Source organism: Salinisphaera sp. Q1T1-3 (assembly GCF_003602005.1).
Taxonomy (GTDB): domain Bacteria; phylum Pseudomonadota; class Gammaproteobacteria; order Nevskiales; family Salinisphaeraceae; genus Salinisphaera.
This window is the reverse complement of record NZ_QZWD01000026.1, coordinates 1-44,263: the sequence shown is the minus strand read 5'-3', so window position 1 is coordinate 44,263 and position 44,263 is coordinate 1. Positions and strand designations below refer to the sequence as shown.

The window sequence follows — 44,263 nt, the reverse complement described above, 5'->3', positions numbered from 1 at the left end:
AACGCTGAGTCGCGCATTCTTGTGCGTGTTCATCCGGGTGGCTCCTTTGGCTTCTGGATTTCAGCACCCATCAGCTTCAAGGGTCGCGGCTCGGATGAACAATCTACTGAGAGGTCACACCTAGGGCATCGCTCAGATCGGGTAGTGCCGATCGCCCGACTGCAACGTCATCCAGCGCAGATCAGTGAATTCGGCAATGCCGGCCTGGCCGCCGAAACGTCCGTAACCACTGGCCTTGACGCCTCCGAAGGGCATCTGGGGTTCATCGTGCACGGTCGGGCCGTTGATATGACAGATGCCCGAACGGATCCGATCGGCGATCGCCATGCCGCGGGCGCCGTCACCGGAGAAGACCGCGGCCGACAATCCGTATTCGGTGTCATTGGCCGAGGCGACCAGGGCCTCGTCGCCTCCGGCCACTCGGATCATCGCGACCACGGGGCCGAACGATTCCTCGGTATAGAGCCGCATCTCGGGCGTGACATGGTCGAGCACGGTCGGCTGCATCACCACCGAATCGGCCGGCCCGCCGGCCAGTAGCCGCGCGCCCTTGTTGACGGCGTCTTCGATCAGTTCGTTGAGATGGCAGCGCGCGGGCTCACCGATCAGCGTGCCGAGCGGTGTGTCCTCGTGGCGCGGATCCCCTGCCTTCAATGTCTTGACCTTGGCTGCGAGTTTCTCGGCAAAGTCGTCGGCCACGGCATCCGCGACGATCAATCGCTCGGTGGACATGCAGATCTGGCCCTGATGAAAGAAGGCGCCAAAGGCGGCCGCTGCGACCGCGGCATCGAGATCGGCATCGTCGGCGACCACGAAGGGCGCCTTGCCCCCCAGCTCCAGCAGTGCCGGCTTGAACACCCCGGCCGCCGTCTGGCCGATGATCCGTCCGACGCTCGTCGAGCCCGTGAAATTCACACGGGCGATCGCCGGGTGCTCGATCAACGTACGTACCACGTCGGCCGCATCGGCCGGATCGTTGGTCACGACGTTGACCACACCTTGGCCCATGCCGGCCTCGGTGAGCGCCTGGCCGATCAGGTGATGCACGGCCGGGCACTGCTCGGAAGCCTTGAGCACGACGGTGTTGCCGCACGCCAGTGCCGTGGCGAGTGCCCGCGTGCCCAGGATGACCGGCGCGTTCCACGGGGCGATGCCGAGAACCGGCCCACAGGGCACACGTTTCGACAGGGCCAGATTACCCGGTACATCGCTCGGGATCGTCGCCCCTTGGATCTGGGTCGTCAGACCCGCCGCTTCGCGCAGCATGCCGGCTGCCACGTGGACATTGAAGCCGGCCCAGGCCGCCGTCGCGCCTGTCTCCTCGATCATGGCCGTCGTGAGATCCGCAGCACGGGCCTCCAGCGCATCGGCGGCGGCCAGCAGTTTGCGGCGGCGCTCGCCCGGCCCGGTTTGCGACCAGGCCTCGAACGCGGCCCCCGCGGCCTCGGCCGCAGCGGCCGCATCCGCCATCTGTGCGGCGGCCGCCCGGGTAACGACATCTCCACCGGCCGGATTGGCCCGATCGAAGGTGGCACCGTTTTCGGCGGCACGTGCCGCCCCCCCGATCAACAGTTTCAGTTCATTCATTTCAACCCTCTCATCTGTCCAGCCGCGCATGACTGCTGACCGGCCTGTATTGCGTCTTCAGACGCACCCGAAGTTCGCATGGCGACTTTTGAGCCGCAAGACGTACAGCCTCGTCTTGCCGGCATTCACAATAGCCTTCCGCGCCGCTTTCACAAGATCGGTCGGCCAGCCATACGCGGCCCGTACCCAGTCCGTTCGTCTCCGGCGAAGTCTTTGCGAGCCTGGGTTTTCAAACCGCGACGATATGCCGATCGAGACCAGTCAAGGCACTGGCTGACTACCGATCGTGCCAACCAAACTGGCTATTACATATAACGAGTTAGCCTTTCGTCGCGCAACCAATGTCGCATTGGAGTGCGGTGCTGAATCGGGATGATATCGATACACGAACAAAAGTTCGCAAAACGGACTACATGACAAGCACAGCGCACTGGCGTACTCGGGAATACCGGCATCGCGCTGTCATCGCCACTCGGGGGAGAACAAGATCATGCCGCTCAGAAGACATCCTTTTTCTATCGCGGGCCGCGCCCTGCTCACATTGGCGCTTGCCTCGTCCGGGGCCTTCGCCGCCGACCCGACCGACTCGGCGCGGACCGCGAAGCCGCCGCCATCCAAGCCGTTGCGGCCCGGCCCGCCGCGTTATCTCGACCAGTATAAGTATCTGGCCGACACCGATACGACGGCACGCACCTGGCTGGACAGCCTGCATTTCATCGAACTGCCGCGGGATTCGTATCTCAGCCTCGGCGGCGGTGGACGCGCGCGTTATGAAAGCTACGAAAACCCGGCCTTCGGTCTGGCCGGCGTCGATCACGATGGTTACTTCCAGACACGTGCCGAGCTGCATGCCGACCTGCATCTGCTGGATGATGCCTTGCGCGCTTTCGTACAGATCAACGACACCCGGTCCTGGGACAAGAAACTGCGTGGTCCCGTCGACGAGAGCCATACAGAAGTGGCCCAGGCATTTGTCGACTTCGGCTTCCCTCAGAGCGGCCCCGGCAAGGGCACGCTGCGCTTCGGGCGTCAGCAGATGTCGTTCGGCGAGGGGGTCTTGGTGACCACACGCCTGGTGCCGAATGTGCGCCTAAGTTTCGACGGTTTCCGGCTGTCGGTCGCTGACGACCGAGGCGATTCACTGGACGCCTTTGCCGTGCGCCCGGTAGATAATCTGCGCACGGGCAGCTTCGACGACAGCTCGCAGAATGCGGGTTCGTTCTACGGGCTTTACGGCACCGTGGCCTGGCACGACGGGATTTCGCAGGATCTCTATGCCTTCGGCTACAAGCGTGATCAGCGCACGATTGCCGGCCAGACCGGCGACGAAACCCGCAACACGCTGGGTACGCGCCTGTTCGGCACGCTGGCCAACGTCGACTACACGGTCGATCTGATGTACCAGACCGGTGACTTCGACGATCGCGATATCTCGGCCTGGGGCGTGTCCAGTTCCTATGGCTATACGTTCAAGGACGCCCCGGCTCATCCAGGCATCGCGCTGCGTCTCGATGCCGCCAGCGGTGACGACGATCCGAACGACGGCACCCTGCGCACCTTCGACCCGCTGTTCCCGTCCAACGGGCGTTTCTACGGCAACGGCGAGTACACGACGCTCGCCAATCTCGTGGTGGTCGGCCCGCAGTTCGCAGTCTCGCCGTTCAAGACGCTGACATTCTCACCGACGATCCTGTCGCTGTGGAAACAGGCCGAAAACGATGCCGTCTATCTACCGGCCATGCGTACGGTACCGGGCACGCAGGACACCGGCGGCCGACATATCGGCATGTCCTATGACCTATTCGCGCGCTGGACGCCAACCGATCTGATCACGATCGATTTCGAATACCAGTACTACGACGTCGACGGCGCGATCGAACGGGCCGGCGGCGAGGATTCGCAGTATTTCTCGGTACGTACCCACCTGCTTTTCTGACCGGCCGTCCGGCCGGCCGTTTGCCCCCATTTTCTTCGCGCAAGGAATCACGACATGAGCCGCGCACCGACACAGATCATTGAACAATCCCCCATGGGCGCCCTGCAGATCGTGGCCATCACGCTCACGGTCCTGCTCAACGGCCTGGACGGGTTCGACGTACTGGCGATCAGCTTCGCCTCGCCGGGCATTGCCAGCGAATTCGGTATCGACCGCAGCGCGCTGGGCTTCGTGCTCGCCGCCGAGCTGATCGGCATGAGCGTCGGCTCGGTGGTACTCGGCAGTCTCTCCGACAAGCTCGGCCGCCGCCCGTTGATCCTGTTCTGCCTGCTCACCATGAGCCTCGGCATGTTCGGCTCGTCCAGTGCCAACTCGGTGCTCACACTGGCGATCTGGCGTATCGCCACGGGCGTGGGCATCGGCGGCATGCTGGCCGCCATCACCGCGACCGCAGCCGAACACAGCAACGAAAAGAACCGCAGTTTCTGCGTGGCACTGAGCGCGATCGGTTATCCGATCGGTGCCGTGCTTGGCGGCAGTGTCGCCGCCTGGCTGCTCTCGCTCTATGACTGGCGATCCGTCTTCATCTTCGGTGGCACGATTACCGCTGTCTTTCTCCCGATCGTCTGGCTCGGGATGCCGGAGACGATCGCGCATCTGGCCCAGAAGCAGCCCCGCAATGCGCTCTCGCGAATCAATCGAATCCTCGCGCGCATGGGCCATGCTGCGGTCGATCAGCTGCCGGTACCACGCCAGGCCGAGTTCAAGACCCCAACCGCCGAGCTGTTTGCGCCAACGCTGATCCGGCGCACCATCCTGGTCACGCTCGCCTACTTCCTGCACATCGCGACCTTCTATTTCATCCTCAAATGGGTACCGAAGATCGTGGTGGACATGGGCTTCGTGGCGTCGTCGGCCGCCGGTGTTCTGGTCTGGGCCAACGTCGGCGGTGCGATCGGCGGCATCACCCTGGGCTTCATCACACGGCGCCTGCCCACGCGCCTGATGACCATCATCGCGTTGCTCGGGGCCTTCGTCATGGTCAGCGTCTTCGGCATGGGCCAGAGCACGATCTTCCAGCTGTCACTGATCGCCGCGATTGCCGGGTTCTTCACCAACTCGGGCGTGGTCGGCCTCTATGCGCTGTTCGCCGAAGCCTTTCCGACGCAGGTGCGCGGCGCCGGCACCGGATTCGCCATCGGCGTGGGGCGCGGCGGCGCCGCACTCTCGCCGATTCTCGCCGGCTTCCTGTTCGACGGCGGTCTCGGTCTACAGGGTGTGGCTATCATCATGGCCAGCGGGGCGCTGATCGCGGCCGTCTGCCTGATGCTGCTACGCACCGCCGATCTACAGAACGATCAACGCCAGGCTTCCTGAGACGATAAATCATGAAACGCGACCGCATGTATCGATACGGGCAGGGACTGGCAGCCGCCTGTCTGCTCTTGGGCATGGCTTTGCCCGCCGCGGCCCAAACCCGCGTGGTGATGCTGGGCACCGGAACACCGGTGCCCGACAGCCATCGCGCCGGCCAGAGTGTCGCGGTTGTCCACGACGACAAGGCCTATGTCTTCGATCTCGGAGACGGAGCGATACGCAATGCGATCCGGGCCAGCCAGGACATGGGCATCGAAGCTCTGTCCCCGACCCGTATCGATCGAGTCTTTTTCACGCATCTGCACAGCGATCACATGCTGGATTATCCGGCACTGCTCAATACGTACTGGTGGCGCCGCGATCATCACGTCGAGGTCTACGGCCCGCCGGGCATCGAGGCCATGAGCCAGGGGGTCTATCAAATGCTCGCGCCGGACATTGCGGCCCGAAAAGCCGGCAACCAGCCGATCAGCGATCCGGCGGGTTATCGGGCCAATACACACGCGTTCCGCGACAACGGCGTCGTACTGGCCGAGAACGGCGTGCGCATCTCGGCGTTCAAGGTCTCCCACGGCGAGGTCAAGCCAGCCTTCGGCTATCGAATCGAGACGCCCGACAAGACGATCGTCCTCTCCGGTGACACCGCCTACGATCCGCACGTCGCCGCGCAGGCCAGGGATGCAGACATCCTGATACACGAGGCGGCCTCGCAGGCCGGGCTATCGGCTCTGCCGGCACAATGGCAACGCTATCATCACGCCGCGCACACCCCGAGCGACGCGGTCGCCCGGATCGCCAACCAGGCCCGGCCGGACAAGCTGATTCTTGTGCACAACCTGTTCTACGGGGCTGACGAGAAGAGCACGCTCACCGAAGTCCGAAAGGATTACGAGGGCGACGTCGTCCTGGCCAACGATCTGGACGTCTTCGAGTAAGCGCGGCGCCGGGCCGGCTCAACCGGCCCGAAACGCCCACGGGCCCGGCCGAAAGCCGGGCGTTGCGAGGTCGCCTCGAACGATCAGTCGGCGACCGCGACCGGGCAGGTCTCGCGCATGAACAACGCGACGAGGAAAACCAGCAGGGCGCCACCGCCGGCCATCCATAACGGTATGGCCAGCCCGAACCGGGGCCACATATCCGCCAGCATGCCGGCGGCCGTCGGCGCCACGGCCCCGCCGATCAATTCCCCGAACAGCGTCACCAGGCCGATCGCCGCGGCCGCCATGGCCGGCGGCGCTGTTTCGGTGGGCACCAGCACCATGAGAATGGCAGCCACCGCCTGGCCGGCCTGACTGACAAACAGCACCCCGGCGAGCAGCCACAGATGATGATACATCGGCGGCCAGAGCAGGATGAGTGGCAACACCATGCAGATCGGGCCCGAGATGAGCAGCGTCGCACGTCGGCCGATCACATCCGATGCCGTGGCCACGATACAGCCGATGAAGAAACTGCCGAGCCCGGCGGCGCCCATCAGAAAACCGGCGGTGGTGGCCGGCTCACCGGCAACTTCGGTGATATAGAGCGGGCAGAAGGTGTTGTAGAGAATCAGCCAGCCGACGAACCCGACGTTGCCGAGGGCGGCCAGCCGGATATTGCGATATTTCAGCAGCGTGGCGAAATCGCGAAACCCCGGGCGCTCGGCTTGATGTCGACGCGCGGTGCGCTCGTCTGCGTGGGCTGGCTCCCGAACGACGAACCAGATCACGAATCCAAGGATCACGCCCGGCGCGCCGGCGACCACGAACGCCCAGCGCCAGCCGATGCGCGCAGCGATCTGGGTGGTCAGCACCGGCGCCGCGGCGAAACCGATCAGGGCCGCCGCCGATACCACGATGCCGGTATTGCGGCCACGCCGTTTCGGATGAGAGGCCTTCTCCGTGACGGTATTGACGATCGACCAGCAGGGGCCTTCGGCAACACCGACCGCCCCGCGCAACAACAACAGCTGGCCGAAATTGCGCGCGGCACCACAGAGCCACGACAACCCGGCGAAGACGAAGACCGCTGGCACCAGCACCCGCTTGCGTCCGACGCGATCCGATAACGCGCCCAGCCCGAAGGACGAGAACGCCCAGGTGATGGCAAGCACCGAGGCCAGCGCCCCGATCTGCCCGGCAGACAGACCGAAATCCGCGGCGATGAAGGGCGCCAGATAGAGCTCGGCCATGCGGTCGAGAAACACGGTCCCCCAGGTCAGAAACATCAACGCGACGACGAAGGCCTCATAGCCGCTGTCATGCCCCGGCGCGGGATGTCGCTGGGTCGTATTGGGCATGACCATCTCAGCTGTGGGGGCCGACGTGCGTCGCGGTCCCCAGCAACGGCACAGCGAACTGGACCCAGACAGTGTCGCCCTCGGCGCGGTTTCTGACGCCGAAATCGTGCTGCCACTTCAGGGCCGCGCCGCCGAACCGCGTGTTGTAGATCACCTGCGGGCCGATGGCGAACGCTTCCGCGCGATGCCCGTCCGGACCGACGGTCTCGCCGAACTGCTCATCGTCGCTGAACTGCCGGAGCAGGTAACCCTGGATGCCGAACGCCAGATGCTGAGCGAAATCGTCGGGCGAGCGATTCACGAAAGGCTGATAGTTGGCCGCGTAGTCCCAGTCGACGGAATTGCCCGACTGATAGCGCGTCGCGCTGTTCTTGGTATTGAACTCGGCATAGACCGCGCTTTCGAGCGTGAGCTTGTCGGTGGCGTGATACGTCAGATTGATGCTCGGGTCGAAGGACCAGTAGTTCTTGCCCACATTGGCCAGATCGTCGGCGTCGTAGCGGCCGGTCGGGGCATAGATATCCAGCCCGGAGTAGATAAACAGACGTTCATCCGGCGAATGCCAGGACAGATAGTTCTGGAAATCCATGTCGTCGAGGCCCGTGGCCTGATCCGACATCGGGCCGATATCCAGATGGTTGTGGACGAGCGTGAGCACCGCGCCGATCGAATAATGGAACGGACCGATCGGCTGCTTGAACGTATAGAGGAAACGCGCCGCATTGACCTCGGCGTTGAGGCCGTAGCCGGGTAGCTCCTCGTCGCCCGAATCATCGGCCAGCGTGCCGCTCCACTGCACCAGCGTGTAGTTGCGCCAGGACAACGTGCCCGGCAACGGCATGTAACCGTCGCCGACCGTGTTCACCCCGACCGGATAATGCGTCGTGCCGTTCTCGGTGGCCTGCGCCGCCGGCAGCGCGGCGAACAGGCCCGTGGCCAGCAGACCGAGCGCCAGGCCCACCCGCATTGGCGCCGTCAGCAGCCCGTTGATTTCGAGATCGCGACTCATGGTGTCCCCCTGTTTGACGATGGCGTCGCGCCGCATCGATGACCCGAACGGCGCGTTCGTATAGCGGATTAAGCTCCGATCTGCGAACATACTGCGCGTGCCATACATTGACTGAACAGTCGGCGTTCGTCTTAGGCCGTAAGTCGAAGACGTGCGGCGACCATCGAGAGTGACGCCAGCCACCGGCTGATTCATCGTGTCTGTTCTCAAGCCCGACGAGCCTTGCCATGTACGAACATCTGCTGCGCGATCCGTTTGCCAGTTCGATCGCCCGAGGGGCCACCCGCGATATCGATCTCGTGGCCGCGATGTGTCGTTTCGAGTCCGCACTGGCCGCGGTTCAGGAAAGACGCGGCGTGCTGGCCCCCGGAGCAGCGCCGGCCATCACCGATGCACTGCGCCCCGAAGCATTCGACCTCGATGCGCTGGCTCGCGAGACACCGGACGGCGGCAATGTGGCCGTCGCGTTCGTCAAACATGCCAAGGCCCTGTTGCCGGCCGAATGGCAAGCCAGCCTGCATGTCGGCGCCACCAGCCAGGATGTGCTCGACAGCGCGCTGATGCTCGTCATTCGTCCGCGACTGGGTGCAAGTCTGGCGCATCTCGATACGGCCCTGGCTGCCGGCGGCCGACAGATGACGGCCCATCGCGGCACACCCATGCCCGGGCGAACGCTCACGCAGCAGGCCCTGCCGATTACCGCCGGGGCCAAGATCGCCCAGTGGATGCACGGTCTGCTCGCGGCCGGCCTGCGTCTGCGCGCGGTGCACGACGCGGGTTTATTCGTACAGTTCGGCGGGCCCGTGGGGGCCCACCACGGCCTGGACAACGGCCTGGATCAGATGGGCGCGCTGGCCGCCGAGCTCGCCCTGGCCTGCCCGTTGCTCCCCTGGCATACCGACCGCCAGCCGGTGCTGGCCATCGGCGATGCATTGGGCAGCGTGGCCGTGGCGGCCGAGAAGATCGCCACGGATGTCGCCTGGATGGCCCAGACCGAAGTCGCCGAAGCGCGCGAACCGGCGGCGACGGGCAGCGGCGGTTCGTCTTCCATGCCACACAAGGCCAACCCCGTGGGCAGCACCCGGATTCGGGCGGCAGCGCGCCAGGTGCATGCGGCGGTGGCCACGCTGCATGGCGCCGGGGCCCAGCCCCACGAGCGGGCCTTTGGCGAATGGCATGCCGAATGGGCGCCCTTGCTGGATGCGGTGATTCTGGTCGAGGGTGCACTCGAGACACTGGCGACCCTGCTTGACGGCCTGGTGCTGGACGCCACGGCCATGCGTCGCAATCTGGCGATTCCGGCCGGCGCCAACCTCGGTGCCCCAAGCCGTGCCCTGCTGGCGCCTCATCTCGACGATGCCACGGCGAAAGCGGCCATCGCCGCGGCCGTGAAGCATGCCCGCGAAACCGGGCGTGCCTATGCCGAGGCTCTGGCCGAGCAGCCGGCAGTCGCGGCCTGCCTGGATGTCGAGACGGTACTAGCTGCGCTCGACCCGGCCCGTTATACCGGCAGCAGTGCCACCCAGGTCGATCACATGCTCACAGCGATCGCGCGAACCGGCATGCTCGCCCCCGCTCCGACCAAAGCCGAGGTTGACGCAAACACTTCTGCCCTCTAGTTTTATTCGTATATCAAACGATGGTTCGAATAACGAACTTTTAGTCAGGAGACCATCGATGGCCGAGTTCCTGTCCCTGCCGGACGCCATCGCCCGATACGTCGACGACGGGGCGACTGTCGCGCTGGAGGGCTTCACCCATCTGATTCCGTTCGCTGCCGGCCACGAGATCATTCGCCAGGGCAAACGTGACCTGACGCTGATCCGCATGACACCGGACCTGATCTATGACCAGATGATCGGCGCCGGTTGCGCAAAGAAACTGATCTTCTCCTGGGGCGGCAATCCCGGCGTCGGCTCGCTGCATCGCCTGCGCGACGCAGTCGAAAAGGGCTGGCCCCGCCGCATCGACATCCTGGAACACAGCCATGCCGCCATGGCCAATGCCTTCGAGGCCGGCGCCGCCGGCCTGCCGCTGGCCGTGCTGCGCGGCTATATCGGCTCGGACCTGCCCAAGGTCAACGACCAGATCAAGTTCATCGAATGCCCGTTCACCGGGGAACGGCTGGCTGCGGTGCCGTCGATCCGGCCCGATGTATCGATCGTGCATGCCCAGAAGGCCGACCGGCACGGCAACGTGCTGGTCGAGGGCATCGTCGGCGTCCAGAAGGAAGCCGTCATGGCCGCTAGAACATCCATCGTCACGGTCGAGGAAGTCGTCGACACGCTGGACACCCATCCCAATGCCTGCGTGATTCCGGGCTGGGTCATCAACGCCGTGGCCAGGGCACCCGGCGGCGCCAAACCGTCCTATACCCACGGCTATTACCCGCGCTCGAACAAATTCTATAAAGACTGGGATGCGATCGCCCGCGATCGCGAGGCGTTCACCGCCTGGCTCGACGAGCACGTCCACGGCAAGACCCATCAGGAGGCCTGATCATGAGCGACGGTTATACATCGGGCGAGATGATGACGGTCACCGCCTCACGCGCCCTGCGCGACGGTCAGAGCTGTTTCGTGGGCATCGGGCTGCCCAGCGAGGCCGCCAATCTGGCACGCCTGACCCACGCTCCGAACGTGGTGCTGATCTATGAATCCGGCACGCTTGCAACCAAACCGGAGGTGTTGCCGCTGTCCATCGGCGACGGCGAGCTGTGCGAAACCGCGCTGACCACGGTGTCCGTGCCCGAGATGTTCCGGTACTGGGTCCAGGGCGGCAAGATTGATGTCGGATTTCTGGGGGCGGCCCAGATCGACAAGTACGCCAACCTCAACACCACGCTGATCGGCGACTACACCGATCCCAAGGTGCGGCTGCCCGGCGGTGGCGGCGCACCGGAGATGGCGACCTGCACCGGCGAGATATTCATCACGCTCAAGCACTCGAAGCGCACGTTCGTCGAGGCCGTGGATTTCGTGACCACTGTCGGCTTCGGCCGCGACGGCACCGCGCGGGACGGCGTACCCCACATCGGTGCCGGCCCGACCCGCGTGATCACCGACCTCTGTGTCATGCAGCCCGATCCCGAAACCCGCGAGCTCACCGTCACCTCGATCCATCCCGGCGTTGGCCGGGACGAGATCATCGAGGCCACCGGCTGGGCGATCGCCTTTGCCGACGACGTCACGGACACTGCGGAGCCCAGCGACCAAGAACTCCACGTCCTGCGGGCCCTCAAGGCCCGCACCGAGACACATCACGCGGCGTCGTAGCTTGAAGACGATAAGACAAACCACGGATGACGCCGATGGGCTCGCCTAGAGCCTGTCGTCAGGAGATAGCCCGCCGCATTGCCCCGCCGATGGTGTCAGGCAAGGCGCGGGCCGCCGATCGTGGCGTACCACGATCCAGACTCGCAACGCCGCAGGGCGGCCATTGTCGATTGTTTATGGGTGGCCCAACCCTTCGGGAAAGGCTTCAACGAGACATCTCGGTGCGCTGATAAGCATGCGCATCGACGTCATCTGTGGATAGAAAAAGAACCGCCCGCGAAATCATAAGAAGGAGTCCCAAATGTCGAACGATGTCTTTCTCTGTCACCCCCGTCGCACGGCCGTTGGGCGGTTCGGCGGCACGCTGGCCAGCGTCCGGCCGGACGACATGCTGGCCCATGTCTTCAAGGCCGTGCTCGCCGAGGCGCCGAATCTGGACCCGGCCGCCATCGACGACGTGATCGCCGGTTGTGCCAATCAGGCCGGTGAAGACAACCGCAATGTCGCCCGGATGTCGCTCCTGCTGGCCGGGCTGCCCGAGACCGTGCCCGGCGCGACCGTCAACCGACTCTGCGGCTCGAGCATGGATGCCGTGGGCACCGCTGCCCGGGCGATTCGCGCTGGCGAGACCGGACTGATGCTGGCCGGCGGCGTGGAATCCATGTCGCGCGCCCCGTATGTCGTCTCCAAGGCACCGTCGGCGTTCTCGCGTGGGCAGACGATGGAAGACACGACCATTGGCTGGCGCTTCATCAATCCGCTGCTCAAGAAACAGTACGGCGTCGATTCCATGCCGATCACCGGCGAGAACGTGGCCGAGCAGTTCAGTGTCTCGCGGGCGGACCAGGACGCCTTCGCTTTTCGCTCCCAGCAGAAAGCACGGGCCGCGCTGGAGGCCGGGCGGCTGGCCGAACAGATCACGCCGATCGAGATTCCGCGGCGCAAGGCCGACCCGCTGATCTTCGATACCGACGAGCATCCGCGTCCGGAATCCACGCTGGAAAAACTCGCCAAGCTGCCCACGCCGTTTCGGGACAACGGCACGGTCACGGCCGGCAATGCCTCGGGCGTGAACGATGGCGCGGGTGCACTGCTCGTCGCCGGCGAACAGGCGCTCCGGGATTTCGACCTGAAACCCATGGCCCGCATCGTCGGCACGGCAACCGCCGGGGTCGAGCCCCGCATCATGGGCATGGGACCCTTGCATGCCTCGAACAAGCTCCTGGCACGGCTCGGGCTGTCCATCGAGCAGATGGGCGTGATTGAGCTCAACGAAGCCTTCGCCAGCCAGGCCCTGGCGGTGACCCGGGGCTGGGGCCTGGCCGACGACGACCCACGCGTGAACCCCAACGGTGGCGCGATCGCGATCGGCCATCCGCTCGGCATGTCGGGCGTGCGCATCATCCAGTCGGCACTGCATGAAATGGAACGGGCCAACGCGGAATACGCGCTGGCCACGATGTGCATCGGCGTCGGCCAGGGGATCGCGACCGTTCTGCAGCGGGTGTGACCCGGCTCACGGGGCAATCCGTCCGACGATGCTGTCGATGGAATCGCCCATTTCCGATCCATATCGCGCCGGCGCTCGGTCTAGAGAACGAAGCGAACGCCTCGTGAGAAACGCGTCCCCGGCCCGTCGGTAAGCGCGACGATCGAGGCCCCGCCCCGGATAGAAGAAGAAACCGACGGGAGAAGAACCGCAATGCAAGCCATCACCAACGCCTCGGTGCGCATCATCAGCCGCTGGCTGCCGGATGCGTTCGTGCTGGCCGTGATTCTGACGCTGGCCGTGTTTGCGCTCGGTATCGGCGTCACGCATCAGTCGCCGCTGGCGATGGCCAACCACTGGGGCGAGGGGTTTTCGAGCCTTTTCAAGTTCGGCATGCAGATGACGCTGGTGCTGCTGACCGGCTACGTACTGGCGCTCACACCGGCCATGCAAGCGGCGCTGAACGGCTTGACCCGCATCCCGAGCACCCCGAAACAGGCACTGATCCTGACGATCCTCGTCAGCTTCGCCTGTTATTACATCAACTGGGGTTTCGGCATGGTGGTCGGTGCCATTCTGGCGCGCGAGATGGGGCGACGCGTCACCGGTCTGCATTTTCCGTTGCTGGTGGCGGCCGCCTACGGCGGCGAACTGGTTCGCGGGCCTTCGTCGTCGATCCCGCTGGTGGTGGCCACGCCGGATAACTTCATGTCGGACCTGATCGGCGTCGTGCCGGTCTCGGCCACGCTGTACGCGTGGTGGAATATCGCGCTGACGATTGCCCTGGTGGTCCTGCTCGTCGGGCTCTATCTGGTGATGCGACCGCCATCTTCCCAGATCGTGGCGTTCAGGCCCGAGCGCGAGACGCCGGAGCGGCCGACGACGGCGCGCGACACGCCCGCCGCGCGTCTGGAGAACAGCCGCTGGCCGACGCTGCTTCTGGGGCTCATCGCCCTGACCTATCTGGTCGGATCGATCGCCGGTCAGGGGCTCAACATCAACCTCAACACGGTCATCCTGATCTTTCTGACCGCCGGGCTGTTGCTGCATGCCTCGCCGACCCGCTATCTCGCAGCCACCGAACAGGCGGTGGGCGCAGCACGCGGCATCATCGTGCAGTTCCCGCTCTATGCCGGCATCGCCGGCATGATGACGCACTCGGGGCTGGTGGATGCCTTTTCGGCCGCGTTCGTGGCAATCGCCACGCCGCATACCTTCCCGCTGCTGACGTTTCTGTCGGCCGGATTCGTGAATTTCTTCATTCCGTCCGGCGGCGGTCAATGGGCGATCCAGGGGCCGATCATGATCCAGGCGGCCCACGAGATCGGCGCGGATCCGGCCCAGACCGTCATGGCTTTCGCCTGGGGCGATGGCTGGACCAATCAGATCCAGCCGTTCTGGGCGCTGCCGCTGCTGGGCGTCGCCGGCCTGTCGGCCCGAGACATCATGGGCTACTGCCTGATCTGGCTTTGCGTGTCGGGCACGGCCATCGTGGCGACGTTCGTTGCCCTGTCTGTTTTCACCTGACGACCCCGGAGGCTCGATGCCGTTCATTCAACATCAAGGCCGTGCCATCGCCTATCGCGACAACGGCGCGCCGACTGCCCCGCCCGTGCTGCTCGTGCACCCACTGGGGATGTCACAGGGCGTGTGGGATGCCATCGTCGCCCGCCTGTCGCATCGATTCCGGCTGATCAGCTGGGATCTACCGGGCCATGGCGCCAGCGCGGCCGCAACCGGGCCGATCACCGCCGAGGACATGGCCCACGACGCCCTGGCACTGCTCGATGCGCTCGGTATCGACCGGACACACGTTGTCGCCACCTCCATCGGCGGGGTGATCGCCCAGGCGCTGCTCGTCGTCGCCCCCGAGCGTCTGCAGGCCGCCGTATTGACCAACACGGGGACGCCGATCGGCACCCGCGAGGCCTGGCACGAGCGCGCGGCCCGGGTTCGCGAGCAGCGCCTGCCCGCCCTGGCCGAAACCCTGTCCGGTCGCTGGTTCGCCCCGGCCTTCGTGGCCGCTGAGCCAGCCACACTGGCGGGCTGGCAGACCCAGCTGGCCCGCACCGATGCCGAAAGCTATGCCCGCTGTTGTGAACTCCTCGCAGCAGCCGATTTTCGGGGCCGACTGGACGCTTTCACCGGTCGCGTTGCCTTGGTCACAGGCGCCGACGATGTCGCCACACCGCCCGCCGCCCTTCAGGCCATGGCCGGGGAATTCAGAAGCGCCGAAGTCGCCGTTCTGGACGGCGTCGGCCATGTCAGCTCGGTCGAAGCGCCGGAACGGCTGGCCCGCATTGTGATCCGAACGCTTGCCCCTGCGGCCACCGAGCCGCCGGTGGCCTACGCGGATGGGCTGGCGATCCGCAAGTCGGTGCTCGGCGAGGCCCATGTGGCCCGCTCGACGCAGAACGCCACCGCGTTCGATGCGCCGTTCCAGGATTTCATCACCCGCAACGCCTGGGGCGAGCTCTGGGGTAATCCGGATCTGAGCCATCGACAGCGCAGCCTGATCACCACCGCGATACTGGCCGCGCTCGGACGCGACGGCGAGCTGGAACTGCATCTGAAGACCGCCCATCGCATCGGTATCACCGAAGCCGAACTGCGCCAGGCGCTGATGCATGTCGCGATCTATGCCGGCGTGCCAGCCGCCAATCATGCCTTCAAACTGGCCCGGCAACACGGCTGGGGCGAGGCACCGGATACGGCAACATCACAGTCATGAGTCAGCCTGGCGAAACACTGGACATTCGGGCGGCGGTCACCCGGTCGCCGGGCGCACCGTTCGTCATCGAGCCGGTACGGCTGCGTGCCCCGCGCGGCGACGAGGTGCGGGTTCGTATCGTGGCCACGGGGCTGTGCCATACGGATCTGATCGTGCGTGATCAGCACTATCCGGTGCCGCTGCCCGCCGTGCTCGGCCACGAGGGCGCCGGCGTGGTCGAATCGATCGGCCCGGATGTCCGGCATGTGGCCCCCGGCGATCATGTCGTGTTGACCTTCGGCCATTGTGGCCAGTGTCGGCACTGTCGGGACGAGGCGCCGACCTATTGCGACGATTTCTTCGGCCGCAATTTCGGCGGCGCCGGCCCGACCGGCGCGCATGTCCTGACCGATGCCGATGGCAAGGCGCTGAACGATCATTTCTTCACCCAGTCGTCGCTGGCCACGCATGCCATGAGCCGGGAGAACAGCGTCGTGCCGGTACGTCGCGATGCGCCGCTGGCGCTGCTCGGGCCGCTGGGCTGTGGCATCCAGACCGGGGCCGGTGCGGTCATGAATACGCTGCAGGTGGCGACCGGCAGCGATATTGCGATCTTCGGCGCCGGTTCGGTCGGGCTGTCGGCCGTGCTGGCCGCCCGCGCGGCCGGCGCCGCCCGGATCATCGTGGTCGATCGACTCGCCTCGCGTCTGGCGCTGGCCGCCGAGCTCGGCGCGACCGATATCGTCGATGCCGGTGAAAACGATGCCCTCGACGTCATCGCCCGACTGACCGGCGAAAACGGCGTTCGCTTCGCGGTCGAATCCACGGGCAATACGACGGTATTGCGCCAGAGCATCGCGGTACTGGGCAAACGAGGGACGGTGGCCGTGGTGGGCGCACCGGCGCTGGGCGCCGAAAGCCAATTCGACGTCAACGATCTGCTCATCGGGGGTAAGCAGATCCGCGGGGTGGTCGAAGGCGACAGCGTGCCCGGACGGTTCATACCCGCGCTGGTCGATCTGTATCTCGCCGGCCGTTTTCCCTTCGACCGCCTGGTGCGCTACTACGATTTCGCGGATATCAATCAGGTAGTTGCCGACAGTGAACAGGGCATCACGCTCAAACCGATCCTGACCATGGATTCGGCCGGGCCGTGAACGCCGCCCGCCTCACGTCGGTCGACCGGTGTGCCGAAACCACCGGGCGCGTGTCGTCGTCATGATCCATTCGCCAGTCAAACTGCGCCATCTGACGGCCTTCGCCGAGGTGGCCCGCCACGGCCAGTTCGCAGCCGCGGCCGAGGCGCTGTCGATCACCCAGCCCGGCATGTCCAAGACCATCCGCGAGCTGGAGACCGCGCTCGGCACGGTGCTGTTCGAGCGGGGCACACGAGGCGTGACTCTTACACCGGCTGGGCGGGCGCTGCTGCGCTATACCGCCCCCGCACTCCATTCGATCGCCGAGGGTATCGAAGCGGTCACCCAGGCCGTGCCCGAGTCGGTGGTACGGCTCGGGGCCTTGTCGAACGTGGAAGGCGGCCTGTTGCCGAGCGTGCTGCATGCCCTCCACGATGCCCACCCCGAATTCCGGGTGGAAGTCGAGACCGGTACCAGCGCGGCGCTGCTCAAGCGGCTGCGTCTGGGCACGCTGGATCTGGTGCTCGGACGCATGGCCGAGGCCGAGGAGATCCGGGATCTGTCCTTCGAGCACCTCTATCACGAACCGCTGGTACTGGCGGTTCGTGCCGCGCACCCGCTGGCCGCCGAACCCGCCCCCGATCTGCAGGCGATCGCCCATTACCCATGGGTGATACCGCCGCGGGGCACGACCCTGCGTGAGCAGCTCGAGCGTTTTCGGGTCGAGGCGGCGATCAGCCCGAAAACGGTGCTCGAAACGCTTTCGCTGCCGCTCGCCGAAGGCTACATCAACGGCTCGGATGCAGTCTGGGTGACACCGGCCGATACCGTGCGCGCCCTGGTTTCGGCTCATCAAATGGTCGTAGTAGGGCCACGGATCGAACGCCGTGGCGGATCGGTCGGCATCGCCGTCAACAACACCCATCCGATGGCGCCAAGCACCCGTCTATTCTGCGATTTCGTACGTCTGACCGCGCTTCGTCACGCCGATCCCGACTGGCTGGATTCGCCTGAGACATAACCGGAGCGATAACTCGGATATCGGTCTTTTCAATTGGCGCCGTGTCTGTGCCCCGGCATGTTCAAGTTTCCGAGCAGAGCCGCGATTCAAACCGGGCAGACCATGGCAGACAATCGACACATCGACTTCGTCCAGCGCGACCGGAACTGGCATCCCGACCCGGCGGCGGTCGGGTACCGAACCACCGTGCTGCGCCATCCGAAACAGGCGCTGGTGAGCCTGCAGACACCGAGCGCATCGGAGCGTACGGGCCCGGATTTCGGCGCCATGGCGCTTGGGGCTCACGACAACGATCTGCTGATGAATCACCGTCCGGGCACCGCCGCCGACGGCCTGCCGATCGGCGAGCGGATCCATGTCTACGGCCGGGTCATCGATCAGTTCGGGGCGCCGGTGCCCAATACCCTGGTCGAGATGTGGCAGGCCAATGCCGGCGGTCGCTATCGGCACAAGAAAGACAGCTACGTCGCCCCGCTCGACCCGAACTTCGGCGGCGTCGGCCGGACGGTCACCGACCCCGCGGGCTGGTATCGCTTTCGCACCATCCGGCCCGGCCCGTACCCCTGGCCGAACGATCCGAACGCCTGGCGGCCGGCGCATATCCATGTCTCGGTATTCGGCCCGTCGGTCGCCACGCGCCTCATCACGCAGCTCTACTTCGAGGGCGATCCGCTGATCCCGCGCTGCCCGATCGTCAACACCATTCGGGATGCCGATGCGGTCGAGACCCTGACGGCCCGGCTGGACATGGCTCGCTCGCGCGCCTTCGATTCACTGGTCTATCGCTTTGACATCGTCACACGAGGCGCCCTGCAGACCTGGTTCGAGAACGTTTGAGGACAAGGCCATGACACGACACGACGATTACCGACAACCGCGCGATCCGGGCGATGTGTTTTTGCCGGAGACGCCGTCGCAGACGGCGGGGCCTTATGTGCATATCGGCCTGGCGCTGGACGTCGCCGGCCTGCCCGAGCGCGACCACGAAATCGACAACCGACTGGCCGAACCGGAGGCCGAAGGCGAATTCATCGAGCTGGCCGGCGTGGTCCTCGACGGCGCCGACCAGCCGGTCGCCGACATCCTGGTCGAGGCCTGGCAGGCGGATGCACACGGCGCCTATGTCACCGACTTCGCCTTCGACAACGTCTTCAACAGTTTCGGCCGTGCCGCCCCCGGCGCCGACGATGCCGGGCGCTGGGTCTTTTCAACCATCAAGCCCGGACGCGTGCCTTATCCGGGCGCCATCGACATGGCCCCGCACATCAACCTCGCGCTGTTCGCACGGGGCATCAATATCCATCTGCAGACCCGAATCTATTTCGACGACGAAGCCGACGACAACGCGGACTGCCCGTTCCTCAACAAAGTGCCGCCCCATCGACGGGACACCCTCATCGCACGCCGGGCCGGCGAGAGCGACGCCGGACACCCACGCTACGAAATCGTCATTCGCCTGCAGGGTCCCGAGGAGACCGTGTTCTTCGACTACTGAAGACCCCGTGCGCGCTCGACGAGACAAATCCCCAGAGGAGAGATGATGAAAACCGAAGTCGCGATCATCGGCGCCGGCCCATCCGGCCTGCTGCTCGGTCAGCTGCTCACCAATGCCGGCATCGACAACGTGATTCTCGAGCGGCGCTCGGGCGCGTATGTGCTGTCGCGCATTCGTGCCGGCGTGCTGGAACAGGGCACGGTCGATCTGCTGCGCGAAGCGGGCGTGGCCGACAACCTCGATGCGAACGGCCTGATCCACGACGGTTTCGAAATCGCCTTCAACGGCGACCGGGTCCGTATCGATCTCGAAGGCCTGACCGGCGGTAAGCACGTGACCGTCTACGGCCAGACCGCCGTCACCGAGGATCTGATGAATGCCCGCCGCGCGGCCGGGGCGACGACCTACTACGAGGCCGAAGACGTCACCCCGCATGACGTGACCACCGACGCGCCGTATGTCTCGTTCACGCACGAAGGCACCGCCTATCGCCTGGACTGTGCCTATATCGCCGGCTGCGACGGATTCCACGGCGTCTCGCGCCGCTCGATTCCGGCCGAGCGGCTCAACACCTTCTCGCGGGAATATCCGCTTGGCTGGCTCGGCGTGATGAGCGAGACGCCGCCGGTAGCCGAAGAGCTGATCTATGCCACTCACGAACGCGGTTTCGCGATGTGCAGCATGCGCTCGCCGACCCGAAGCCGATACTACATCCAGGTCGCGGCCGATGAATCGCCGGACAACTGGTCGGACGAGGCGTTCTGGGCCGAACTCAAGCAACGCTTGCCAGCAGACGTGGCCGGCCAACTCGTCACCGGGCCGTCGATCGAGAAATCGGTCGCCCCGCTGCACAGTTTCGTCGCCGAGCCGATGCAATACGGCCGCATGCTTCTGCTGGGCGATGCCGCCCACATCGTCCCGCCGACCGGCGCCAAGGGCCTGAACCTGGCCGTCTCCGACGTGAACACCGCCTATCGCGTATTCCGTCAGATCTACGACCACTCGCGCCCCGAGGCGCTGAACGCGTATTCGGCGACCTGCCTGTCACGGATCTGGAAGACCGAGCGCTTCTCCTGGTGGATGACCTCCAATCTGCATAAATTCAGCGACACGCCGGACTTCAACAGCCGTATGCAGCGCGCCGAGATCAGCTACTATCTCGACTCGAAAGCCGGACGCGCGACGATTGCCGAAAACTACGTCGGCCTGCCGTTCGCCGCACTGCCGGCCGCATAGGACCGGCCACGAGCGGCCATGCCGCCGTCGATCAGCGCGGGCCGACAGGCCGCGGCCACTCGTTTGCCAAACGGGGCCGGCCATGCTGTGCTGCAGCCCGCGCCTTTATCGCGCCCGGCCATGACCGGGCCTTCGTATTCCCCGAAGAAGAGAGCTTCGCATGTCCCATCGCGTGAACCCGCCCTTCCGTGCCGAACAGGTCGGCAGCCTGCTGCGACCACCGAAGGTCCAGGCCGCACGACGGCGTTATGCCGAGGGTGATATCAGTGCCGCCGAACTGCGCGCGCTCGAGGACGTCGCGATCGCCGAGATCGTCCGGCGTCAGGAAGAAGTCGGCATGCAGGACGTCACCGACGGCGAACTGCGCCGCGCCTATTTCCACCTGGATTTCCTCAAGCAGCTCGACGGCGTGACCGTGACCGGCGGCATCAACGCCAACCAGAGCGCGAAATCGGCCGACGACGGCTTCAAGCCGCCGCAGCTGTCGGTGAGCGGCAAGCTGGCCCATGCCCGCCCGATCCAGGTCGAGGATTTCGCCTTCCTCGACTCCAAGATCAAGCACGGCACCGCCAAGGTCGCCATCCCGTCGCCGACCATGGTGCATTTCCGCGGCGGCCGGGCTGCCATCGATATCGAGGCCTATCCGGAAATGGATGCCTTCTTCGCGGATCTGGCAGCCTGTTATCGCGACGAGATCGCGGCCCTGCACGCCGTGGGTTGTCGTTATCTGCAGCTCGACGACACCAATCTGGCCTATCTCTGCGACCCACAGATGCGCCAGGCCGCCGCCGATCGCGGCGACGATCCGAACGAGCTGCCGCGCCAGTACGCCGCCCTGATCAACGACGCGCTCCGGGATCGCCCGGACGATATGACCGTGGGCATCCACCTGTGCCGCGGCAATTATCGCAGCACCTGGTTCGCCGAAGGCGGCTACGAGCCGGTCGCCGAGGTCCTGTTCAACGAACTGAACGTGGACGCCTATTTCCTCGAATACGACGACGAGCGCTCCGGCGATTTCGCCCCGTTACGTTTCGTGCCGAAAGACAAGACCGTGGTGCTCGGACTGGTGTCGTCCAAGGTACCGGCACTGGAGTCGGTGGCTACCCTGGCCAAGCGCATCGACGAAGCCGCGGCCTATGCCCCGCTCGACCAGCTCTGCCTGTCCCCGCAGTGCGGTTTCTCCAGCACGGCGGAAGGCAACGAGATCACCATGGAAACCCAGTGGGCGAAACTGGCCCGGGTCGTGGAGACCGCCGAGACTGTCTGGGGGCGATGAAAGCCCGGCAGGCCGGGCCGTGGGCGCGGCCCGGCTCGTCCTGCGTGGCGCATCACGCTGTGCGTTGACACACGCGTCACCTCGCGTGGTCCGACAGGCATCAATGCCTCGAAAGCAGTCTTTCGGCAAGCCAAATCACAGTGCCGGCCTATCCAATTCAGGGTATGAAACGGCCCGACGGATGGCGACATCACGACACTGCCCGATCGAACCCGCTCGTGAACGAGACCCAGGGTCCACGCTCAAAACAGATCCGCGAACCGTCTCAACGAAAGGCCGCCACCGGCCGGTGCGCGGCGGTCAGCCAGTCGGCGACCGACAGGCCCGTAGCCCGGACGGCGGCTTCGATGACCCAGCCGGCCGCACGGGCATCCTCGCCCGCGTCATGATGGGCGAACTCAAAACCCAGCACCCGCTGGAGATTCGCCAGGCCGTGACCGCCCCCATCGCCCTTGAGCGCGGGAAAGGCGCGTCGCGCGACGCGCACCGAGTCCAGCCACCGGGCCTGGATCATGGGCCGGCCATGGGTTTCGCATGCCCGGCTCATGGCTGCGACATCGAAGGTAGTATGCGAGACCACCACCTGATCGCGCAGAAGCGTGGCTACCTCAGCGTGCCGCGCGGCCCAATCGGGCGCATGGCTGACGTCCATCGGGCGGATGCCGTGCACGGCGATGTTACCCGCCGCGAAATACGTCTGCGGATGGACCAGCCATGACCAGTTGTCCACGAGTACCCCGCCCGCGAACCGCGCGAAGCCGATCTGACAGATGCTGCCAACATCGGCATTGGCGGTTTCGACGTCCACGGCAATGAAGGCCGTGGGATCAGCCGGCGAGGCGATCGGTGACACCATGGGACACGCCTGCAGTGAGCGATTCGGCGCTTGGTTTTACCAGACCCAGGTGATCACGGCATAGGGGATGAGTGTCGCCAGAACGACGCAGGCGACGTTGAGCACTGCGCCGGCGCGGACCATGGCGCCGATGGTGATCCGCCCCGAGGCAAAAACGATCGCATTGGGCGGCGTGGCCACCGGCATCATGAAGGCACAGCTGGCCGCCAGTGCGGCCGGTACGGTCATCAGCAGCACATCGACATTGACCGAGGCCGCCAGCGCGCCGAGTAGCGGCATGAAGACGGCGGCGGTCGCGGTATTCGACGACACCTCGGTCAAAAGAATGATGGTCAACGCCACCGCGCCGATCAGCAACAGCATCGGCAGCACGGCGAAGATTTCCATCGAATCGGCGATCCAGGCCGCCAGCCCGGTGGACTTGATCGCACCGGCCAGGGCCAGCCCGCCCCCGAAAAGCAGCAGGACACCCCAGGGCACGTTGGCTTCGTTCTCCCAGCTCATCAGGCGATTGCTGCGTGCCATGCTCGGCCCGTCGCCGGCCGGCACGATGAACAGCGCCACGCCGATGACCATGGCGATCAACGCGTCGGAGACGAAATCCGCACCGGCATCGTTGATCAGCGGCCGCGTGATCCAAAGCGCCGCCGCCAGCAGGAACATCAGACCCACGCGTTTTTCGGCCGGGCTCACGGATCCGAGTTTGGTCAACTCATGATCCAGCATCCGCCGTGTGTCGTCACTGGCCCCGAATTCAAAGCCGCCACGGGTCAGCCAGGCCCAGGCCGCGGCCATCATCAACAACGCCGTCGGCACGCCGACAAGCATCCATTGCGCGAACCCGATATCGATGCCCTGGTCGGAGGAAAGATAACCGGCCAGCAGGGCATTGGGCGGCGTGCCGATAAGCGTGGCGGTGCCGCCGATCGAAGCCGCATAGGCGATGCCGAGCAATAGATTCGTGGCATACCGATCCACGCCGGGCAGATCCCGATCGGCCATGAGGGCGATCACCGAAGTGCCGATCGGCAGCATCATCACCGATGTCGCGGTATTGGACACCCACATGCTGATGAAACCGGTGGCGATCATGAAACCGGCAATCTGACGCCGCGGCTGGCTGCCGACCACACGCAGGGTCGTCAACGCGATTCGACGATGCAGATTCCAGCGCTGCATCGCCAGACCGATCAGAAACCCGCCGAGAAACAGGAAGATGATGTCATCGGCATAGCCGTGTGCCAGCGTCTGGAACTCGCCGATGCCAATCAGCGGGCCGAGCGCGAGCGGCAACAGCGCAGTCGCCGGAATCGGAATCGCCTCGGTCGCCCACCAGGTCGCCATCAGCAGCGCCAGACCGGCACAGTGCCAGCCGGCGATCGGCAGACCGCTCGGCGCCGGCAGCAACAGAGCCAGGATCAGCCAGAGCGGCCCCAGCAGCAGACCGATCTGACGCACGCGGGCCCGGCTGTCCGAGCCCGCGCGACTGGAAACGCTATCCTGGGACGGCGCCACGATGACTCCTTGCCTGCTACCGATGGCAACACGGTAGCAATCGCGGTCCGTCGGCCACCTGCGACTTTCGTATCAGCGAACGGCCACCCGGCTGAACAGGGTCTCGACCAGCGGCGTCGGCTCGGCCTCGACGACGATCCGCTCGACATGTGTCTCGGCGACGAAGCCCTGGTCGCGCATGTGGCGCATGCAGGTCACGAGCGGCTGATAGAACCCGGCGACATCGAGCAGCCCGACCGGCTTCTCGTGCCAGCCGATCTGGCCCCAGGTGACCACCTCGAACAATTCCTCCAGCGTACCGAACCCGCCGGGCATCGCCACGAAGGCATCCGCGGCCTCGATCATGGCCATCTTGCGCTGATGCATCGTCTCGACCACATCGAGCCGGGTGAGGCCGTGATGGGCCAGCTCGCGATCGGACAGCCCGCGCGGAATGACCCCGTGGACCGGTGCTCCACCGGCCAGCGCCGCGTCGGCCACCGCGCCCATCAGGCCGACGCGCGCGCCGCCGTAGACGAGACCGAACCCGGCCGCGGCCAGGGCCGTGCCGAGTCCTTCGGCAGCCGCACGAAAGCGCGGGTCGACGCCATCGCGCGAGCCGCAATAGACACAAAGCCAGTAGCGCTCGTTGCTATCGTTCATCCGCCCGGAGTCTGTTGTCGTGTCGTGGAAAACCGGCCGTCGGTGCCCTGTGACGACCGGGGCGCTGCGCGCCGTGCCTGCATTGTGCATCAAGGCGGCGCCACGCTCTATCGCCGCCTGACAGACGCCGCGACGAAGCCGATGATGAGGCCATGTGCCACCGACGACGCACACGGCGCGACGTTCGCCCGACGCCGTGCCGCGCGCCGCCCGACGGCGAAAATCGCAGTATGGGCCAATATCTGCATCACACCGGTATCGACTGCAGCAGGCCGACACGTCACGTAAGCTCGGTTACGTATTCGGCGGTACGCCGTACCGCGCCAACCGAGAATGAACGACCGATGGACGTACCCGTCTGGATTTGGGCCAGCACGATCGCCGGCATACTGGCGCTGCTGATCTTCGATTTCTTCGCCCACGTGCGCACACCGCACGAACCCTCGCTCCGGGAGGCCGGGGGCTGGTCGATCTTCTACGTGGTCATCGCCCTGCTGTTCGGCGCCGGCCTGTGGGTGGTCTGGGGATCCGACCATGGCATCGAGTACTTCGCGGGTTATGTCACCGAAAAGAGTCTGTCGGTCGATAACCTGTTCGTGTTCGTCATCATCATGGGCTCGTTCAACGTGCCCAAGGCTTATCAGCAGAAGGTACTGCTGGTCGGCGTGGTGATCGCGCTGCTCCTGCGCACCGTTTTCATCGCGCTCGGCGCCGCAGCGATCGAGAACTTCTCCTGGGTGTTCTATCTGTTCGGGCTGTTTCTGCTCTATACCGCCTGGAGCCTGGCCACGTCGTCACACGACGAGGACGAGGAATACGAACCGAACTTCCTCGTGCGCACGGCGCAGAAATATCTGCCCGCCACCGATGAATACAACGGCAACAAGCTCACCGCCCGCATCGACGGCAAGCGCGTGATCACGCCGATGCTGCTGGTGATGATTGCGATCGGCGCCACCGACGTGATGTTCGCGCTCGACTCGATTCCGGCGATCTACGGGCTGACGAAGGAGCCGTTCATCGTCTTCACGGCCAATGCCTTCGCCCTGCTCGGCCTGATCCAGCTCTATTTCCTGCTCGGCGGCCTGCTCGACCGGCTGGTCTATCTGTCCTTCGGGCTCGCCGTCATTCTGGGCTTCATCGGCATCAAGCTGATCATCCATGCCCTGCACACCAACGAGCTGCCCTTCATCAACGGCGGGCATCACATCACGGCACTGCCCGAAATCCCGATCTGGCTGAGCCTGTCAGTGATCCTGGCGGTTCTCGTGGTGACCACGGTGGCCAGCCTCATGCGCTCGGCGCGCTCGGACTGACCGACCGCCTCGGTCGGCCCTACGGCGCGTCGTCACGAGATAGACCGCCGCACCCGCGGCCAAGCGGCGACAAGACAAGGCATCGCTCCCGTGGCATGGCCCGGCCACGGGAGCGCGATAACGCCGGATGGTCGTCGCTTGGACGCTGCCCCTTCAGGCTGCCCCTGCCGGCCGCGCCGCATCGCGTTGCGCGCCTTGACCGGGACACGGCCACGATCGGCGACTCGCGCCTTGCAGGACACACTGCGGTCTCTCGACGAAAAGGCGCTCGAACGAAACCTCAACACGCCCTAGTCCCGACGAGCGGCGCCGGTCGACCAGAGTGCGTCCAGCGTCGTCACCACTCCCGCCGCATCACCGAGCACCCGGGCCTCCATGCGCGCCACGGCACCCGAGGCCTCGGCCTCGAGCGTCTGCCCGGCAGCGGTCAGGCACCACAGAAACGATCGACCGTCGTGCGGATGCTCATGGCGCTCGATCAGCATGCGCCCGGCGAGCTTGTTCATCACCGCAACCATGTTCGACGGCGCCACGCCCAGCGATTCGCTGATCTGCTTGTGCGTGAGCGCGGCGTTCGCGGCCAGCAGGATCAGCACCGAGAACTCGACCTGACGCAGATCGAACGGCTCGCCGATCTCGCGTACGAAATACTGCTGCATGGCCAGGTCCGCACGGCGCAGCTGGTAGCCGGCCAACCCGCGCAGACTGCGGTCGTCGACCGTATCCGGCGGGGCCAGCGGGCTTTCGGGTTCCGGCGACGCAGTGCTCATGCCGGGCTCCCGATCAGCGGCCCGATCGCGAACAGATCGATTTCGACCCGGTCAGCGTGGCGGGCGGCATTGCCGACGAACACGGTTCGATTGAGCCAGTCGTGTTCGGGGGCTGCGGTGTGCAGACGGGCCGCGGTCCGAAAATAGTATTCGTCGGGCGAAACCGGCGCACCGGCCGCCAGACGATCGGCGACCGCGGGCGGGGCATGCCGCAGCCCGCGGTTGTCGATCTCGATCAGGCTGGCGTCGTCGAGTTCGAGCACGTACTGCGCCCGGAGATCGACCACGCCGTCGGGGCGGATGGTCTGCCAGTCGCCCCCGCCCGGGCGGACGTGGCCGGACCGCCATGCGCCGGTCAGCGTCCCGCCGGTGATCGGCACGAACCGTCGTCGCCCGGCGCTGTTTGAACCGAGGTCCACGGGCGGCGCAATCGCCACCGATAGATGACCGACAAGCGTTGCCTCAAGGGTCGGTTGTTGTGTCATGCGAATCCGCGCCGACCGGCGCCCTCTGAAAAATGGACCGCCGGCAACCCCAGGGCCTGTTGAGGTTTCGTGCGAGTCCACGCCAAGCGCGACCTGAAATTGACGATGGGCGGTAAGACGGGGCGTCGCACGCGCCGGGCAACCATGCTGCACCAGCCTGCTAGAACGCTGTATTGCCGTCGTGTTTTTGATTTTGGGGCACTTGTCCCTTGGGGTTGAGCCGCCCATGAAAAATCGACGATGGGCGCTCTGCGGCGTTGCGAGTCTGGATCGTGGCACGCCGCGATACGGCAACTCGCGTCTTGCCGGACACGCTGCGGTCTCTCGACGAAAAGGCGCTCGGACGAAACCTCAACACGCCCTAGCGCATCGTGATACACCGACGCCGAATGATGCCCCGCGCGACTTAACGCGACTGGGCGGCGGGCTGCAATGTCCGCGCCAGATGGCATTCCAGGTCACGCCCGGCCGTATCGAGCGGCCCACGCGTGGCGGGTTCGATCCGATGACGGGTCGCCAACCTGGCGCTCGCAAACAGTCTCGACGGGCGTGGGCACGGTCATCACCGACTCCGATGGATAGAAACCCCGAGCTTACAGGCTCGGGGTGGCACTTTTCATACGACGATTTAGTTATATCCAATAACTTTATTCACGCGCAGTCTGTTCGGGAATCGATCAAGAGACCTCACCCATGACTGATTACACGAACCGCTGGTCGACCGTGCAGGTCGACGTCACCGATGGTATTGCCCGGGTCACGCTCAACCGCCCGGAAAAGCGCAATGCCATGAACCCCACGCTCAACCGCGAGATGATCGACGTCCTCGAAACGCTCGAACTCGATGCGGATGCCGGCGTGATCGTACTCACCGGCGCCGGCGAGTCGTGGACAGCCGGCATGGACCTCAAGGAGTATTTCCGCGAGACCGATTCCCAGCCGGAAATCGTGCAGGAGCGTATTCGTCGCGACTGCTCGCAGTGGCAGTGGAAGCTGCTGCGCATGTACGCCAAGCCGACCATCGCCATGGTCAACGGCTGGTGTTTCGGCGGTGGCTTCTCGCCGCTGGTGGCCTGCGATCTGGCGATCGCCGCCGACGAAGCGGTGTTCGGCCTGTCCGAGATCAACTGGGGCATCCCGCCGGGCAACCTCGTGAGCAAGGCGCTCGCCGATACGGTCGGCCATCGCGCCTCGCTGTACTACATCATGACCGGTGAGACGTTCTCGGGCACCGAGGCCGCCGAGATGGGCCTGGTCAACCGGAGCGTGCCACTGGCCGAACTCGAGACCACGACCATGACGCTGGCGCGCACGCTGCTGGACAAGAATCCGGTCACGCTGCGCTATGCCAAGACCGGCTTCAAGCGTTGCCGCGAGCTGACCTGGGAACAGAACGAGGACTATCTCTACGCCAAGATCGACCAGGCCAACCACCGCGATCCGGAACACGGCCGCGAACAGGGCCTGAAGCAGTTCCTGGACGATAAATCCATCAAACCCGGCCTGCAGGGCTACAAGCGCTGAATGCGGCGATCGAGGAGGCTGTCATGAGCTGGCACACGCCCGACCCGATCGCCCTGCATGCCCGCGGCCAGCCGAACCGGCTGGCCGCCCGGGACATCGCCACCGATCGACACTGGACTTATGCCGAGCTGGATCGCGACATCCAGCGCGCCGTCACGCTGTTGCAGCACGACTACGATATCCGGCCGGGCGACCGGCTGGCCGTGGTCTCCGGCAACTGTGTCGATCAGATCCTGCTGGCGCTCGCGCTTGAACGCCTCGGCGCGATCTTCGTACCGCTCAATCACCGGTTGGCCCCGGCCGAGCTCGGCGTGATCCTCGACGATTGTCGTCCGCGCCTGTTGGTGACCGATCGTCGCGAGACATTAAGCGCATCCGGCGCCGACTGCCCGATGGTCGATATGGGCGACGTGGCGGCCGGCATCGCGGCCAGCGAGCCGGCCGGACCGCTGCCTGTCCAACCGGCCTCGGCCGTCAAGATCCTGCTCTATACCTCGGGTACCTCCGGCCGCCCGAAGGGCGTCATGATCACCGGGCAGAACATCCATGCCACGGCCGTCAATTTCGGCGTGCTCGGCCGCGTGACCTACGACAGCGTATTTTTGTGCGATGCGCCGATGTTCCATGTGATCGGCCTGTTGCCCAGCGTGCGCTCGCCGCTGCTGTTCGGCGGGACACTGCATATCTCGCCCGGCTTCGACCCGACCCGCACCAACGCGATGCTGGCCGACGAGACGATCGGTGTCACGCACTATTTCTGCGTGCCCAAGATGGCCGACATGCTCGCCGAACAATCCAATTTCGCGCCGGATCAATGGCATCGCCTCAAGGCACTGTTCACCGGTGGGTCGCCCATTTCGCCGCAACGGATTCGACGATGGCTGGCACACGGCGTGTGTATTTCCAACGGTTTCGGCATGACCGAGGCCGGCACGCTGCTGCATGTCCCGCTGGATCGAGAGGTGATCGATGCCACCGCCGGCAGCGTCGGCCTGGCGCCGCCGGAAATCGCCATCCGTCTGGTCGATGAAACCGAACGCGACGTGCCGCCCGGCACGGCGGGTGAGATTCTGGCCCGCGGGCCCAACATCACGCCCGGCTACTGGCAGCGACCGGCCGAGACCGCGGCCGCCTTCACGGCCGACGGCTGGCTGCGAACCGGGGACATTGGCCAGGCCGACGACAACGGTTTCATCACCCTGCGCGATCGCAAGAAGGATATGTACATCTCGGGCGGCGAAAACGTGTTTCCGGCCGAGGTCGAGCATATCCTGAGCGATCACGCGGATGTCATCGAGGCCGCCGTCATCGGCGTGGCCGACGACGACTGGGGCGAGGTCGGCCATGCCTATGTGGTCCTCGGCGACGACGCCCGCGCCGATGCCGAGGCGCTGGCACGTCACTGTCGCGATCATCTGGCCGGTTACAAGATGCCGCGGCGCTTTTTCATCGTCGATGCCCTGCCCCGCAATGCGGCCGGCAAGCTGATGAAACAGCAGCTCGGCAACGACTGAACCCACGGGCCGGCTGCGGCTGGCCCGTGGGCCCCAACGAATCGCTCAGCGGTGATCGTCGCCGCGGAAAAAGGCACTCGTCCCGCGGGCCTCGGCGGCCTGGTCGAGTTTCTCGATCGCGATCACATAGGCCGCGGTGCGATGCCCGATATCCAGCGTCTCGGCCCGTTCGGCAACGCGCTCCGTGGCCTCGACCATGCGTTTTTCCAGTCGGTCGGCGATCGTTTCCGCGTCCCAATACCAGGCCTGGCGATTCTGCACCCACTCGAAATAGGACACGGTGACACCGCCGGCATTGGCCAGAATATCCGGCAACACGACGATGCCGTTGTCCGCCAGGGTCCCGTCGGCCTCGGCGGCGATCGGGCCGTTGGCGATCTCCACGATGATTCCGGCCCGGATCGCGGGCGCGTTGTCGGCGGTGATCACCGATTCCAGCGCCGCGGGCGCCAGAATATCCACATCGAGCGTAACGAGATCGGCGTTGGTGATTTCCTCGCCCTCGGCCGCGGTGACCGCGCCGTGCGCCGACTTGGCCTGTTCGACCGCATCGAGATCCAGCCCGTCGGCGTTGTAGATACCGCCCGCCGAATCGCTGACCGCAACGACCCTGTAGCCGGCCTCGGCGGCCAGGCGTGCAAAACGCACACCGGCATTGCCGAACCCCTGAACGGCCACGGTCGTGCCCGCGGCCTCGCGCGACCACCGTTTCATCATCGTGGCCAGTACATGAAAGGCGCCATCGCCGGTCGCCGTGGTGCGTCCACGCGAACCGCCCATCTCGATCGGCTTGCCGGTGATCACATCGGGCCGATGCGCACGCCGGATGATCCGGTACTGGTCGGCCATCCAGCCCATGACCCGGGGATTGGTGTTCACATCCGGGGCCGGGATATCGGTATCCGGCCCGATGAAATCCGCGACCTGCTCGATATAGGCCCGGGACAGACGCTCCAGCTCGGCCGGCGAGAGCGTTTTGGGGTCGACCGTGATGCCGCCCTTGCCGCCGCCGAACGGCAGCCCCATGACCGCGCATTTCATGGTCATCCAGAAAGCCAGCGTCGAGACCTCGTCAGCGTCGACGTCGGGATGGAAGCGGATACCGCCCTTGGCCGGGCCGAGCGTGGTGTCATAGCGCACGCGATAGCCCGGGTAGAGCGCAAAACTGCCGTCGTCGCGGCGCAGCGGCACCGAAACCTTGAGCGCGGCATCCGGCTGGGCGAGGCCCTGGGCGATGTCGTCGGAAATATCGATGTGAGCCAGCGCGGCTTCGATTCGCGCGCTGGCACCGTCGTTCAGGCTGGGCATGGGAGAGGCGCCATCTTGCGTGTGATCGTCCGAGCTTGCCCAAGCCCCGAGCATAAGAAAAACCGTAGATTCCCGGGGGCGACGCCACCGTGTCATTGGCCACTGGTCAGTTTCGATCGGCTGACTTAGTCTTGGCATGAATTCCCGAATCGTTTTTGGATGGGTTATGGATAAAGTCATGCTCGTGACCGGCGGCAGCCGCGGTATCGGTGCGGCCACCTCACTGATGGCCGCCAAGTACGGCTATGCCGTGGCGGTGAACTATCGTCGCGACAAGGAAGCGGCCGACAAGGTGGTCGCCGCCATCGAGGCCGACGGCGGCAAGGCCATCGCCGTGGCCGCCGATGTCTCCGTCGAGGACGAAGTGGTCGCGATGTTCAAGACGGTCGATGAGACGCTCGGCCGCCTGACCTGTCTGGTCAACAATGCCGGTATCGTCGACCAGCCCTGCCCGGTCGCCGAGATGTCGGCCGCCCGGGTCAGCCGGATGATGGCGGTCAACGTGGTCGGCCCGTTCGTGGCCGCCCGAGAGGCGGTGCGACGCATGTCCACCGAACGCGGCGGCGCGGGCGGCTCAATCGTCAACATCTCCTCGGCCGCCAGCCATGCCGGCGGCGGCGCCGGTGCCGGCACCTATATCGATTACGGTGCCTCGAAGGGCGCGATCGATACGCTCACCGAGGGCCTGACCCGCGAAGTCGCCGGCGAGGGCATTCGGGTCAACGCCGTGCGTCCGGGCGTGATCGACACCTCGATTCATGCCAGCGGCGGACAGCCCGACAAGCCCCAGGAAGCGCCAGCCGGGATTCCGCTGGGCCGGATCGGCACGCCCGAGGACATCGCCGAAGCGGTGCTCTATCTTGCCGAAGCCGAATTCACGACCGGCGCCTTTCTCGATGTGGACGGCGGTGTCTGATGCGTTCGAGCCGACCGCGAACGCCTAGCTGTGGTTCGAGGTCGGCGATTTGGGGCATCGCACTGCTTCTGGTGACCGGCTGCAGCGGGCCCGGCGAAGCCCGCGCACCGGCCCTCCACCCCGCCGACACCGCCCCGTCGGCTCCGGCGTGTCGCGACCGGCGGGCACAGACTCTGGCCTGCGGGGCACCGAAGGACAGGCTCGGCGTGCGCCTGCATCGCGCGGATCTCTGGCTGGGCGAGGATATTCGCATCGGTGTGACGGATCTGCGTGCCACGCTCGTGCCGAGCGCGGCGGACGCGCCGGTTCGGCTCGATACCCCGACACATTTCGGCATCAGCATCCACCAGGGCCGTGTCACGCTCGACTCGGCCACCCTGCAGACCCTGATCCAGCACTATTTCGCCGGCGGCGATCGGGGCATGCGCGATGTCCAAGTGGCGATCGCACATGACCGGCTCGTGATCACCGGACAGTTTCAACGACGCGGCTGGGTCGATTTCCACCTGACCGGCAGCGTCCAGCGTGCCGACGGTCGCCATCTGGCGTTGATACCGCAAACGCTGTCCGTCAACGGGCAACCGGCACGGGCCGTGATGGCCGCTTCCAATATCCGCCTTGCCGATGTCGTCTCCGTGCGCGGGCCAGCGATCCGCATCGACGGCAATCGTATCCTGCTGGACGTCCTGGCCCTGCTGCCGCCGCCCACGATCACCGCGATGCTGGCGACTGCGACGCTGGACGCCCGCGGCCTGCACCTGACGTTCGACGACGGACACCATGAGCCACAGGTCGAGCCGGCCCGAACATCACGCTCCTACGGGCTGCTGTACGGTGGCCGGCTGATCATCGGCCCGCTGCACCTGGCCGATCCGCGGATTCAACTGGTCGCGGCAGACAACGACCGACTCGATCTGTCGCTGAACCATTATCGACAGCAACTCGACGGCCAACCCATGCGTCTACTGCCCGACGTCCCCCACACGACCTTCCTCGTCCCGCTCGCGCCGTGGCAATCGTCCTGAAACGGCGCCGTTCACCGTGGGCGCTCTGGCTTGTGCTCGGGCTGCTGGCCTGCGGACCGGCAGATCCGGTGCTCGCCGCGGATGTCGTGGCCGTCGACGGCCACGACGCCACGATCCGCCTCGGCCACGGCGTTGGCATGCATCTCGTCGATCTGGACGCGCGTCTGACACCTCGCCCCGGCCATGACGTCATCGATCTCGACGCAGCGAATTCGTTCTCGATCGAAGCCGTAGCCGGGTGCGCGCTGCTCTCGGCCGACCAGCTCGGCCGATTGTTCAATCGCCATGTACTGGCGTATCCGCAGCGGTCGCTGAACGATCTCGTATTCTCGCCCGGCACCGACCGGATGACCATTCGCGGCGGCATGCGGCTCTGGCATCGATTGCCATCGTTCTGGATACCGTTTCAGGCCGAGGCCGCTATCGCACTGACCGATGACGGCCTCATCCGCCTGGCATTGCACGACACCCGGGCCGGCGGTATTCCGGTCGCCGGCCTGCTCGACCTGATTCATACGCCGCTTGACCGACTCATCACCCTGGCGCGGCCCGGTGCGCGCCTGGTCGGCGATACCATCATCATCGACACGAAAGCCGTGTTACCCGGCCCGTCGTTCGTTTCTCGGCCGACGCATGTCGATCTCGAGCCGGCCGGACTGCGCGTCTGTTTCGGCAACGGGGCGCCGCATACGCGCACGACCACATCGGATACGGTACCGCCCGATGTGGACCCGGCACGTCCGTATCTGTGGCTTGACGGACCGGCCGTGCGCGCCATCGGCCAGCGGATCGCGCCAGCGCGTATTCTGGTGCGCACCGCGGGCGATACCCCACTCATCTTCCGCCTGATCGACAATCGCGATCAGATCGCGGCCGGGCACCTGCAGTTGCGTACCGACGGTCGGCTGACGATCGTACCCGGCCCGCTCTCCGACGACGACTGAACACGACGCCGCCTCATTTCCGCTCTCCCGAACGCCGCCAGAACGCCAAGCGCGGAATCTCCTCGTGTATTTCGCCGATGCGCCGCTGCAGCGCATCCAGGTTGTAGTCGAGCCGGCCGAGCAGCTGATCGGCCCGATCGAGCTCGCGTACGACCTCGCCGAGGCGTGCCTCCATGGCTCGCATTTCGTCGCCCATGCGAAAGACCGAGAGCACGAATTCCAGCGCCACGCGCATGGTCACGACCATGGCGATGAACAGGACCGGCCCGAGCACAACGGCCCAGAGCACCCCGGCCAGCCAGGAAAACCGGAATGCAAGCGCGATCGAGGACAGCGCCGTCAAGGCCGACACCACGATGCCGAAACGATAGATCGCCGGCACCATCTCAGCCGTGATGAAGGTCGAAAAACGCGTATCGAACAACGCCCGGAACAACTGGCCGCGCGGCCGACCGGCGGTGTCGTCGCGACTGGAATCCGTCATGGCCATCACCTCGTGCCTTGTGGCCGAGTATTGATGAAAACACAATCGACACGGCGATTGCTGAATACGCGCCACGCCCGGCCGACTGTCATCGCACGCGGCGTGGGCGCCGCCGGATGGATTTCGGCACACAATCCGTCGGCACATGCGCTTTGGCTGCCCCATGTCAGTCGCCCCCGCGCGCGTCTCGCCGCGGTGTTCGGTTCGCCTTGCCCAGGGCGTGTTGAGGTTTCGTGCGAGTCCGCGCCAAGCGCGCCCTGAAATTGACGATGGGCGGCAAGACGAGGCGTCGTGCGCGCCGTGCCGCCATGCTGCACCCGCAGGCTACAACGCTGGATTACCGTCGTGTTCTTGATTTTGGGGCGCTTGTCCCTTCAGGTTAGGCCACAAATCCCGCCCGGCGGCGTTGCGAGTCTGGATCGTGGCACGCCACGATCGGCAACTCGCGCCTTGCCGGACACACGGCGGTCTCTCGACGAAAAGGCGCTCGAACGAAACCTCAACAGGCCCTGGCAAAACAATGGCCGGCAACGCGCCGATTTCGTTAGTGTTGATCGGCCCTATCCTGCCGCCTGTCGTCTTCAGAGGCCCGGCCGTCATGCGTTATCTGTCGTTATTCGTCATTGTCATCGGCTGCCTGGTGTCGGCTGTCGCCGTGGCGGCGCCGTCGTGGCCTGCTCCCATCCAGCGCATGGCCGACAAGGGACTGACCATCCTCGGGCCGTTCGATGCGCCGGGCGGGGTCACAGGCTATGCCGCCCGCGCCGGACAGACCCCGGTCGCGCTATATCTCACACCCGACGGGCAGCACGTCATCGTCGGCACCATGATCGACGGCAACGGCAAGAATCTCTCGCGCGCCGCGCTGGCCAAGGCGACCGGTACGGCCGACCCCGATCATGTCGATGTCTGGTCCGAGCTGGAGCACAGCGACTGGATCCGCGACGGCGCCACGCAGGCGCCGCGTATCGTCTACGTGATTTCCGACCCGAACTGCCCGTACTGCCACACCTTCTACGAGGCGTCGCGGCCGTGGGTGGCGGCCGGCAGGGTGCAGTTGCGCCAGATTCCGGTCGGCGTACTCAAACCGTCGAGTCCGGGCAAGGCCGCCGCGCTGTTATCGGCCGCGAACCCGACCACGGCATTCCGGCGACACGAGCGACACTACAAGCGCGGCGGTATCGAGCCGATGGCCGATATCCCGAGCGCCCTGCATGACCGGATCACCGCCAACAACGCGCTGATGGCCAGTCTCGGCATCCGCGGCACGCCTGGAATCATCTACAAGAAAGCCGACGGCACGCTCGCCATCCATCAGGGCAATCCACAGGGCAGCACACTGACCGACATTCTCGGGCCGAAGCCTTGAGGCGCGCAGTCATGCTGCGCCAGCCTGCTAGGGCCTGTTGACGTTCCGCACACGTCCGCGTCGGACGTTCGTGCAAGCCCAGGCTGTGTATGTTACATCGTACGCTGCCATCATCGAGGGATATTCCATGCTCAAACACGCCCTGCCGGCCGGCGCCATGCTGTGTGCGCTACTCGGCACGCCCGCCGCGTTCGCCCAGAATTCAGGCTCGCAGAACGCATCCGGCAACGCCGCGGCGGGGTCATCTGCGCCACAGAAAAGCGCGTCGTCGGAGGCCGCCGCTGGCCCCGATTCGGTGCCGACTTCCGATATGTCGGCGCCCGCTTCGAACGTGGCCCGCGAGACGCTCGACAACGGCCTCCAGGTCATCGTGGTGCCGGATCATCTGGCCCCTGTGGCGACCACGATGCTGACCTATCATGTCGGCTCGCGCGAGGTACCGCAGGGTTTCCCCGGCATGGCGCACGCCCAGGAGCACATGATGTTCCGGGGCACGAAGAATCTCTCGGCAGCCCAGATCGCGGCCATCGGCGCGGCGATGGGCGGCGATGTGAATGCGTTCACGACCAACGACTCGACGAGCTATTTCTTCACCATGCCGTCGCAGTTCACCGACGTCGCGCTGCGTCTGCATGCCGAGCGCATGAAAAACGTGCTCGATTCGAAAAAGGACTGGCAACAGGAACGCGGGGCCATCGAGCAGGAGGTCAGTCAGGATATGTCGTCGCCGATTCAGGTGGCGATCAAGCGCATGCGCGCGCAGCTCTACGCGGGCACGCCGTATTCGCATGACGCCCTGGGCACGCGGGATTCCTTCGACAAGACCACGGCCAAGATGCTCAAGCGCTTCCACGATGCGTGGTATGCGCCAAACAACGCCACGCTGGTGGTTACCGGCGACGTCGATCCGGACAAGATCCTCGCCGAGGCCAAGCAGCTCTTCGCCAGGATTCCCTCGAAGAAACTGCCCGAGCGCCCGGCGATCAAGCCCGAAAAACTCGACGCCAAGACCATTCGCATGCCCACGGATTCCGGCTACGGTTTCGCGATCCTCGGATTTCGCGCTCCGGGCACCCGCGACGTGGCCGCCAGCGCGACGTCCCAGGTGCTGGCATCGGTACTGAATAATCCGCGCGGCCCGCTCTATACGCAGATGGTCGCCTCCGGCAAGAGTCTGGCCGCTCAGTTCGGCACGCTGCCGGCTGCCGAGGCCAGCCTCGGTGTCAGCTATGTCGTCTTCCCGAAAGGCGCGGATGCCGATGCGCTGGTCAAGCAGATGCGCTCGATCCTGGGCGATATTGCCGACAAGGGCATCACGGCCGACCAGGTGGCCGCGGCCAAGCGCTCGCTGATCACCCAGGATGTGGCCCAGCGGGACTCGATCCACGGGCTGGCCATGCGCTGGTCCACGGCCGTGGCCGTCAACGGCCTGGATTCGCCCGGCGAGATGCTGGATGCCATCAAGAACGTCAAACCGGCCGATGTGAATCGCATGCTGGCCTCGGTGATCCAGCCGGACCAGAGCGTGCTCGCCGTGCTCACGCCCGAAGGCTCGGGCGCGCCGCAGTCCGGCGGCGGCTATGGCGGCAGCGAATCGTTCGCACCGAAGAACGTGGACAACGTGAAACTGCCCGAGTGGGCCGCCAAGCCGCTGGCCGAGATCAGCACGCCGACCCAGTCCATCTCGCCGGTCGAGACCACGTTGGACAACGGCCTGCGGCTGATCACCGTGCCCTCGGATTCGGTGCACGCCGTGCACGTCTACGGCCACATCCGCAACGCGCCCGACCTGGAGCAGCCCCAGGGCCAGACCGGCGTCGACGACGTGTTGGCCCAGATGCTGGATTACGGTACCAAGAAGCACGACCGCAAGGCCTATCAGGCCGCGCTCGATGCCATCGGCGCCAATGCGTCGGCCGGCACCGATTTCAGCCTCACGGTGCTGCCCGATCATCTGGGTCGCGGTCTGTCGCTGCTGGCCGAGAACGAACTGTCGCCGGCCCTGCCGAAACCCGTGTTCAAGGCACTCCAGCAACGCAGCGCGGCCACGCAGGCCGGCGTGATCGCCAGCCCGGACTTCAAGTCGGATCTGGCGCTGCAGACCGGGCTGTTGCCCAAGGACGATCCGAGCCTGCGCTACGCCACACCGGATTCGATCAGCGGGCTGACTCATGACGATGTCACCCGGTATTACGACAAGGTCTTCCGCCCGGATCTGGCCACGATCGTCGTGGTCGGCAACGTCGACCCGGCGCAGGTGAAAAAGGATATCGAGGCCAGCTTCGGCGACTGGAAAGCCAAGGGCGATGCGCCGGACGTCGATCTGCCGCCGGTGCCGGCCAACGGCCCGTCGAACCATCACGTGCCCGACGACGCCCAGTCGCAGGACACCGTGCACCTGGCGGAAACGCTTGGCCTGACCACGACCGACAGCGACTATCGTGCATTGAAGCTGGCCAACCAGGTGCTGACGGGCAGCATGTTCGCCAGCCGTCTGTACCGCGAGCTGCGGGTCGAGCGAGGCCTGGTCTATTACGTGACCTCCGGCTTCAATACCTCGCGTACCCGCACCCAGCTCATCTTCCGCTACGGCAGCGACCCGGACAAGGTCGACGAGGCCAACCAGCTGATTCGCAAGGCGCTCGTCAAGATGGCCAAGGTCCCGGTTTCGGATGCCGAGCTGCATCGGGCCAAGGCCGGCCTGATCCGCCAGGTCCCGCTCGGCGAAGCCAGCGCCAGTGCGATCGGCTACGGACTGCTCTCCCGCGTCGAGCTGGGGCAGCCGCTGGACGAGCCATATCGTGCGGCCAAGGCCTACCAGGCCATCGGTGCCGACGAGATCCAGTCGGTGTTCAAGAAATGGATCCGGCCGGACGATCTGGTTCGGGTGGTCCAGGGCCCGAAGCCGGAATAGCCGGCACCTGAGAAACCGCACGGCAGCCGCGGATCGTTTCGACGATCCGCGGCTTTTTTCATGGCGCGTGGCGCGGCGTGCCCGGCCGCATAAGCCGGATCAGGATCAATGCACCGATCGCCGAGATCGCCATGATCCCGGCGAACAATATCGTCACCGCGACGATCGCACCGTTGGCGGCGGCCACCGTAGCCACAGCCAGCGACGGCACCAGCCCGCCGAGCATGCCCGCGATGTTGTAGGACACGGCCACGGCCGTATAACGCACGTCCACGGGAAACGCATCGGCCAACAGGGTGCCGAGCGGCCCATAGGCCAGCCCGACCGAGCCGACGCCCAGCGAAATGCCCGCAATCACCGCCCAGGGCTGCCCGGTCGCGACCAGCCCCATCAAGGGCCAGGCGACAACCAGCGTGAGCAACGAACCACCCGCCACAGCGATGCCGGGCGAAAACCGATCGCCAAGACGCGCGCCGATATATATCCCCAGCGCTTCGACCGGCGCGCTGCCCAGCGTGGCCACGAGCATGGTCTGCTGAGACACACCGAGCGTGCGCGTGCCGTAATGCACCAGATAAACCGTGAGCAGGTAGAACGCCCCGCTGGCCATCAGAGCCGCCGCCACGGCGGCCAGCATTCGCCCCCAGGCTGCGCGCACGGCCACAAGCAGCGGCATACCGGCTTCGCCATCGGCCGCCGCCAGGCGCTTGAATGCCGGCGACTCATCCAGACGCAGTCGCAGATAGAGCGCGACGGCAGTCATCGGAAAGGCCAGCAGGAACGGCAGCCGCCAGCCCCAGGCCACGAAGGCCTCGTCCGGCATGAGCGCGACCAGGGCAACCACGCCAGAAGACATCAATGTACCTAGCGGCGAACCGAGCTGGGGCATCGCGCCGAACAGGCTGCGCGACGACGCCGGCGCGTGTTCCACGCTCATCAGGACCGCGCCCGACCACTCGCCGCCGACGGACAGCCCCTCGAGCAGGCGCAGCACGACGAGCAGGATCGGCGCCGCGATACCGATGGTCTCGTAACTCGGCAACAGACCGATCGCGCCCGACGACAGCCCGATCAGCACGATGGTCGTCACCAGCGTGGCCCGGCGCCCGATGCGATCGCCCAGATGACCGAACAACACCGCGCCGGCCGGGCGGGCGATGAACCCCACGGCGAAACTGCCGAGTGCCGCGGCCGCGCCCGCGGTGGGCGAGAGCGCCGGAAAGAACAAGCGGTCGAAGACCAGGGCCGCGACGATCCCGTAGACGAAATAGTCGTACCACTCGATGGCCGTGCCCAGCATCGCGGCGACGGCAACGCGACGGGCCTCGGAGACAGAATTCGGGCGCATGAAGAGAATATATCGTTGGAACAGGATGATGGCCGCCACGTCCCGACGCGAGCCGGACGGCCCGGCCAGCCCAGAGCGTGTCGTCGGGAGATAGACCGCCGCATGGCGCCGCTGGCGAGGATAACCCGAAGAGCGAGCAGCCAAGCCGGCGGGCATCCGGCGATATCGCGCCGCGCGGCCAGGGCGTCGCGGTGCCCCGTTGTTTTAACGATACGGCTCGGCCGGCTGATTCAATGCGCTTATCCCGGCATGCAGGTTTCGTATCGATCGAGAGCACGCGCGCCGTGCCCGCGTGTGGCCTGCGCCGGAGCGGGCGCGATTCGATCGGCGCCCGCACACCTCGCAAAACCCCGCCTGACAAGGCATAGCGCCGATCATGCCGCCCGGTGAACACCTGCACTGCGTCGCGACCAGGCCCGCGGGTACTTTGACCGCAGCGCGGCGCAGAGCTTATCGGGGCCGGGCCGCGGACGTCATGCACTCGCAACAAAGCGCGACAGGCCCTAGTCTGTCGTCAGCACTCCTGTCCGACACCGCCATGACGATCGGTCTGTTCGTTCCCTGTTTCATCGATGCCTTTTATCCGAAGGTGGGCATCGCGACGCTGGAGTTGCTCGAACGACTCGGCTGTGACGTGGCCTACCCGTTCGACCAGACCTGCTGCGGCCAGCCAATGGTCAATGCCGGGTGTCATCCGGAATCCGCGGCGACCCAGCAGCTGTTCGTGGACAACTTCGCGAAATACGACGTGATCGTGGCACCCAGCGGCTCCTGTATCCATCAGATCCGGGACAATCTGACGGCGATCGAACAGACGCCCGAAGTCGTGCACGTGCGTGAGCAGAGCTACGAGCTGGTCGAGTACCTGCACGACGTGCTGGGAGTGCGCGAATTCCCCTGGGCCCGTTTCCCGCATCGTGTGGGCTATCACGATTCCTGCAACACGCTGCGCAACCTCGGCCACGGCCAGCCGAGCGAGCTCGCCGGCGGCTATTTCTCGAAGCCGCGGACGCTGCTGGAAACCGTGGCCGGCATCGAGCTCGTCAGCCCGGCCCGGCCGGACGAATGCTGCGGCTTCGGCGGGACGTTCTCGGTCACCGAGCCGGAAGTCTCGGGCCGCATGGGCTACGACAAGATTACCGATCACGGCGCGGCCGGCGCCGAGTACATCGTCTCGGCCGACACCTCCTGCCTGATGCATCAACAGGGCTGCGCCAAGCGCATCGGCGCGCCGGTGCAGTTCAAGCATATCGCCGAAATCCTCAACGGAGACGCGGCATGAGCGCCCCCGATCCCATCAAGAGTCGGAACTCGCCCAAGGCCGCCCGCGAGGCCGCGCCGCGCCCCGACAAGGCCGGCCCGGGCGAACGCCAGAATCATCGCAAGGCCGCCAGACAGTTTCTGGACTCGCCGGAACACGCGAAATCCCACGATACGCGGGTCTGGGCGATGCGCCAGCGCCGCGATACGGCCGCCGAGACCATCGACGAATGGGAGGCACTGCGCGATCTGGCCAGCCAGATCAAGACCCATGCGTTGACCCATCTCGACGACTATCTCGAACAGTTCGCCGACAACGCCGCGGCCAACGGCGTGCATGTGCACTGGGCCGGAGACGCGGCCGATCATAACCGCATCGTCCACGAGATATTCAAGGACCATGGGGTCAAGAAGGTCATCAAGTCCAAGTCCATGCTGATGGAGGAATGCGGCTTCCGGCATTACATGGAGGGCGTGGGCATCGATATCGTCGAGACCGATCTGGGCGAGCGTATCCAGCAGCTCGACGCCGAGGACCCGAGCCATGTGGTGGTGCCCTCGGTCCACAAGATGCGCTCCGACGTGGCCGAGGTTTTTTCCAAGACCATCGGTTCGGACCCGGACAACGACGATGCCTATTACCTGACCGAGCAACAGCGCCAGCACACCCGCCCGCTGATTCTCGATGCCGATGCCGGGATGACGGGCGCGAACTTCGCGGTGGCCGAGACCGGCGGTTTCGTGGTCTGTACGAACGAGGGCAACGCCGATCTGTCGGCCAACGTGCCCGATCTGCACGTGGCCTCGATCGGCATCGAGAAGATCGTGCCGAAACGCTCTGACATGGGCGTGTTCATCCGCCTGCTGTCCCGTTCCGCGCTGGGCTCGCCCATCACCCAGTACACCTCGCATTTCCGCAGCCCCAAACCCGGCGGCGAGATGCATATCGTGCTGGTGGACAACGGTCGTTCGAAACGGCTCGGCCAGGAGCGCTTCTGGTCATCGCTCAAATGCATTCGGTGCGGCGCCTGCATGAACACCTGCCCGGTGTTCCGGCGCTCCGGCGGGCTGTCGTATGGCGCGACCTATACCGGCCCGCTCGGGCTGATCCTCGACCCGTCGATCGATGCGTATCGTTATTCCAACCTGCCGTTTGCCAGCACGTTGAACGGCAGCTGCACCAACGTCTGTCCGGTGAAGATCAATATTCACGAACAGATCTTCGAGTGGCGCAAGGTGTTGGCCGAGGACGACCAGATCCCCTGGACCAAGCGCAAGACGCTGGCCGCGGCCGGCGAGGTGCTGGCCAATCCCAAATCCTATCGCACGGCCGTGAAATCCGCCCATTCGGCACTCAAGTATCTGCCCGGCTGGGCGATCTACAACAAGCTCAACGCCTGGGGCCAGGTCCGCGATTTTCCGGACGTGCCGGCCGAGGGCACCTTCCACGACTGGTACAAGAAAAATCGCATGCCCGCCGATGCCGCCACACAAGGGGACCACTGATGCGGGGCAAGAACGATATCCTCGCCGATATCCGGCGCAACAAACCCGGCTTCGCCGCGCCGGCGCCGCACGTGCCGTATTACGACGACGACTACCCGCGCGATACCGATGGCCTCGTCGAGCGCTTTGTCACGACACTGGAAAAGATGGGCGGCGTCTGGTGCGCACCGACCGCAGACGAAACGCTCGAGGACACGATGCGTCGCGTGTTCGCCCAGCGCGAGATCGAGGCCACGGCGCTCGTCTCCAACGTGCCCGAGATCACGGGCAACCGCCGCTTACGCGCGGGCGATGCGGCCCGACCGCTCCACGATGTCGACGTCGCCGTGTTGCGGGCGCGTTTCGGGGTCGCCGAAACCGGAAGCGTGTGCTTCACCGAACGCGAACTGATCGTCAACGCGATCGGCTATCTGGCCCAGCATCTCATCGTCCTGCTCGACCCGCGCACGATCGTGACCAATCTGCACCGGGCCTACCAGCGCGACGATTATCAAAACGCCCGCTATACGGTCTTTCATACCGGTCCCTCGGCTACGGCCGATATCGAAGGCGTGCTGGTGCGCGGCGCTCAGGGCGTCCGCTCGCTGACCATTATCCCGGCACACGGCTCGGCCTAGGTGTGTAAACCCACCACATTGTTCACGGAGAGCGACAATCGGCTGACGGGTGGTTGGTGGTTGAGGCTGGCATGGGGTCGATGCCAGTTATAGTGGTGGAGCCAGTAAGGCAAGTGATCGGC

The 44,263-nt window shown here is 65.5% G+C and carries 37 protein-coding genes and 1 pseudogene; 26 read left to right on the top strand and 12 right to left on the bottom strand.

Annotation, left to right across the window (positions count from 1 at the left end; translation table 11 throughout):
• Positions 1 to 132 precede the first annotated feature (132 nt).
• Positions 133 to 1,587, bottom strand: coding sequence for an aldehyde dehydrogenase family protein (locus D3260_RS16725; RefSeq protein ID WP_120099753.1), 1,455 nt, complete (start codon positions 1,585 to 1,587; stop codon positions 133 to 135).
• Between the two features lie 490 nt (positions 1,588 to 2,077).
• Here D3260_RS16725 and D3260_RS16720 point away from each other — a divergent pair, with 490 nt between their 5' ends.
• From D3260_RS16720 to D3260_RS16710, 3 genes are read left to right on the top strand one after another with little or no spacing between them, the layout of a single operon-like run.
• Positions 2,078 to 3,523 carry an alginate export family protein gene (locus D3260_RS16720; protein WP_120099752.1) on the top strand — a complete coding sequence of 482 codons (1,446 nt, stop codon included), beginning with the start codon at positions 2,078 to 2,080 and terminating at the stop codon, positions 3,521 to 3,523.
• 54 nt (positions 3,524 to 3,577) lie between these two features.
• Positions 3,578 to 4,900, top strand: a complete 1,323-nt coding sequence (locus D3260_RS16715) for an MFS transporter (protein WP_120099751.1) — start codon at positions 3,578 to 3,580, stop codon at positions 4,898 to 4,900.
• A gap of 11 nt (positions 4,901 to 4,911) precedes the next feature.
• A complete protein-coding gene (locus D3260_RS16710; protein ID WP_199671568.1) occupies positions 4,912 to 5,835 on the top strand; it encodes an MBL fold metallo-hydrolase in 924 nt (307 codons plus the stop codon).
• A gap of 83 nt (positions 5,836 to 5,918) precedes the next feature.
• Here the strand turns inward: D3260_RS16710 and D3260_RS16705 are convergent, their stop codons facing one another.
• Together D3260_RS16705 and D3260_RS16700 are read right to left on the bottom strand one after the other, a co-directional pair.
• Positions 5,919 to 7,178 carry an MFS transporter gene (locus D3260_RS16705; RefSeq protein ID WP_120099757.1) on the bottom strand — a complete coding sequence of 420 codons (1,260 nt, stop codon included), beginning with the start codon at positions 7,176 to 7,178 and terminating at the stop codon, positions 5,919 to 5,921.
• 7 nt (positions 7,179 to 7,185) lie between these two features.
• Entirely contained in the window at positions 7,186 to 8,187 is a 1,002-nt protein-coding gene (locus tag D3260_RS16700) for a transporter (RefSeq protein ID WP_158583590.1), read from the bottom strand.
• 227 nt (positions 8,188 to 8,414) lie between these two features.
• Here D3260_RS16700 and D3260_RS16695 point away from each other — a divergent pair, with 227 nt between their 5' ends.
• The 12 genes from D3260_RS16695 to D3260_RS16640 all read left to right on the top strand — a co-directional run bounded on the left by D3260_RS16695 (position 8,415) and on the right by D3260_RS16640 (position 21,828).
• Entirely contained in the window at positions 8,415 to 9,806 is a 1,392-nt protein-coding gene (locus D3260_RS16695; protein WP_120099749.1) for a lyase family protein, read from the top strand.
• Between the two features lie 58 nt (positions 9,807 to 9,864).
• On the top strand, positions 9,865 to 10,686 hold the full coding sequence (locus D3260_RS16690) for a CoA transferase subunit A (protein ID WP_120099748.1): 822 nt from the start codon (positions 9,865 to 9,867) through the stop codon (positions 10,684 to 10,686).
• A 2-nt stretch (positions 10,687 to 10,688) separates the two neighbouring features.
• Positions 10,689 to 11,462: a CoA-transferase subunit beta gene (locus D3260_RS16685; RefSeq protein WP_120099747.1), complete on the top strand. Its 774-nt coding sequence runs from the start codon at positions 10,689 to 10,691 to the stop codon at positions 11,460 to 11,462.
• Between the two features lie 301 nt (positions 11,463 to 11,763).
• On the top strand, positions 11,764 to 12,972 hold the full coding sequence (pcaF, locus tag D3260_RS16680; RefSeq protein ID WP_120099746.1) for a 3-oxoadipyl-CoA thiolase: 1,209 nt from the start codon (positions 11,764 to 11,766) through the stop codon (positions 12,970 to 12,972).
• A gap of 192 nt (positions 12,973 to 13,164) precedes the next feature.
• A complete protein-coding gene (locus D3260_RS16675) occupies positions 13,165 to 14,478 on the top strand; it encodes a short-chain fatty acid transporter (protein WP_120099745.1) in 1,314 nt (437 codons plus the stop codon).
• A gap of 16 nt (positions 14,479 to 14,494) precedes the next feature.
• Positions 14,495 to 15,682: an alpha/beta fold hydrolase gene (locus D3260_RS16670; RefSeq protein ID WP_120099744.1), complete on the top strand. Its 1,188-nt coding sequence runs from the start codon at positions 14,495 to 14,497 to the stop codon at positions 15,680 to 15,682.
• Complete coding sequence (locus D3260_RS16665; protein WP_120099743.1) at positions 15,679 to 16,818, top strand: NAD(P)-dependent alcohol dehydrogenase; 1,140 nt, start codon at positions 15,679 to 15,681, stop codon at positions 16,816 to 16,818. Before D3260_RS16670 ends, D3260_RS16665 begins: the two co-directional genes overlap by 4 nt.
• 61 nt (positions 16,819 to 16,879) lie before the next feature.
• Positions 16,880 to 17,818: a LysR substrate-binding domain-containing protein gene (locus D3260_RS16660; protein ID WP_120099742.1), complete on the top strand. Its 939-nt coding sequence runs from the start codon at positions 16,880 to 16,882 to the stop codon at positions 17,816 to 17,818.
• 102 nt (positions 17,819 to 17,920) lie between these two features.
• Positions 17,921 to 18,655 (top strand): protocatechuate 3,4-dioxygenase subunit beta, encoded by a 735-nt coding sequence (gene pcaH / locus D3260_RS16655; protein WP_120099756.1) that lies wholly within the window; start codon positions 17,921 to 17,923, stop codon positions 18,653 to 18,655.
• Positions 18,656 to 18,665: 10 nt separating this feature from the next.
• Positions 18,666 to 19,313, top strand: coding sequence for a protocatechuate 3,4-dioxygenase subunit alpha (pcaG, locus tag D3260_RS16650; protein WP_120099741.1), 648 nt, complete (start codon positions 18,666 to 18,668; stop codon positions 19,311 to 19,313).
• 45 nt (positions 19,314 to 19,358) lie between these two features.
• On the top strand, positions 19,359 to 20,549 hold the full coding sequence (pobA, locus tag D3260_RS16645) for a 4-hydroxybenzoate 3-monooxygenase (protein WP_120099755.1): 1,191 nt from the start codon (positions 19,359 to 19,361) through the stop codon (positions 20,547 to 20,549).
• Positions 20,550 to 20,709: 160 nt separating this feature from the next.
• The gene (locus D3260_RS16640) at positions 20,710 to 21,828 is read left to right on the top strand and encodes a 5-methyltetrahydropteroyltriglutamate--homocysteine S-methyltransferase (protein ID WP_120099740.1); all 1,119 of its coding nucleotides are present in this window, start codon (positions 20,710 to 20,712) and stop codon (positions 21,826 to 21,828) included.
• 265 nt (positions 21,829 to 22,093) lie between these two features.
• Here D3260_RS16640 and D3260_RS16635 read toward each other — a convergent pair whose 3' ends face one another.
• From D3260_RS16635 to D3260_RS16625, 3 genes are all read right to left on the bottom strand, one after another.
• Entirely contained in the window at positions 22,094 to 22,684 is a 591-nt protein-coding gene (locus tag D3260_RS16635) for an exonuclease domain-containing protein (protein WP_120099739.1), read from the bottom strand.
• Positions 22,685 to 22,720: 36 nt separating this feature from the next.
• Positions 22,721 to 24,199, bottom strand: coding sequence for a DASS family sodium-coupled anion symporter (locus tag D3260_RS16630; RefSeq protein ID WP_120099738.1), 1,479 nt, complete (start codon positions 24,197 to 24,199; stop codon positions 22,721 to 22,723).
• Between the two features lie 72 nt (positions 24,200 to 24,271).
• Positions 24,272 to 24,841: a TIGR00730 family Rossman fold protein gene (locus D3260_RS16625; protein ID WP_120099737.1), complete on the bottom strand. Its 570-nt coding sequence runs from the start codon at positions 24,839 to 24,841 to the stop codon at positions 24,272 to 24,274.
• A 344-nt stretch (positions 24,842 to 25,185) separates the two neighbouring features.
• Between D3260_RS16625 and D3260_RS16615 the strand changes: the two genes are divergently transcribed.
• Positions 25,186 to 26,157: a TerC family protein gene (locus D3260_RS16615; RefSeq protein WP_120099735.1), complete on the top strand. Its 972-nt coding sequence runs from the start codon at positions 25,186 to 25,188 to the stop codon at positions 26,155 to 26,157.
• Positions 26,158 to 26,447: 290 nt separating this feature from the next.
• Here D3260_RS16615 and D3260_RS16610 read toward each other — a convergent pair whose 3' ends face one another.
• Together D3260_RS16610 and D3260_RS16605 are read right to left on the bottom strand one after the other, a co-directional pair.
• Positions 26,448 to 26,927 carry a MarR family winged helix-turn-helix transcriptional regulator gene (locus tag D3260_RS16610; RefSeq protein ID WP_120099734.1) on the bottom strand — a complete coding sequence of 160 codons (480 nt, stop codon included), beginning with the start codon at positions 26,925 to 26,927 and terminating at the stop codon, positions 26,448 to 26,450.
• On the bottom strand, positions 26,924 to 27,412 hold the full coding sequence (locus tag D3260_RS16605; RefSeq protein WP_158583589.1) for a DUF3237 domain-containing protein: 489 nt from the start codon (positions 27,410 to 27,412) through the stop codon (positions 26,924 to 26,926). Before D3260_RS16605 ends, D3260_RS16610 begins: the two co-directional genes overlap by 4 nt.
• Positions 27,413 to 28,105: 693 nt before the next feature.
• Here D3260_RS16605 and D3260_RS16600 point away from each other — a divergent pair.
• Entirely contained in the window at positions 28,106 to 28,936 is an 831-nt protein-coding gene (locus D3260_RS16600) for a p-hydroxycinnamoyl CoA hydratase/lyase (protein ID WP_120099732.1), read from the top strand.
• Between the two features lie 23 nt (positions 28,937 to 28,959).
• Positions 28,960 to 30,450 (top strand): AMP-binding protein, encoded by a 1,491-nt coding sequence (locus D3260_RS16595; protein WP_120099731.1) that lies wholly within the window; start codon positions 28,960 to 28,962, stop codon positions 30,448 to 30,450.
• Positions 30,451 to 30,495: 45 nt separating this feature from the next.
• Here D3260_RS16595 and D3260_RS16590 read toward each other — a convergent pair whose 3' ends face one another.
• The gene (locus D3260_RS16590; RefSeq protein ID WP_120099730.1) at positions 30,496 to 31,758 is read right to left on the bottom strand and encodes a Glu/Leu/Phe/Val dehydrogenase; all 1,263 of its coding nucleotides are present in this window, start codon (positions 31,756 to 31,758) and stop codon (positions 30,496 to 30,498) included.
• A 166-nt stretch (positions 31,759 to 31,924) separates the two neighbouring features.
• Between D3260_RS16590 and D3260_RS16585 the strand changes: the two genes are divergently transcribed.
• From D3260_RS16585 to D3260_RS16575, 3 genes are all read left to right on the top strand, one after another.
• Complete coding sequence (locus tag D3260_RS16585) at positions 31,925 to 32,674, top strand: SDR family oxidoreductase (RefSeq protein ID WP_120099729.1); 750 nt, start codon at positions 31,925 to 31,927, stop codon at positions 32,672 to 32,674.
• 206 nt (positions 32,675 to 32,880) lie between these two features.
• Positions 32,881 to 33,699, top strand: coding sequence for a hypothetical protein (locus D3260_RS16580; protein WP_147418244.1), 819 nt, complete (start codon positions 32,881 to 32,883; stop codon positions 33,697 to 33,699).
• Positions 33,684 to 34,643, top strand: coding sequence for a hypothetical protein (locus D3260_RS16575; protein WP_147418243.1), 960 nt, complete (start codon positions 33,684 to 33,686; stop codon positions 34,641 to 34,643). The genes D3260_RS16580 and D3260_RS16575 overlap by 16 nt, the downstream gene beginning before the upstream one ends.
• 13 nt (positions 34,644 to 34,656) lie before the next feature.
• Here the strand turns inward: D3260_RS16575 and D3260_RS16570 are convergent, their stop codons facing one another.
• Positions 34,657 to 35,127 (bottom strand): DUF4282 domain-containing protein, encoded by a 471-nt coding sequence (locus tag D3260_RS16570; protein WP_158583588.1) that lies wholly within the window; start codon positions 35,125 to 35,127, stop codon positions 34,657 to 34,659.
• 598 nt (positions 35,128 to 35,725) lie between these two features.
• On the opposite strand from D3260_RS16570, the gene dsbG reads away from it, so the two are divergent.
• Positions 35,726 to 36,496, top strand: coding sequence for a thiol:disulfide interchange protein DsbG (gene dsbG, locus D3260_RS16565; RefSeq protein WP_120099754.1), 771 nt, complete (start codon positions 35,726 to 35,728; stop codon positions 36,494 to 36,496).
• A 127-nt stretch (positions 36,497 to 36,623) separates the two neighbouring features.
• Positions 36,624 to 39,410, top strand: coding sequence for a pitrilysin family protein (locus D3260_RS16560; protein WP_120099725.1), 2,787 nt, complete (start codon positions 36,624 to 36,626; stop codon positions 39,408 to 39,410).
• Between the two features lie 58 nt (positions 39,411 to 39,468).
• On the opposite strand, the gene D3260_RS16555 is transcribed toward D3260_RS16560, so the two are convergent.
• Complete coding sequence (locus D3260_RS16555; protein WP_158583587.1) at positions 39,469 to 40,758, bottom strand: MFS transporter; 1,290 nt, start codon at positions 40,756 to 40,758, stop codon at positions 39,469 to 39,471.
• A 538-nt stretch (positions 40,759 to 41,296) separates the two neighbouring features.
• Between D3260_RS16555 and D3260_RS16550 the strand changes: the two genes are divergently transcribed.
• The 3 genes from D3260_RS16550 to D3260_RS16540 are packed head-to-tail and all read left to right on the top strand — an operon-like array spanning position 41,297 to position 44,141.
• Complete coding sequence (locus tag D3260_RS16550) at positions 41,297 to 42,040, top strand: (Fe-S)-binding protein (RefSeq protein ID WP_120099723.1); 744 nt, start codon at positions 41,297 to 41,299, stop codon at positions 42,038 to 42,040.
• Positions 42,037 to 43,524, top strand: coding sequence for a lactate utilization protein B (locus D3260_RS16545; RefSeq protein ID WP_120099722.1), 1,488 nt, complete (start codon positions 42,037 to 42,039; stop codon positions 43,522 to 43,524). The genes D3260_RS16550 and D3260_RS16545 overlap by 4 nt, the downstream gene beginning before the upstream one ends.
• Positions 43,524 to 44,141: an LUD domain-containing protein gene (locus D3260_RS16540; RefSeq protein WP_120099721.1), complete on the top strand. Its 618-nt coding sequence runs from the start codon at positions 43,524 to 43,526 to the stop codon at positions 44,139 to 44,141. Before D3260_RS16545 ends, D3260_RS16540 begins: the two co-directional genes overlap by 1 nt.
• Here the strand turns inward: D3260_RS16540 and D3260_RS16535 are convergent.
• Positions 44,138 to 44,263, bottom strand: a pseudogene (locus D3260_RS16535) (IS481 family transposase); the annotation flags it as partial. The gene D3260_RS16540 and the pseudogene D3260_RS16535 sit on opposite strands and share 4 nt — an antisense overlap.

What these genes read in the sequence shown, in the direction of transcription:
- D3260_RS16725 (WP_120099753.1), bottom strand. Translation starts at nt 1,587, where the DNA reads ATGAATGAACTGAAACTGTTGATCGGGGGGGCGGCACGTGCCGCCGAA.
- D3260_RS16720 (WP_120099752.1), top strand. Translation starts at nt 2,078, where the DNA reads ATGCCGCTCAGAAGACATCCTTTTTCTATCGCGGGCCGCGCCCTGCTC.
- D3260_RS16715 (WP_120099751.1), top strand. Translation starts at nt 3,578, where the DNA reads ATGAGCCGCGCACCGACACAGATCATTGAACAATCCCCCATGGGCGCC.
- D3260_RS16710 (WP_199671568.1), top strand. Translation starts at nt 4,912, where the DNA reads ATGAAACGCGACCGCATGTATCGATACGGGCAGGGACTGGCAGCCGCC.
- D3260_RS16705 (WP_120099757.1), bottom strand. Translation starts at nt 7,178, where the DNA reads ATGCCCAATACGACCCAGCGACATCCCGCGCCGGGGCATGACAGCGGC.
- D3260_RS16700 (WP_158583590.1), bottom strand. Translation starts at nt 8,187, where the DNA reads ATGAGTCGCGATCTCGAAATCAACGGGCTGCTGACGGCGCCAATGCGG.
- D3260_RS16695 (WP_120099749.1), top strand. Translation starts at nt 8,415, where the DNA reads ATGTACGAACATCTGCTGCGCGATCCGTTTGCCAGTTCGATCGCCCGA.
- D3260_RS16690 (WP_120099748.1), top strand. Translation starts at nt 9,865, where the DNA reads ATGGCCGAGTTCCTGTCCCTGCCGGACGCCATCGCCCGATACGTCGAC.
- D3260_RS16685 (WP_120099747.1), top strand. Translation starts at nt 10,689, where the DNA reads ATGAGCGACGGTTATACATCGGGCGAGATGATGACGGTCACCGCCTCA.
- pcaF (WP_120099746.1), top strand. Translation starts at nt 11,764, where the DNA reads ATGTCGAACGATGTCTTTCTCTGTCACCCCCGTCGCACGGCCGTTGGG.
- D3260_RS16675 (WP_120099745.1), top strand. Translation starts at nt 13,165, where the DNA reads ATGCAAGCCATCACCAACGCCTCGGTGCGCATCATCAGCCGCTGGCTG.
- D3260_RS16670 (WP_120099744.1), top strand. Translation starts at nt 14,495, where the DNA reads ATGCCGTTCATTCAACATCAAGGCCGTGCCATCGCCTATCGCGACAAC.
- D3260_RS16665 (WP_120099743.1), top strand. Translation starts at nt 15,679, where the DNA reads ATGAGTCAGCCTGGCGAAACACTGGACATTCGGGCGGCGGTCACCCGG.
- D3260_RS16660 (WP_120099742.1), top strand. Translation starts at nt 16,880, where the DNA reads ATGATCCATTCGCCAGTCAAACTGCGCCATCTGACGGCCTTCGCCGAG.
- pcaH (WP_120099756.1), top strand. Translation starts at nt 17,921, where the DNA reads ATGGCAGACAATCGACACATCGACTTCGTCCAGCGCGACCGGAACTGG.
- pcaG (WP_120099741.1), top strand. Translation starts at nt 18,666, where the DNA reads ATGACACGACACGACGATTACCGACAACCGCGCGATCCGGGCGATGTG.
- pobA (WP_120099755.1), top strand. Translation starts at nt 19,359, where the DNA reads ATGAAAACCGAAGTCGCGATCATCGGCGCCGGCCCATCCGGCCTGCTG.
- D3260_RS16640 (WP_120099740.1), top strand. Translation starts at nt 20,710, where the DNA reads ATGTCCCATCGCGTGAACCCGCCCTTCCGTGCCGAACAGGTCGGCAGC.
- D3260_RS16635 (WP_120099739.1), bottom strand. Translation starts at nt 22,684, where the DNA reads ATGGTGTCACCGATCGCCTCGCCGGCTGATCCCACGGCCTTCATTGCC.
- D3260_RS16625 (WP_120099737.1), bottom strand. Translation starts at nt 24,841, where the DNA reads ATGAACGATAGCAACGAGCGCTACTGGCTTTGTGTCTATTGCGGCTCG.
- D3260_RS16615 (WP_120099735.1), top strand. Translation starts at nt 25,186, where the DNA reads ATGGACGTACCCGTCTGGATTTGGGCCAGCACGATCGCCGGCATACTG.
- D3260_RS16610 (WP_120099734.1), bottom strand. Translation starts at nt 26,927, where the DNA reads ATGAGCACTGCGTCGCCGGAACCCGAAAGCCCGCTGGCCCCGCCGGAT.
- D3260_RS16605 (WP_158583589.1), bottom strand. Translation starts at nt 27,412, where the DNA reads ATGACACAACAACCGACCCTTGAGGCAACGCTTGTCGGTCATCTATCG.
- D3260_RS16600 (WP_120099732.1), top strand. Translation starts at nt 28,106, where the DNA reads ATGACTGATTACACGAACCGCTGGTCGACCGTGCAGGTCGACGTCACC.
- D3260_RS16595 (WP_120099731.1), top strand. Translation starts at nt 28,960, where the DNA reads ATGAGCTGGCACACGCCCGACCCGATCGCCCTGCATGCCCGCGGCCAG.
- D3260_RS16590 (WP_120099730.1), bottom strand. Translation starts at nt 31,758, where the DNA reads ATGCCCAGCCTGAACGACGGTGCCAGCGCGCGAATCGAAGCCGCGCTG.
- D3260_RS16585 (WP_120099729.1), top strand. Translation starts at nt 31,925, where the DNA reads ATGGATAAAGTCATGCTCGTGACCGGCGGCAGCCGCGGTATCGGTGCG.
- D3260_RS16570 (WP_158583588.1), bottom strand. Translation starts at nt 35,127, where the DNA reads ATGACGGATTCCAGTCGCGACGACACCGCCGGTCGGCCGCGCGGCCAG.
- dsbG (WP_120099754.1), top strand. Translation starts at nt 35,726, where the DNA reads ATGCGTTATCTGTCGTTATTCGTCATTGTCATCGGCTGCCTGGTGTCG.
- D3260_RS16560 (WP_120099725.1), top strand. Translation starts at nt 36,624, where the DNA reads ATGCTCAAACACGCCCTGCCGGCCGGCGCCATGCTGTGTGCGCTACTC.
- D3260_RS16555 (WP_158583587.1), bottom strand. Translation starts at nt 40,758, where the DNA reads ATGCGCCCGAATTCTGTCTCCGAGGCCCGTCGCGTTGCCGTCGCCGCG.
- D3260_RS16550 (WP_120099723.1), top strand. Translation starts at nt 41,297, where the DNA reads ATGACGATCGGTCTGTTCGTTCCCTGTTTCATCGATGCCTTTTATCCG.
- D3260_RS16545 (WP_120099722.1), top strand. Translation starts at nt 42,037, where the DNA reads ATGAGCGCCCCCGATCCCATCAAGAGTCGGAACTCGCCCAAGGCCGCC.
- D3260_RS16540 (WP_120099721.1), top strand. Translation starts at nt 43,524, where the DNA reads ATGCGGGGCAAGAACGATATCCTCGCCGATATCCGGCGCAACAAACCC.